At 72.2% G+C, this 56,139-nt stretch carries 59 protein-coding genes (1 of these 59 only partly in view); 41 read left to right on the forward strand and 18 right to left on the reverse strand.

Annotation, left to right across the window (positions count from 1 at the left end; translation table 11 throughout):
• Positions 1 to 95: 95 nt before the first annotated feature.
• Positions 96 to 512, reverse strand: coding sequence for a hypothetical protein (locus C2L58_RS04215; protein ID WP_103335992.1), 417 nt, complete (start codon positions 510 to 512; stop codon positions 96 to 98).
• Complete coding sequence (locus C2L58_RS04220; RefSeq protein ID WP_233225543.1) at positions 503 to 1,876, reverse strand: alpha/beta hydrolase; 1,374 nt, start codon at positions 1,874 to 1,876, stop codon at positions 503 to 505. Before C2L58_RS04220 ends, C2L58_RS04215 begins: the two co-directional genes overlap by 10 nt.
• 59 nt (positions 1,877 to 1,935) lie before the next feature.
• Here C2L58_RS04220 and C2L58_RS04225 point away from each other — a divergent pair, with 59 nt between their 5' ends.
• Together C2L58_RS04225 and C2L58_RS04230 are read left to right on the forward strand one after the other, a co-directional pair.
• Positions 1,936 to 2,481: a helix-turn-helix domain-containing protein gene (locus tag C2L58_RS04225; protein ID WP_103335994.1), complete on the forward strand. Its 546-nt coding sequence runs from the start codon at positions 1,936 to 1,938 to the stop codon at positions 2,479 to 2,481.
• A 26-nt stretch (positions 2,482 to 2,507) separates the two neighbouring features.
• The gene (locus C2L58_RS04230; RefSeq protein ID WP_103335995.1) at positions 2,508 to 3,443 is read left to right on the forward strand and encodes a D-2-hydroxyacid dehydrogenase family protein; all 936 of its coding nucleotides are present in this window, start codon (positions 2,508 to 2,510) and stop codon (positions 3,441 to 3,443) included.
• Here C2L58_RS04230 and C2L58_RS49730 read toward each other — a convergent pair.
• The 5 genes from C2L58_RS49730 to C2L58_RS04255 form a co-directional block, all read right to left on the reverse strand.
• On the reverse strand, positions 3,404 to 4,150 hold the full coding sequence (locus C2L58_RS49730) for a hypothetical protein (RefSeq protein ID WP_199191093.1): 747 nt from the start codon (positions 4,148 to 4,150) through the stop codon (positions 3,404 to 3,406). The two genes, C2L58_RS04230 and C2L58_RS49730, sit on opposite strands and share 40 nt — an antisense overlap.
• 90 nt (positions 4,151 to 4,240) lie before the next feature.
• Positions 4,241 to 5,056: a serine hydrolase domain-containing protein gene (locus tag C2L58_RS04240; protein WP_103335997.1), complete on the reverse strand. Its 816-nt coding sequence runs from the start codon at positions 5,054 to 5,056 to the stop codon at positions 4,241 to 4,243.
• 84 nt (positions 5,057 to 5,140) lie between these two features.
• Positions 5,141 to 5,407 carry an HPr family phosphocarrier protein gene (locus C2L58_RS04245; RefSeq protein WP_103335999.1) on the reverse strand — a complete coding sequence of 89 codons (267 nt, stop codon included), beginning with the start codon at positions 5,405 to 5,407 and terminating at the stop codon, positions 5,141 to 5,143.
• Between the two features lie 38 nt (positions 5,408 to 5,445).
• Positions 5,446 to 6,678, reverse strand: a complete 1,233-nt coding sequence (locus tag C2L58_RS04250; RefSeq protein WP_103336000.1) for a PTS transporter subunit EIIC — start codon at positions 6,676 to 6,678, stop codon at positions 5,446 to 5,448.
• Positions 6,675 to 7,463, reverse strand: a complete 789-nt coding sequence (locus tag C2L58_RS04255) for a GntR family transcriptional regulator (protein WP_103336002.1) — start codon at positions 7,461 to 7,463, stop codon at positions 6,675 to 6,677. Before C2L58_RS04255 ends, C2L58_RS04250 begins: the two co-directional genes overlap by 4 nt.
• Positions 7,464 to 7,705: 242 nt before the next feature.
• On the opposite strand from C2L58_RS04255, the gene C2L58_RS04260 reads away from it, so the two are divergent.
• Positions 7,706 to 7,945, forward strand: a complete 240-nt coding sequence (locus C2L58_RS04260) for a glucose PTS transporter subunit EIIB (RefSeq protein ID WP_199191094.1) — start codon at positions 7,706 to 7,708, stop codon at positions 7,943 to 7,945.
• The gene (locus tag C2L58_RS04265) at positions 7,942 to 8,397 is read left to right on the forward strand and encodes a PTS sugar transporter subunit IIA (RefSeq protein ID WP_103336005.1); all 456 of its coding nucleotides are present in this window, start codon (positions 7,942 to 7,944) and stop codon (positions 8,395 to 8,397) included. The genes C2L58_RS04260 and C2L58_RS04265 overlap by 4 nt, the downstream gene beginning before the upstream one ends.
• 70 nt (positions 8,398 to 8,467) lie before the next feature.
• On the opposite strand, the gene C2L58_RS04270 is transcribed toward C2L58_RS04265, so the two are convergent.
• Positions 8,468 to 8,905 carry a ubiquinol-cytochrome c reductase iron-sulfur subunit gene (locus C2L58_RS04270; protein WP_103336007.1) on the reverse strand — a complete coding sequence of 146 codons (438 nt, stop codon included), beginning with the start codon at positions 8,903 to 8,905 and terminating at the stop codon, positions 8,468 to 8,470.
• A gap of 105 nt (positions 8,906 to 9,010) precedes the next feature.
• Here C2L58_RS04270 and C2L58_RS04275 point away from each other — a divergent pair, with 105 nt between their 5' ends.
• The 9 genes from C2L58_RS04275 to C2L58_RS04315 all read left to right on the forward strand — a co-directional run bounded on the left by C2L58_RS04275 (position 9,011) and on the right by C2L58_RS04315 (position 16,784).
• Positions 9,011 to 9,379, forward strand: a complete 369-nt coding sequence (locus C2L58_RS04275) for a hypothetical protein (protein WP_103336009.1) — start codon at positions 9,011 to 9,013, stop codon at positions 9,377 to 9,379.
• Between the two features lie 4 nt (positions 9,380 to 9,383).
• A complete protein-coding gene (locus tag C2L58_RS04280; protein WP_103336010.1) occupies positions 9,384 to 9,896 on the forward strand; it encodes a sigma-70 family RNA polymerase sigma factor in 513 nt (170 codons plus the stop codon).
• Positions 9,893 to 10,549, forward strand: coding sequence for an anti-sigma factor family protein (locus tag C2L58_RS04285; protein WP_103336012.1), 657 nt, complete (start codon positions 9,893 to 9,895; stop codon positions 10,547 to 10,549). Before C2L58_RS04280 ends, C2L58_RS04285 begins: the two co-directional genes overlap by 4 nt.
• Before the next feature lie 355 nt (positions 10,550 to 10,904).
• On the forward strand, positions 10,905 to 12,092 hold the full coding sequence (gene aroC / locus C2L58_RS04290; protein ID WP_103336014.1) for a chorismate synthase: 1,188 nt from the start codon (positions 10,905 to 10,907) through the stop codon (positions 12,090 to 12,092).
• Entirely contained in the window at positions 12,089 to 12,613 is a 525-nt protein-coding gene (locus C2L58_RS04295) for a shikimate kinase (protein WP_199191095.1), read from the forward strand. The genes aroC and C2L58_RS04295 overlap by 4 nt, the downstream gene beginning before the upstream one ends.
• A gap of 23 nt (positions 12,614 to 12,636) precedes the next feature.
• Entirely contained in the window at positions 12,637 to 13,746 is a 1,110-nt protein-coding gene (gene aroB / locus C2L58_RS04300; protein WP_103336270.1) for a 3-dehydroquinate synthase, read from the forward strand.
• On the forward strand, positions 13,743 to 14,174 hold the full coding sequence (gene aroQ / locus C2L58_RS04305; protein WP_103336017.1) for a type II 3-dehydroquinate dehydratase: 432 nt from the start codon (positions 13,743 to 13,745) through the stop codon (positions 14,172 to 14,174). Before aroB ends, aroQ begins: the two co-directional genes overlap by 4 nt.
• On the forward strand, positions 14,171 to 15,079 hold the full coding sequence (locus C2L58_RS04310) for a GNAT family N-acetyltransferase (protein ID WP_103336018.1): 909 nt from the start codon (positions 14,171 to 14,173) through the stop codon (positions 15,077 to 15,079). The genes aroQ and C2L58_RS04310 overlap by 4 nt, the downstream gene beginning before the upstream one ends.
• A 223-nt stretch (positions 15,080 to 15,302) precedes the next feature.
• Complete coding sequence (locus C2L58_RS04315) at positions 15,303 to 16,784, forward strand: beta-xylosidase (protein ID WP_103336020.1); 1,482 nt, start codon at positions 15,303 to 15,305, stop codon at positions 16,782 to 16,784.
• Positions 16,785 to 16,809: 25 nt separating this feature from the next.
• Here the strand turns inward: C2L58_RS04315 and C2L58_RS04320 are convergent, their stop codons facing one another.
• On the reverse strand, positions 16,810 to 17,274 hold the full coding sequence (locus C2L58_RS04320) for a hypothetical protein (protein WP_233225556.1): 465 nt from the start codon (positions 17,272 to 17,274) through the stop codon (positions 16,810 to 16,812).
• Positions 17,275 to 17,372: 98 nt separating this feature from the next.
• On the opposite strand from C2L58_RS04320, the gene C2L58_RS04325 reads away from it, so the two are divergent.
• Genes C2L58_RS04325 through nusB form a run of 3 tightly spaced genes read left to right on the forward strand, consistent with a single transcriptional unit; the run spans position 17,373 to position 19,525 of the window.
• The gene (locus C2L58_RS04325; RefSeq protein WP_103336021.1) at positions 17,373 to 18,461 is read left to right on the forward strand and encodes a M24 family metallopeptidase; all 1,089 of its coding nucleotides are present in this window, start codon (positions 17,373 to 17,375) and stop codon (positions 18,459 to 18,461) included.
• A 45-nt stretch (positions 18,462 to 18,506) separates the two neighbouring features.
• A complete protein-coding gene (gene efp / locus C2L58_RS04330) occupies positions 18,507 to 19,070 on the forward strand; it encodes an elongation factor P (RefSeq protein ID WP_103336023.1) in 564 nt (187 codons plus the stop codon).
• A complete protein-coding gene (gene nusB / locus C2L58_RS04335) occupies positions 19,070 to 19,525 on the forward strand; it encodes a transcription antitermination factor NusB (RefSeq protein ID WP_086841739.1) in 456 nt (151 codons plus the stop codon). The genes efp and nusB overlap by 1 nt, the downstream gene beginning before the upstream one ends.
• 159 nt (positions 19,526 to 19,684) lie before the next feature.
• On the opposite strand, the gene bldD is transcribed toward nusB, so the two are convergent.
• On the reverse strand, positions 19,685 to 20,173 hold the full coding sequence (gene bldD, locus C2L58_RS04340; RefSeq protein ID WP_003096372.1) for a transcriptional regulator BldD: 489 nt from the start codon (positions 20,171 to 20,173) through the stop codon (positions 19,685 to 19,687).
• 248 nt (positions 20,174 to 20,421) lie between these two features.
• Between bldD and pyrR the strand changes: the two genes are divergently transcribed.
• From pyrR to C2L58_RS04420, 16 genes are all read left to right on the forward strand, one after another.
• Positions 20,422 to 21,030: a bifunctional pyr operon transcriptional regulator/uracil phosphoribosyltransferase PyrR gene (gene pyrR / locus C2L58_RS04345; protein WP_103336025.1), complete on the forward strand. Its 609-nt coding sequence runs from the start codon at positions 20,422 to 20,424 to the stop codon at positions 21,028 to 21,030.
• Positions 21,027 to 21,959 (forward strand): aspartate carbamoyltransferase catalytic subunit, encoded by a 933-nt coding sequence (locus C2L58_RS04350; RefSeq protein WP_103336027.1) that lies wholly within the window; start codon positions 21,027 to 21,029, stop codon positions 21,957 to 21,959. The genes pyrR and C2L58_RS04350 overlap by 4 nt, the downstream gene beginning before the upstream one ends.
• A complete protein-coding gene (locus C2L58_RS04355) occupies positions 21,956 to 23,242 on the forward strand; it encodes a dihydroorotase (protein WP_103336029.1) in 1,287 nt (428 codons plus the stop codon). The genes C2L58_RS04350 and C2L58_RS04355 overlap by 4 nt, the downstream gene beginning before the upstream one ends.
• Entirely contained in the window at positions 23,242 to 23,736 is a 495-nt protein-coding gene (locus C2L58_RS04360) for a PH-like domain-containing protein (protein ID WP_103336031.1), read from the forward strand. Before C2L58_RS04355 ends, C2L58_RS04360 begins: the two co-directional genes overlap by 1 nt.
• A complete protein-coding gene (carA, locus tag C2L58_RS04365) occupies positions 23,733 to 24,854 on the forward strand; it encodes a glutamine-hydrolyzing carbamoyl-phosphate synthase small subunit (RefSeq protein WP_103336033.1) in 1,122 nt (373 codons plus the stop codon). Before C2L58_RS04360 ends, carA begins: the two co-directional genes overlap by 4 nt.
• Positions 24,851 to 26,008, forward strand: a complete 1,158-nt coding sequence (locus tag C2L58_RS04370) for an AAA family ATPase (RefSeq protein ID WP_103336035.1) — start codon at positions 24,851 to 24,853, stop codon at positions 26,006 to 26,008. The genes carA and C2L58_RS04370 overlap by 4 nt, the downstream gene beginning before the upstream one ends.
• Positions 26,005 to 26,616: a DUF4276 family protein gene (locus tag C2L58_RS04375; protein WP_233225544.1), complete on the forward strand. Its 612-nt coding sequence runs from the start codon at positions 26,005 to 26,007 to the stop codon at positions 26,614 to 26,616. Before C2L58_RS04370 ends, C2L58_RS04375 begins: the two co-directional genes overlap by 4 nt.
• Positions 26,616 to 29,945, forward strand: coding sequence for a carbamoyl-phosphate synthase large subunit (gene carB / locus C2L58_RS04380; protein WP_103336037.1), 3,330 nt, complete (start codon positions 26,616 to 26,618; stop codon positions 29,943 to 29,945). The genes C2L58_RS04375 and carB overlap by 1 nt, the downstream gene beginning before the upstream one ends.
• Complete coding sequence (gene pyrF / locus C2L58_RS04385; protein WP_103336039.1) at positions 29,942 to 30,808, forward strand: orotidine-5'-phosphate decarboxylase; 867 nt, start codon at positions 29,942 to 29,944, stop codon at positions 30,806 to 30,808. Before carB ends, pyrF begins: the two co-directional genes overlap by 4 nt.
• A 107-nt stretch (positions 30,809 to 30,915) precedes the next feature.
• The gene (mihF, locus tag C2L58_RS04390) at positions 30,916 to 31,233 is read left to right on the forward strand and encodes an integration host factor, actinobacterial type (protein WP_013224622.1); all 318 of its coding nucleotides are present in this window, start codon (positions 30,916 to 30,918) and stop codon (positions 31,231 to 31,233) included.
• Positions 31,230 to 31,886: a guanylate kinase gene (gene gmk, locus C2L58_RS04395; RefSeq protein ID WP_103336041.1), complete on the forward strand. Its 657-nt coding sequence runs from the start codon at positions 31,230 to 31,232 to the stop codon at positions 31,884 to 31,886. Before mihF ends, gmk begins: the two co-directional genes overlap by 4 nt.
• Positions 31,883 to 32,152 (forward strand): DNA-directed RNA polymerase subunit omega, encoded by a 270-nt coding sequence (gene rpoZ, locus C2L58_RS04400; protein ID WP_013224624.1) that lies wholly within the window; start codon positions 31,883 to 31,885, stop codon positions 32,150 to 32,152. The genes gmk and rpoZ overlap by 4 nt, the downstream gene beginning before the upstream one ends.
• On the forward strand, positions 32,145 to 33,365 hold the full coding sequence (coaBC, locus tag C2L58_RS04405) for a bifunctional phosphopantothenoylcysteine decarboxylase/phosphopantothenate--cysteine ligase CoaBC (protein WP_199191097.1): 1,221 nt from the start codon (positions 32,145 to 32,147) through the stop codon (positions 33,363 to 33,365). The genes rpoZ and coaBC overlap by 8 nt, the downstream gene beginning before the upstream one ends.
• A gap of 93 nt (positions 33,366 to 33,458) precedes the next feature.
• A complete protein-coding gene (gene metK, locus C2L58_RS04410; RefSeq protein ID WP_199191104.1) occupies positions 33,459 to 34,670 on the forward strand; it encodes a methionine adenosyltransferase in 1,212 nt (403 codons plus the stop codon).
• Between the two features lie 113 nt (positions 34,671 to 34,783).
• On the forward strand, positions 34,784 to 36,883 hold the full coding sequence (locus C2L58_RS04415) for a primosomal protein N' (protein WP_103336043.1): 2,100 nt from the start codon (positions 34,784 to 34,786) through the stop codon (positions 36,881 to 36,883).
• Between the two features lie 41 nt (positions 36,884 to 36,924).
• Positions 36,925 to 37,800: a hypothetical protein gene (locus tag C2L58_RS04420; protein WP_103336045.1), complete on the forward strand. Its 876-nt coding sequence runs from the start codon at positions 36,925 to 36,927 to the stop codon at positions 37,798 to 37,800.
• Between the two features lie 3 nt (positions 37,801 to 37,803).
• Here C2L58_RS04420 and C2L58_RS04425 read toward each other — a convergent pair whose 3' ends face one another.
• Both C2L58_RS04425 and C2L58_RS04430 read right to left on the reverse strand, forming a co-directional pair.
• Positions 37,804 to 39,462: a CotH kinase family protein gene (locus tag C2L58_RS04425; RefSeq protein ID WP_103336046.1), complete on the reverse strand. Its 1,659-nt coding sequence runs from the start codon at positions 39,460 to 39,462 to the stop codon at positions 37,804 to 37,806.
• Positions 39,463 to 39,573: 111 nt separating this feature from the next.
• A complete protein-coding gene (locus C2L58_RS04430; protein WP_103336048.1) occupies positions 39,574 to 40,968 on the reverse strand; it encodes a hypothetical protein in 1,395 nt (464 codons plus the stop codon).
• Positions 40,969 to 41,093: 125 nt separating this feature from the next.
• On the opposite strand from C2L58_RS04430, the gene ggt reads away from it, so the two are divergent.
• The 4 genes from ggt to C2L58_RS04450 all read left to right on the forward strand — a co-directional run bounded on the left by ggt (position 41,094) and on the right by C2L58_RS04450 (position 46,072).
• The gene (gene ggt / locus C2L58_RS04435; protein WP_103336049.1) at positions 41,094 to 42,890 is read left to right on the forward strand and encodes a gamma-glutamyltransferase; all 1,797 of its coding nucleotides are present in this window, start codon (positions 41,094 to 41,096) and stop codon (positions 42,888 to 42,890) included.
• A gap of 331 nt (positions 42,891 to 43,221) precedes the next feature.
• A complete protein-coding gene (gene fmt / locus C2L58_RS04440; protein WP_103336051.1) occupies positions 43,222 to 44,148 on the forward strand; it encodes a methionyl-tRNA formyltransferase in 927 nt (308 codons plus the stop codon).
• The gene (locus C2L58_RS04445) at positions 44,145 to 45,569 is read left to right on the forward strand and encodes an RsmB/NOP family class I SAM-dependent RNA methyltransferase (RefSeq protein ID WP_103336052.1); all 1,425 of its coding nucleotides are present in this window, start codon (positions 44,145 to 44,147) and stop codon (positions 45,567 to 45,569) included. The genes fmt and C2L58_RS04445 overlap by 4 nt, the downstream gene beginning before the upstream one ends.
• A complete protein-coding gene (locus C2L58_RS04450; RefSeq protein ID WP_103336054.1) occupies positions 45,566 to 46,072 on the forward strand; it encodes a flavoprotein in 507 nt (168 codons plus the stop codon). Before C2L58_RS04445 ends, C2L58_RS04450 begins: the two co-directional genes overlap by 4 nt.
• A 227-nt stretch (positions 46,073 to 46,299) precedes the next feature.
• On the opposite strand, the gene C2L58_RS04455 is transcribed toward C2L58_RS04450, so the two are convergent.
• The 4 genes from C2L58_RS04455 to C2L58_RS04470 form a co-directional block, all read right to left on the reverse strand.
• Positions 46,300 to 47,394, reverse strand: a complete 1,095-nt coding sequence (locus C2L58_RS04455) for a serine hydrolase domain-containing protein (RefSeq protein WP_233225545.1) — start codon at positions 47,392 to 47,394, stop codon at positions 46,300 to 46,302.
• A gap of 102 nt (positions 47,395 to 47,496) precedes the next feature.
• Entirely contained in the window at positions 47,497 to 48,891 is a 1,395-nt protein-coding gene (gene phoA, locus C2L58_RS04460; RefSeq protein ID WP_103336057.1) for an alkaline phosphatase, read from the reverse strand.
• 165 nt (positions 48,892 to 49,056) lie between these two features.
• Positions 49,057 to 49,716: a response regulator transcription factor gene (locus tag C2L58_RS04465; protein ID WP_103336059.1), complete on the reverse strand. Its 660-nt coding sequence runs from the start codon at positions 49,714 to 49,716 to the stop codon at positions 49,057 to 49,059.
• Complete coding sequence (locus tag C2L58_RS04470) at positions 49,713 to 50,912, reverse strand: sensor histidine kinase (RefSeq protein ID WP_103336060.1); 1,200 nt, start codon at positions 50,910 to 50,912, stop codon at positions 49,713 to 49,715. The genes C2L58_RS04465 and C2L58_RS04470 overlap by 4 nt, the downstream gene beginning before the upstream one ends.
• 122 nt (positions 50,913 to 51,034) lie before the next feature.
• Here C2L58_RS04470 and rpe point away from each other — a divergent pair, with 122 nt between their 5' ends.
• From rpe to C2L58_RS04495, 5 genes are all read left to right on the forward strand, one after another.
• Positions 51,035 to 51,706, forward strand: coding sequence for a ribulose-phosphate 3-epimerase (gene rpe, locus C2L58_RS04475; protein ID WP_103336062.1), 672 nt, complete (start codon positions 51,035 to 51,037; stop codon positions 51,704 to 51,706).
• 92 nt (positions 51,707 to 51,798) lie between these two features.
• Positions 51,799 to 52,428: a riboflavin synthase gene (locus tag C2L58_RS04480; protein WP_103336063.1), complete on the forward strand. Its 630-nt coding sequence runs from the start codon at positions 51,799 to 51,801 to the stop codon at positions 52,426 to 52,428.
• Positions 52,425 to 53,753, forward strand: coding sequence for a bifunctional 3,4-dihydroxy-2-butanone-4-phosphate synthase/GTP cyclohydrolase II (locus C2L58_RS04485; protein ID WP_103336065.1), 1,329 nt, complete (start codon positions 52,425 to 52,427; stop codon positions 53,751 to 53,753). Before C2L58_RS04480 ends, C2L58_RS04485 begins: the two co-directional genes overlap by 4 nt.
• Positions 53,750 to 54,256 carry a 6,7-dimethyl-8-ribityllumazine synthase gene (gene ribH, locus C2L58_RS04490; protein WP_103336067.1) on the forward strand — a complete coding sequence of 169 codons (507 nt, stop codon included), beginning with the start codon at positions 53,750 to 53,752 and terminating at the stop codon, positions 54,254 to 54,256. The genes C2L58_RS04485 and ribH overlap by 4 nt, the downstream gene beginning before the upstream one ends.
• A complete protein-coding gene (locus C2L58_RS04495) occupies positions 54,253 to 54,696 on the forward strand; it encodes a PH domain-containing protein (RefSeq protein ID WP_103336068.1) in 444 nt (147 codons plus the stop codon). The genes ribH and C2L58_RS04495 overlap by 4 nt, the downstream gene beginning before the upstream one ends.
• A 70-nt stretch (positions 54,697 to 54,766) precedes the next feature.
• On the opposite strand, the gene C2L58_RS04500 is transcribed toward C2L58_RS04495, so the two are convergent.
• A complete protein-coding gene (locus C2L58_RS04500) occupies positions 54,767 to 55,543 on the reverse strand; it encodes an exodeoxyribonuclease III (RefSeq protein WP_103336070.1) in 777 nt (258 codons plus the stop codon).
• Positions 55,544 to 55,606: 63 nt separating this feature from the next.
• Positions 55,607 to 56,139, reverse strand: partial view of a S1 family peptidase gene (locus tag C2L58_RS04505; protein WP_103336071.1) — the 3' portion only. The gene runs 190 nt beyond the window's last position; 533 of the gene's 723 nt are visible here — the last part of the coding sequence; its start codon lies beyond the right edge, outside the window; it ends in the stop codon at positions 55,607 to 55,609.

Genomic DNA, 56,139 nt, shown 5'->3' on the forward strand with positions numbered 1-56,139 from the left:
ACGCTACGAGCCAGATCACCAGCGGCCAGGAATCCAACCACCGCAGCAGCGGCAACATCACCCTGACACTGAGCTGCACGTTAGCGCCGCGGGCGTCAGGGAGCCGGGAAGGGCGGGGCCTGCGGCATGCCGTGGTAGGGCAGCGGTGCCGGCGCGGGCGGGGGCGGGGCCAGGTGGCGGCGCCGGATGCCGTTGAAGACCAGGACGTTGAGCAGGTGCATGACGCCGAGCACGAGCGCCACCGTGCCGATCTTGACCGACAGCAGCTCGAACACCCCGCGCGCGGTCAGGTCCCGGGTGCTGCTGGTCAGGAACAGTGTCACGAAGCCCAGGCTGACCAGGTAGAAGCCGACGACCAGCAGCTGGTTGACGGCGTTGGCCAGGCCGGGGCTGTCCGCGAAGACCTCGGTGAGGAAGGTGCGGCCGTGCTTGCTCAGCGTCCGGGCGACGAGCACGGTCAGCGGAATGCTGAGCAGCAGGTAGAGCGCGTACGCGACGATGATCAGGTCCATGGTTCCTCCTCGTTTTGAACGTGTTCAAGAAGTACGGTAGCCCGGTTTGTGAACACGTTCAAGAGGGCTGCGTCACGCCGGTCGTTACCGGGGTGTGGTGCACGCTCAGTGCGTCGAACCCAGTCCGCGATGTCGGCGACCACGGCCGGGTCGACGTGCTGCGGCGTCTCGTACGCCGCAGGCGTGGACGGTCCTTCACCGCGGAAGAACAGGTGGTCGTCGGCGTCGTGGACGCGGATCGTGACGTCGGGCCGGTGGGCCAGGCCCTCCTGCCAGCGCGCGAGGTCGCCGGTCACGGTCACCTGGTAGTCGCGGCCGCCCTGCAGGACGAGGATCGGCTTGGCCAGCCCGGCCGCGGTCGCGACCGGGTCGTAGCCGCGCAGGTCCAGCCAGTACGAAGCCGGCCAGCCGAACAGCAGGTCCGCCGCCGGGGCCGCGGGGGACAGGCCGGGGTCCTCGACGAGCGCCGCCTGCCGCGCGACCGCCTCGACGGCCGCCGTGGTGGCCGGGCCGGGGTTCAGCTCGGCCAGGTAGCGGGCGACCCGGACGGCCGCCCGGCTCAGCGGCAGCGTGTCACCGGCCAGGCTGACCACGCCGGCCACCGACGGCTCGGCGGCCGCCACCCGGGGAGCCGCCTTGCCGCCGCCACTGAGCCCCAGGACGAACACCCGCGCCGGGTCCACCTTCCGCCGCCGCTGGAGCAGGCGGACGGCGGCGACCGCGTGCGGCACGTACTCCTCGACCATCGTGAAGCCGGCCGCGGAGCCGGCCTCGGGGTGGACGTGGGTCACCTTGTCGAACCGGGCCACCGCGACGCCGCGGGAAGCCAGCCCCCACGCCAGGTCCTTGAACGGCTTGTTGGGCCCGGTCGTCAGGTCGCGGTCGGCGGGCCCCGACGTGAGCAGCACCAGGCCTGGCCACGGCCCGCGCCCCCGGGGCCGGGTGATCGTGCCGGGCACCGCGAGCGGCCCGGTGCCGACGGTGACCTCGTGCTCGGTGAACCGGTCCGGCTCGGCGTAGGCCGGCGGCTCCCAGGTCGTGCCGGACGGCGGTGCGAGCCGGAGGCCGTGCAGCAGGCCGGCGTCGTCGACCGACATGACCACCGTGAGGCCCCCGTGCGCTCCGGTCACCGGGACGCGCACCCGGACCAGCCCCGCCTTGGCCGGCTCGCTCACCGGGGCACCGACCGCCCGGACCGCCCCGATCTTGGCGATCTCCGTCTCCCAGCCGACGCGGAGCGTCTCGGCGGACGCCGCCGCCCGCAGCCGCGGCGCGAACAGCGCCTCGACCTCCGCGTAGCGTCCCGCGGCTGTCATGCCGACGACCGCCGTGGCGACCGCTGCCGGATCCGTGCCTGTCTTCATCTCTACCCCCACCGTTCTCGGATTTTGCGAACGGTATCACCATATGAGACCGTTGGGCAGTGGACACCTTGGAACTGCTGGGCCACCCGGTGCGGCTGCGGATCGTGCACGCCATGCGGGGCGGCCGGACGCTGACCACCGCGGAGCTCGGCGCGCTCCTGCCGGACGTCTCGAAAGCCATGGTCTACCGGCACGTCGACCTGCTCGCCGCCGGCGGCGTCCTGGAGGTGGCCGACGAACGCCGGGTCCGCGGCGCGGTCGAACGCCACTACCGGTTGCGCCGGGAGCGGGCCTCCATCGATTCCGGCACGGCCGCGTCGATGTCGCCCGACGACCACCGGCGCGGGTTCGCCGTGGCGCTGGCCGCCCTGGTCGCCGAGTTCAACGCCTACCTCGACCGCGACGACGCCGACCCGCTCGCCGACCCCGTCGGCTACCAGCAGCACGCGGTCTGGCTCGACCGGGACGAGCTCGCCGCGCTGGTCGGCGAACTGCGCGCCGCGATCCTCCCCCGGCTGGCCAACCCGGCCGCGCCCGGGCGCACCCGGTACCTGCTCAGCCCGATCCTGTTCCCCAGTGAGCCGCCCGCCACCGGGAGCGGCTGAACCGCCCCACCTACTACGGTGAGGCCATGCGGATCGCCATTCTCGACGACTACCAGAACGTCGCCCTCACCTTCGGTGACTGGGACTCGCTCAAGGCCGACATCACGGTCTTCACCGAGCCCCTGACCGACGTCGTCAAGCAGTTGCAGGGCTTCGAAGCGGTGGTCGCGATGCGGGAGCGCACCCGGTTCCCGGCCGCGGTGCTCGACGCCCTCCCGGACCTGAAGCTCCTGGTCAGCACGGGCAAGCGGAACGCGGCCATCGACGTGGCGGCGGCGCAGCGCAACGGTGTCGTCGTGTCCGCCACCGGGTACATCGGGGAGCCGACCGCCGAGCACACCTGGGCGCTCATCCTGGCCGCGTCGCGGAACCTGCCGCAGGAGTTCCGGTCGATGCGCGAGGGCGGCTGGCAGACCTCCGTCGGCACCATGCTGCACGGCAAGACGCTCGGCCTGCTCGGCCTCGGCCGGCTCGGCGCGGGCGCGGCGAAGATCGGGCAGGCCTTCGGGATGGAAACCATCGCCTGGAGCCAGAACCTGACGCAGGAGAAGGCGGACCCGCACGGCGTCACCGCGGTGACCAAGGACGAGCTGTTCGCCCGCTCGGACGTGCTGTCCGTCCACCTGGTCCTCGGCGACCGCACCCGCGGCCTGGTCGGGGCGGCGGAGCTCGCCGCGATGAAGCCGACGGCGCTGCTGGTGAACACCTCGCGCGGCCCGATCGTCGACGAAGCGGCGTTGGTGGACGCGTTGCGGCGCAAGGAGATCCGCGCGGCCGCGCTGGACGTCTACGACACCGAGCCGTTCCCCGCCGACCATCCACTGAGGACACTCGACAACGCGGTCCTGACGCCGCACATCGGCTTCGTCGCCCGCGAGGTCTACGAGATCTTCTACGGCGACGCGGTCGAGGACATCGCGGCCTACCAGGCGGGGGAGCCCATCCGCGTCATGGCGGAGTGACGAAGGTGTGCGGCCCGCCGGGGCCCGAGGTCCCCGCACCGGCCCTGCGGCGGGCCTGCACCTCTTGATGACACCACTCGCGCCCGGCCGGCGGCAGGGTCTTTGGACCCTGTCCCGCCGGGCCGTTGGGCATTCCGGCCGGGTCGGCGAATTTCCCTCAGGGAAAGGGAACCGCGCCGGGCGCGCAGGTCTTCCCCGCCGGCGGCGCGGCCAGGTCCGTCAGGTACCGCACCACGGCCGCCGTACGGCCGGCGCACGCTTTCCCCGGCGGCGAGCGCGGCGTAGTCCGCGGGCGACTGCGGGTTGTCGCTGTCGACGCACTGGACGGCCAGGAAGCCGGGGGAGTGCGCCGGCACGTACGGGTCGAGCACCGGCACCGCGGGGCCCGGATCCGCCGGCATCGCGGCCAGCGTCTGCGCGAGCCGCTTCCACCGGCCGGACTGGTACAGCGCGCTGGTGACCGTCTTCAGCAGGGAAGCCACGCCCGGCCCGCGTGACGCGTGCGCGAGGATCCCGGCGAACTTCCGCTTCGGATCGCCCGCGGAGAAGGCGCACTTCGGCCCGGCCGCGGCGCACACCGCGAAGAACCGGTCCAGTTCTTCTTCCTGCGCGCCGGCGACCTCGGCCCGCACGTCCACCGGCTGCTTTTCCTGGCCCGGCTTCCCGGTGGCGTTCGCGACCAGGTCGAGCGTGCCGTCGAGGGTCATCGCGCGCACCCGGTCCGGGAACAGGTGCGGGCGCGGCCGCGGGGGCACTGCACGCGGCGAGCAGCAGGAGGGTGGCGAGGAGGACTCGCTTCACGCGCCCAGTTCCGCCAGGACGGCGTCGGTGTAGTGCGGCCAGACTTGGGTGGCCCAGGGGCCGAAGGCGCGGTCGGTCAGTGCGACGCAGGCCGCGCCGGCGTCCGGGTCGACCCAGAGGAACGTGCCGGACTGGCCGAAGTGGCCGAAGGTCCGCGGTGAGCTGTGCGCGCCGGTCCAGTGCGGGCTCTTGTGGTCGCGGATCTCGAAGCCGAGGCCCCAGTCGTTGGGCTTCTGGTGGCCGAAGCCGGGCAGCACGCCGGAAAGCCCGGGGAACACGACGTTCGTCGCCTCGGTGACGGTGGCCGGGTCCAGCAGCTTCGGGGCCTGCAGCTCGGCGGCGAAGGCGGCCAGGTCGTCCACAGTGGACACCGCGCCGGAGGCGGGTGAGCCCTCCAGCACGGTCGAAGTCATGCCGAGCGGGGCGAACAGCGCCTCGGCCTGGTACTGCGCGAAGGGAATGCCGGAGTGCTCGGCGAGCGCATCGGCCAGCTGCTCGAACCCGGCGTTGGAGTAGAGCCGCCGCGTGCCCGGCGGGGCCATCGCCTTGTGCGCGTCGAAGGCCAGCCCGGAGGTGTGGGCGAGCAGGTGCCGCACGGTCGAGCCCTCGGGCCCGGCCGGGGTGTCGAGCTCGACGACGCCTTCCTCGACCGCGATGAGCGCGGCGTAGGCGGTCAGCGGCTTGGAGACCGAGGCCAGCCGGAACTTGCGCGCCGTGTCGCCGTGGCTGCCCACGACGCTCCCCTCCGCCGCCACCACGGCCGTCGCGGCGTTGTCCACCGGCCACTCGTCGATCAGGCGCACGCTCTCCATGGGGCCAGCCTACGAAACGCCGCGAAGGCCCCCGCACCGGCTGTCGGGGAGCCGGTACGGAGGCCTTCGCGGGGGGATCGGTACTCAGGCGTCCAGGTCGGTGGCGACCAGCTGGGCGACCGCTTCCACGGCCTCCTCGGCGCCCTCGCCCTCGGCGCTGATGACGACCTCGTCGCCGTAACCGGCGGCCAGCGTCATCAGGTTGAGCACGCTGCCGGCGGCCACCGGGTTTCCGCCGGCCTTGGCGATCTGCACCGCGACGGGCTGCGCCGCGGCCGCCTTCGCCACCAGCGCGGCCGGCCGGGCGTGCAGCCCCACCTTGCTGGCCACGGCGACGCGTTTCTCCGGCATGTTCGTCCTCTCCCTACTGGTATACGTCGGTACGGATCTTACTTCGCGGCGGTCCGCTCGAGGTCCGACTCGATCGAGTCGTCCTCGCGGCCCGGGGTGCGCAGGTTCCACTTCGTGATGACGATCCGGAACACGAAGTAGTAGATCACCCCGAAGACGAGCCCGATCGGGATGAGCAGCCACGCCTTGTGCGCGGTGTCCAGGCTCGAGTTGAGCAGGAAGTCGATCCCGCCGGCGGAGAAGGAGAAGCCGAGGTGGATGTCCAGGGCGTTCACCAGCGCCAGCGACACGCCGGTCATGATCGCGTGGAAGATGTACAGCGGCCACGCGACGAACATGAACGAGAACTCGATCGGCTCGGTGACACCGGTGATGAACGAGGTCAGCGCGGCCGCGATCATCACACCGCCGACGATCTTCTTCTGCGCCGGGCGCGCGGTCTGCCAGATCGCGAGCGCCGCGGCCGGCAGCGCGAACATGAAGATCGGGAAGAACCCGGTCATGAACGCGCCCGAACCCTGCACGTGGCTGAAGAAGTTCGTCAGGTCGCCGCCGTTGAAGATGAACCACATCGGGACGTTCAGCAGCTGGTGCAGACCGACCGGGATGAGCAGGCGGTTGAAGAAGCCGTAGATGCCGCCACCGATGACCGGCTGGCCGACGATCGCCTCGCCGAGGTTGTGGATGCCCGCGTCGACGTACTTGAAGACGATCCCGAAGAGCACGCCCAGGATGATCATGGTGAAGGCGGTGATGATCGGGACGAACCGCCGGCCACCGAAGAACGCCAGCCACGCGGGCAGCTTGATCCGGTGGTACCGCTGCCACAGCAGGGCGGCGACGATACCCGACACGATGCCGGTCAGGACGCTGTAGGGCCAGTGCAGCGGTGAGCTGTCCCAGGCCGGCTTGTAGCCCGCCTGGGTGCTGACCGGCGCGATGGCCTGGATCACGCGGTTGAAGACGACCCAGCCGACGGCCGCGGCGACGGCCGTGGAGCCGTCACCCTTGCGCGCGAAGCCGACCGCGATGCCGATCGCGAAGAGCAGGGGCAGGAAGTCGAAGAGCGCGTTGCCCGCCGCGCCGATGACGGCGGCGACCTTGTCCCAGCCGAGGCCGTCCTTGCCGAGCAGGTCGTCCTGCCCGAACCGGAGCAGGATGCCCGCCGCAGGGAGCGTGGCGATGGGGAGCATGAGGCTGCGGCCGAAGCGCTGCAGGCCGGCGAGACCTCCGCCGCCCTTCTTCGCCCCCTCCGCGGTGGTGGTGCTCATCTGGATCCTCCATAGTGGGGTGGTTGACCGGGTTCCGGGGTGTTCCGGTCCAACTGCATGGTCACCTGGTAGTGATCTCCCCGGTACCAGGACGTGATGTCTTCGATCGGGTCGCCGTTCGCGCTGGAGACCCGCCGGAACACGAGCAGGGGACTGCCGGCACGCATGCCGAGCAGCCGGGCCGTCTCGCGGTCCGCGCCTTCGGCCCAGACCGTCTGCCACGCCTGGTCGGGACGCACACCGTACGTCTCGGCCAGTTGCGAGTAAATGGACTGGGTCAGGTCGAGCCCGAGCAGGCCGGGAGCCCGGCCCGCGTGGTACCAGCCGCGCTCGACGGCCAGGGGCACGCCGTCGGCGTGGCGCAGCCGCACCAGGTGGTGCGCGGACGCGCCCTCGGTCAGGCCGAGGGCGTGTGCCGAGGCGGTGGGCGGCACCTCGGTGGCCGCCGAGACCACCTCGGTCGTCGGGGTCAGCCCCCGCCTCCGCATGTCGTCGGTGAACGACATCAGGTAGAGCTGCAGCTCCATCCGCCGGGCCGCGGTGAACGTGCCCTTGCCGCGGACCCGGGCGAGCAGGCCCTCCTCGACCAGCTTGCCGATCGCCGACCGGACCGTGAGCCGCGACACGCCGTAGCGCTGGGCCAGCTCGCGTTCCGACGGGATCGGCGCACCCGGCGGGAGCTCGCGCTCCACCGTGCGGCGGAGGATTTCCCGCAGCTGGGCGTGCTTGGGCGTGGGCCCGTTGACGACCCGGTCGGGTGGCGGGACGTGCGCGGCCGCGCTCATCGGCGTCACCCTCCTCGTTCTCGTGCCACCGGGGACCGATACTCGCATCCGGCCCCGAACATTGGTACGTTCCGGTCTAGACCAATGATCTGATGGGGCAGGATGCTCCGCCGCGCGGACGGGTGTCAACCACCGTTATCCGTTCGTGGCCCGCGGCGGGGTGCATGCGGGCGAACGGCGTAGTACAGGTGGACACGCGGTTCGCGTCAGGTTGGGAACAAACAGTGATCAAGGAGACCGCGATGGCGGATGACAGGCCCGAAAAGATCCTCGCCGCGCTCGGCGGCAAGGAGAATCTCACCGAGATCGAGGGCTGCATCACGCGGCTGCGCTGCGAGGTCGAGGACATGAGCCTCGTCGACGAGGGCGCGCTCAAGAAGGCCGGCGCCATGGGCGTGGTCAAGATGGGGTCGGCGGCCCTGCAGGTGATCGTCGGGCCGGAGGCGGACACCATCGCCAGCGACATCGAGGACCTGCTGTGACGTTCGACGTCCTCAGCCCGGTCGCCGGCCGGGTGGTGCCCATCACCGAGGTCCCGGACCCGGTGTTCGCGCAGGCCATGGTGGGTCCGGGCCTCGCGGTGCAGCCCGCGGGCGGCCGGTCGGACGCGGTCGCCCCGGTCGACGGCACGGTGGCGACGCTGCACCCGCACGCCTACGTCATCGCGACCGAGGGCGGCCAGGCCGTGCTGGTCCACCTGGGCATCGACACGGTCAAGGAGAAGGGCGAGGGCTTCACGCTGCACGTCGTCAAGGGCGAGCAGGTGCGGGCCGGTCAGCCGATCGTCAGCTGGGACCCGGAGGCGGTGACCGCGGCGGGCTACTCGGCGATCGTCCCGGTCGTCGCGCTGGACGCCTCGGCGGAGGTTTTGTCCGGTTTGGACACCGAGCACGAGGTCGCCGCCGGCGACCGGCTGTTCGCCTGGGACGCCTGAGTTCTCAGTGTCACGCGAACGGGCCCTGGTGGATCATCGTCCACCAGGGCCCGTTCGCGCGTCCGGCTCGTCAGCCGGTGACGACCTTCCCGTTCTCGACCTTGACCGGCACCGACGGCAGCGGCTTCTTCGCCGGGCCCTGCTTGACCTCGCCGGTGAGCGCGTTGAACACCGAACCGTGGCAGGGGCAGACCAGGTCGGCGCCCTTCGGTGTGACGGTGCAGCCCTGGTGCGTGCACACGGCGCTGAACGCGGCGCAGGCCGACTCGGACGTGCGGGCCACGATCACGTCGGACCCGTCCGGGGCCTTCGCCGCCTTCGCCTGCCCGACCGGGACTTCGGCGAGCGCGACCAGCGGCGTCCCGGCGGCGATCGGCGCCTGCGCGGTGCCCGATTTGCCGTTCGATTCCGACGAGCAGGCGGTGAGGGCGACGGCGCCGACGGCGGCACCGGCGACGGCGGCACCGGTGGACAGGACGGTGCGGCGGGAGTGCAGTTCGGCTGTCATGACCTAAAGAACGAAAGCGCCACCCGTTCGGTTCAATTCCCGGTGAACCGGATCGCCCCCTGTTCCGTGTATGTACCGGAGTGGGTGTGGAGTGGAGGAACGATCATGGTGAGTTGGGTTCTACGCATCGTCGTGGCGGCCGCGCTGCTCGGCTCGGCGGGCGTGCACTACTTCTTGTGGACGCAGGGGTACTCGGGCATCACCGGCACGCTGTTCCTGCTCGACGCGATCGCCGGGCTGGTGCTCGCGATCGCCGTCCTGGCCTGGCGGCACTGGCTGCCGGCGCTGGGTGCGGCCGGGTTCGGGGCGCTGACGCTCGGCGCGTACGTGCTGGCCGCGACCGTCGGGTTCATGGGCAACCACGACCAGTTCGACAGCCAGCCGGAGTACTGGGGCGTCATCACCGAGGCGGTCTGCATCGTGGGCGGTCTGGCGCTGCTGTTCGTGAAGGACCGGCGCCGGGTCGCGGCCTGAGTTCGTGGGCGAGGTCGCCGAAGAGGCGCTCATGCGGGCGCTGCACGAGGAGCACGCGACCGCGCTGTGGTCCTACGCGCTGCACCTGACCTCCGGTGACCGGATCCGGGCCGAGGACGTCGTCCAGGAGACGCTGCTGCGGGCCTGGCGGTCGCCGGCGGTGCTGGACCAGTCGCAGGGGTCGGCGCGGGCGTGGCTGTTCACGGTCGCCCGGCGGATCGCGATCGACGGCTGGCGGTCGGCGTCGGCCCGCTCGGAGGTGACGACCGACCGGCCGCCGGACCGCGTGGTCGCCGACGGCACCGACCGCGCGGTGCAGGGCTGGCTGGTCGCCGAGGCGCTGGCCGAGCTGTCGGAACGGCACCGCGAGGTGCTGCTGCTGTGCTACTTCCAGGGGTATTCGGTCGCCGACGCGGCGCTGAAGCTGGGGGTGGCCGAAGGGACGGTCAAGTCGCGCACGCACTACGCGTTGCGCGCACTCCGCCTGGTGCTCGAGGAGAGGGGAGTGACCCAGTGAGCGAAGACCCCTTCGCGACGTTCGACGCCGCCTACGTGCTGGGGGCGCTCGCCCCCGAGGACCGGCAGCGCTTCGAGGAGCACCTGCGTTCGTGCGACCGGTGCGCGGCTTCGGTGCGCGAGCTGGCGGGGCTGCCCGGGCTGCTGGCCAGGGTCGACTCCCCGACGACCGTCCCGGACGCCGGCCCGCCCCCGCCGGACCTGCTGCCGGCGGTGCTCCGCCGCGTCCGGCGCGGCCGCCGGATCCGGTTCGCGGTGACGACGGCTTCGGCGGCGGTCGCGGTGGCGGCCTGCGTCGCCCTGGGCGTGGTGGTGGCTTTGCCGGCTTCGGCTCCGGTTCCGCCCGCGGTGCCGCCGCCGGTCGCGATGACGGCGCTGGGCCAGTTCCCGGTCCGCGCGGACGCCCGCCTGGCGGCGTTCGACTGGGGCACGCAGGTCGACATGTCGTGCAGCTACACGGGCACCCGCAGCGGCGGCGACTACCTCCTCGTGGCGGTCTCCCGCACCGGGACGGAGACGCAGCTGGCGACCTGGAAGGCGGTCCCGGACGACACGGCCCGCATCGTGATCGGCACGGCCGTGCGGCGACCCGACCTGGCGGCCCTGGAGATCCGCTTGGCGAGCGGCCTCCCCCTGCTCCGGCTGACGTTGTGAGACCGGTGGCTCATCCGGGCCGCAGGGGGTCCCGGATGAGCCACCACCCGTGATCGAAGAGCCAACACGCGTGATCCAGAAGCCGACACGCGTGATCCGGGAGTCGACACACGCACGGTCGCCGTGTCGACTCCTCAATCACGCGAGTCGACCTCCCCATCACGCGAGTCGACCCTTCAATCACGCGATCCGACCCTCTGGGTACGCCAACCGACCTTCCAGGGACGCCGGCCGACCCTCCGGGTACGCCAACCGGCCGTCCGGAAACGCGACGCCGGCCGCCCCGGCTCTCCGCCGTGCCGGGTGACCGGAGGCACGTCCCGGCCCGCGTCGCGCCCGTGACAGGATTGAGCCCATGTTGCGCTGGATCACCGCAGGTGAATCGCACGGACCCGCGCTGGCGGCCGTGCTCGAAGGCATGCCCGCCGGGGTTGCCGTCACCACCGCCGACGTCACCGAGCAGCTGGCCCGGCGCCGTCTCGGCTTCGGCCGCAGCCCGCGGATGGGCTTCGAGACCGACCACATCGAGTTCCTCGGCGGCGTCCGCCACGGCCTCACCCAGGGCGGCCCGGTCGCGGTGCAGATCGAGAACGCCGAGTGGCCCAAGTGGGAGCAGGTCATGGCGGCCGACCCGGTCGACCCGCAGATCCTCGAAGGCCTCGCGCGCAACGAACCGCTCACCCGGCCCCGCCCCGGCCACGCGGACCTGCCCGGCATGCAGAAGTACGGCTTCGAGGAGGCCCGTCCCGTCCTGGAGCGCGCCAGCGCCCGGGAGACGGCGTCGCGGACCGCGCTCGGCACCGTCGCCCGCAACTTCCTGAAGCAGCTGCTCGACGTCGAGATCCTCAGCCACGTCGTCTCGATCGGCGGCGCGGCCGCGCCCGAGGGCCCGTTGCCCGTCGCCGCCGACCTGGCCGCCATCGACGAGAGCCCGGTGCGCGCCTTCAGCCAGGAAGGCACCGACGCGATGGTCGCCGAGGTGGACGCCGTGCGGAAGGCCGGCGACACCGTCGGCGGCGTGATCGAGGTGCTCGCCTACGGCCTCCCGCCGGGCCTCGGCTCGCACGTCCACTGGGATCGCCGGCTCGACGCGCGGCTGGCCGGCGCCCTGATGGGCGTCCAGGCGATGAAGGGCGTCGAGGTCGGTGACGGCTTCACGACCGCCCGTCGCTGGGGCAGCCAGGCGCACGACGAGATCGACCGCGGCACCGGCCCGGTCGGCGTCACCCGCCGGTCCAACCGCGCGGGCGGCCTGGAAGGCGGCATCACCAACGGCGAGCCGCTGCGCGTCCGGGTGGCCATGAAGCCGATTTCGACCGTCCCCAAAGCACTGTCCACAGTGGACGTCAAGACCGGCGAGCCCGCGGTGGCGATCCACCAGCGGTCCGACGTCTGCGCGGTGCCCCGCGCCGGGGTCGTGCTGGAGTCGGTGGTGGCGCTCGTCCTCGCCGACGCCGCGCTCGAGAAGTTCGGCGGCGACTCGCTCGCCGAGAGCAAGCGCAACGCCGAGGCGTACCTCAAGGCCCTCGAGGAGCGGTGGTGAGTCCCCGCGCGGTGATCGTCGGGCCGCCCGGTTCGGGCAAGAGCACGGTCGGGCCGCTGCTGGCGGCCGCGCTCGGCGTCGCGTTCCGGGACAGTGACGACGACATCGTCGCGCGCGCCGGGCGCAGCGTCTCCGACATCTTCGCCGATGACGGGGAACCGGCTTTCCGCGCGCTGGAAGAGGAAGCGGTCGCCACCGCGCTGGCGGAGCACGACGGCGTGCTCTCCCTCGGCGGCGGCGCGCCGCTCACCCCCGGCACCCGGGCCCGGCTGGCCCGGCACACCGTCGTGTTCCTCAGCGTCGGCCTCGCCGCCGGCGTGCAGCGCACCGGTCTTTCGAGCGCGCGGCCGCTGCTGGCCGGGGTGAACCCCCGCGCCACCTTCAAGAAACTGCTCGACGAGCGGGTGCCCGTCTACCGCGAGGTCGCCACCGTCGAGATCGTCACCGACGACCGGACGCCGTCCGAGATCGTCGCGCACCTCGTGGCGGAGCTCGCCGCGCCCGCCGAAGCCAAGGAGTGAGGAACCCCGTGTCCGATCCGGCGCTGTCCGATCCGGTGCGCATCCCGGTCGCCACCGCCCAGCCCTACGACGTCGTGGTCGGGCGCGGCCTGCTCGGCGACCTCACCGAGCACCTGGCCGGTGCCTCGAAGATCGCGCTGATCCACCCGCCGACGCTGACCGCCACGGCCGAGGCCATCCGCGACGAGCTGAACGCGGCGGGCCTCGACGCCCACCGCGTCGAGATCCCGGACGCCGAGGACGGCAAGGCCCTGACCGTCGCGGGCTTCTGCTGGGAGGTGCTCGGCCGGATGGGGCTGGACCGCCGCGGCGCCGTGGTGGGCCTCGGCGGTGGCGCGGTCACCGACCTCGCCGGGTTCGTCGCGGGCACGTGGATGCGCGGGGTCCGGCTGGTCAACGTGCCGACGACGCTGCTCGGCATGGTCGACGCCTCGGTCGGCGGCAAGACCGGCATCAACACCGAGGCCGGCAAGAACCTCGTCGGGGTGTTCCACGAGCCGAGCGCGGTGTTCGTCGACCTCGCGACGCTGGAGACGCTCCCGCCGAACGAGCTCGTCGCCGGGATGGCCGAGGTCGTCAAGGTGGGCTTCATCGCCGACCCGCGGATCCTCGAGCTGATCGAGGCCGACCCGGCCGCGGCGCTCGACCCGGCCGGCGACGTCCTGGCCGAGCTGGTCCGCCGGTCGATCCGGGTCAAGGCCGACGTCGTGGCCGCGGACCTGCGCGAGTCCGATCTGCGCGAGATCCTCAACTACGGCCACACCCTCGGCCACGCCATCGAGCGCCGCGAGCGGTACCGGTGGCGCCACGGCGCCGCGGTCAGCGTCGGGCTGGTGTTCGCCGCCGAGCTGGCACGGCTGGCCGGGCGGCTCGACGACGCCACGGCCGAGCGCCACGCGGCCGTGCTGAAGCTGCTCGGTCTGCCGACGACCTACGACGCCGACGCGCTGCCGCAGCTGCTGCAGACCATGAAGGGCGACAAGAAGTCGCGCTCCGGCGCGCTGCGGTTCGTCGTCCTCGACGCCCTCGGCAAGCCCGGCCGGCTCGAAGGCCCGGATCCGTCGCTGCTCGCGGCCGCCTACTCGGCGATCGCGGCGGAGCCGGCCGGCAGCGGGGGGAGCGTGCTGCTGTGAAGGCGTTCGTGTTCAACGGCCCCAACCTCGGCCGGCTCGGCAAGCGCGAGCCGTCGGTCTACGGCTCGACGACGCACGACGACCTCGCCGCGCTGTGCGTCAAGACCGGGGACGAGCTGGGGATCGAGGTCGAGGTCCGGCAGACCGACCACGAGGGCGAACTGGTCGGCTGGCTGCACGAAGCCGCCGACGGCGGGAATCCGGTGGTGCTCAACGCCGGCGCGTGGACGCACTACTCGATCGCCGTCCGCGACGCCGCGGCGCAGCTGAGCGCGCCGCTGATCGAGCTGCACATCTCCAACGTGCACAAGCGGGAGGCGTTCCGGCACCACAGCGTGCTTTCGGACATCGCGACGGCCGTGATCGCGGGCCTCGGGGTCGACGGCTACCCGCTCGCCCTGCGCTGGCTCGCCACCCACGCGGGATGACCCTGCTGGCGACGCCGCGGCTGACGCTGCGGCCGCTGACCGAGGCCGACCGCGAAGCCGTGGTGAAGGTGTTCGCCGACCCGGAGATGAGCCGGTTCTTCGCGGTGGACTTCGCCGACCCGGCCTCGGCGAACGCGATGGTGGATCGCCGCCTGGCCTACCGCGGCCCGGCCGGCCAGGGCCACTGGGTGATCGAGCGCGACGGCGCGGTCATCGGCGTCGCGCACCTGCGCCCGTCTTGGGAGCTGCCGGGCGAGGTGCCCGAGCTGGGCTACTACGTCGCGAGCGCGCACGCGGGGCAGGGCCTGGCCACCGAGGCCGCCCGCGCCCTGCTCGACCACGGGCTCGGCACGCTCGGGCTCCCGGCGGTGTGGGCGCTGGTCCACGAGCGGAACGCGGCGAGCCGGAAAGTGGCCGGGCGCCTGGGTTTCCTCGACGTCGGCAGCGGCGTCCACTACGGCGACCTGCACCGGGTGCTGGTGGCGCTGCCGGCGGTGCAGGGGCGGCCGCACCACATCGAGCTGTGGGTACCCGATCTCGCCGGAGCCGAGCGCAGCTGGGGCTGGCTGCTCGGCGAGCTGGGCTGGCGCGAGTTCCGGCGCTGGCCGGCCGGGGTCAGCTGGCGGCTCGGCGGAACGTACCTGGTGGCCGAGGCATCGCCGGCGCTGAGCGCGGCGGGGCATGAGCGCACGCGGCCGGGCTTGAACCACCTGGCCCTGCACGTGGCCACCCGGGCGGAGGTCGACGACCTCGCGGCCCGCGCGACGGCCCACGGCTGGCGGCCGCTGTTCGCGGACCGGTACCCGCACGCGGGCGGGCCTGCTCACTATGCCGCGTACCTGGAGAACGATGCCGGGTTCGAGGTTGAGCTGGTTGCGGCCGATGGGCCGCCCGCGGGGGTGTGATCGCGCTCGAGGGAGTGGCGGGTGAAGGGCCGCCCGCCGGGCGTGACCGCGCTCGAGGGTGACGGGCCGCCCGGCAGCCGGCCTCGGAACACAACCCGACCAGCGCGCTCCCACGATCGAAGGACCGCCGGACAGGTGCACTGCCGCTCGGACGGGTGGTGTCTCGCTACACTCCGATGTCGTGCACCCGTTTCGTCGTGGGGGTCGGCGACCCGCTCGGGCCTTGTTCGCCAGTGTCCTGGCGGGGCTGCTGCTCGCGGGCTGCACCAAGGGGTACGCCCAGCCGCAGGCGGCCGGGGAACAGCCGGCGATCGCGGGCGGGAAAGCCGCCTCGCCGCCGCGGCCCACCGATGTCGACCTCCCTTCGGGTGACCCCCGGCAGAGTGGTGGGGTCATCGCCGCCGGTGGGGCCGATGCCGTCTACAACTACGGGCCGTCCGTGATGCTCGACCGGGGGCAGACCCGGATGTGGTGGTGCAGCCAGTACGGCGGTGCCGGGCCGGCCGGGGACGACATCCTCTACGCCCGGGCGCCGTCCTTCGACGGGCCGTTCACCGGACCGGACGGCGGGATCCCGGCGGCCGTGTTCTCCGGGGCGCCCGGGCAGTTCGACGGCATGCACACCTGCGACCCGTCCGTGCTGCGCGTCGGCTCGACGTACTACCTGTACTACACCGGCGCCGCCGGGGACCACGCGCTCGGCAACTCCATCGGGCTCGCGACCAGCCCCGACGGCATCCACTGGACCCGCGAGGCCGGCGGGCGGCCGATCCTCGGGCCGTCGCATGACGTGCACCGCGCGAACGTCTACGGCGCGGGCCAGCCGTCGGCGGTCTACCTCGACGGCTGGTTCTACCTGATGTTCACCGACACCACCGGCCGCGCCACGGGCGGCAACGGCGCGGGGCAGTTCCTGCTCCGCTCCCGCGACCCGGCGTTCGGGTCGGGCGTGCAGGCCCTGGACGTCGGCGGGTTCGTGCCGGTGGCCTCGACGTCGGCGCCGCGGGCCCGGTCGATCGTCGACGGGTTCAGCGCGGACCTGATGTGGGTGGGCGCGCTCGCCGCGTTCGTCGTCGCGCACGAGACCGACGGCGGGACGGCGCTGACGTTCTGGACCGCGGACTTCGCCGAGCACCCGTACCGGCCCGTGCTGGTGCCCGGGCCGTGGCAGGAAGGGCCGGGCCTGGTGCGCCGCGCGGACGGGCACGCGCCGCTGTCGTCGGCCGACCCGTGCGACCGGGTGCCGTTCGACCTGGTGCGCGCGACCTCGCTGGGCGGGGCCGCCGCCCCGACCGACCTGCGGCACTTCGGGATCGACCTGCTGGGCAGCCGGGCCTGCGAGAACCCCGGCCGGGTGGCCGCGACGTTCGACGGCGTGACGGCGCCTTCGCCGGAGCGGACGATGGACCTGGTCCGGGCGGGGCAACGGGTCCGCATCGACCGGCGGGTGGTCGCCTCGGCTCTGGCCGGCGAACTGCTGGAGAAGGCGCCGCCGGCGATGGCGGCCCTGCCGGTGGCGGCCCGGCTGCGCGCGGGGGCCGAAGCGGTCCAAGCACCCGGCCGCGGATCCGCGCTGGTCCTCGACGACCACCGGCTGTGGCGGATCTCGGATCCGGTGGTCGCGGCGGCCAACGACTCGACACCGCGCCCGGTGACCGACGCGCAGTGGGACGGCTATCGGGCGGGTCCGGCACTGACCGGTTGACGCGGATCCCGGTGGCCGCAGCCGGCTATCCGCGCGGCTCCCGGCTGGGCGGCCGAACCCGCCGTGGCCGCGGAGAAGGCACCTCTCGCGCCTCTTCACCAGACTCCGGCTCCGGTTCACCAGACTCCGGCGACCGCCCGATCCGCCCGCCCACGAACAGCCCCAGCCCGGCCGGGATCAGCACCAGCAGCGCCGAGAACGCCGCCCCGCCCGTCAGGGCGCCGCCCAGCTCGGACACGCCCGTCTGGTCCACGAACACCGCGCGGCCGAGCACGTACAGGATCCCCGCGACCGGTCCCGCGATCAGCGCGGAGACGAACCACACGCGCCCGCGGTCCGGCAAGCCGCGCCACGCGTCCAGCGCGCTCCACAACGCCGCCGCCCCGACCAGGACCGCCAGCGCCAAGGACACCGGCAGCGCCTGGTCCGTCGGGTGGTACACGGCGTACTTGGCCAGCACCGTCAGGGCGACGCCGTGCAGCACCGCCATCACCGGTCCGCGAATCACCCAGGCGCTCATCCTGCGGAGTGTAGGCGGCCTACTGGCGAGTCGCTTCCCCCGGGAAGCGCGCGCACTAGGGTGGACGGGTGCCTGAAACCCATGGACGTCGCCGGGCGGCGCTGCGCGGGCTCCTGACCGGAGCCGGTGTCGATGCGCTGCTGGTCACCGATCTGCTGAACATCCGTTACCTGACCGGGTTCACCGGCTCGAACGCCGCCGTTCTGCTGCACGCCGGCGGCGACGACGAGACCCTCTTCTGCACCGATGGCCGCTACACCACCCAGTCGGCCGCCGAGGTGCCCGATCTCGAGACCGTCGTCGACCGGGCCAGTGCCGCGGCCCTCGTGGCCCGGGCCGCCGGGGACACCAAGACCTACGGGCGGCTCGGGTTCGAGAGCCAGCACGTCAGCGTCGAGACCTACGAAGCGCTCCGGGAGCGGCTGCCCCTGAAGCGGACGCCCGGCCTCGTCGAGCAGTTGCGCGAAGTCAAGGACGAAGCCGAGATCGAAGCGCTGCGCCAGGCGTGCGCCGCCGCCGACCGGGCGCTGGACGACCTGGTCGCCGCCGGGGGGCTGCGGCCCGGGCGGACCGAGCTGGAAATCGCCCGCGACCTGGAGAACCGGATGCTGGAGCACGGCTCTTCGGCCCCCAGCTTCGCCTCCATCGTCGCCGCCGGGGCGCACTCCGCCATCCCGCACCACCAGCCGACGCACGCCGAGCTCGAGCGCGGCGACTTCGTCAAGCTGGACTTCGGCGCCACCGTCGACGGCTACCACTCCGACATGACCCGCACCTTCGTCCTCGGCGAACCCGCGGACTGGCAACGGGAGGTCTACGACCTCGTGCACGCCGCCCAGGCGGCCGGGGTCGCCGCCGTCGCGCCGGGCGCCGATGTGTCCCATGTGGACGCTGCGGCGCGGGACGTGATCTCCGGCGCCGGGCACGGGGAGCACTTCGCGCACGGCCTCGGGCACGGCGTCGGCCTGCAGATCCACGAGGCGCCCAGCTTCGCCGCGACGGGCGTCGGTACACTGGCCGCCGGTATGGCGGTCACCGTCGAGCCCGGCGTGTACCTCGCGGGTCGCGGTGGCGTGCGCATCGAGGACACGCTCGTCGTGCGGGCCGGGGAACCCGAACTCCTCACCCTGAGCACCAAGAACCTCGTGGTCGTCTGACAGCGGCCCCGAACCCGAAGATTCGACACAGGAGACTGCAAGCTCGTGGCCACGACCAACGACCTGAAGAACGGGCTCGTCCTGAACCTGGACGGCCAGCTGTGGACCGTCACCGCGTTCCAGCACGTCAAGCCGGGCAAGGGCGGTGCGTTCGTGCGCACGACGCTCAAGCACGTGCTGACCGGCAAGGTGGTCGACAAGACGTTCAACGCGGGCACGAAGGTCGAGACGGCCACGGTGGACCGCCGGAACATGACCTACCTGTACAAGGACGGCCAGGACTTCGTGTTCATGGACGGCGACACCTACGACCAGATCACGGTGCAGGCCGCGGTCGTCGGCGACAACGCCAACTACATGCTCGAGAACACCGAGGTCCAGGTCGCGGTCCACGAGAACGAGGCGCTCTACATCGAGCTCCCGACCTCGGTCGAGATCGTCATCCAGCACACCGACCCGGGCCTGCAGGGCGACCGCTCCACCGGTGGCACCAAGCCGGCGACGCTGGAGACCGGCGCGGAGATCCAGGTCCCGCTGTTCCTGTCCACCGGCGAGAAGATCAAGGTCGACACCCGCGACGGCCGTTACCTGGGCCGCGTCTCCAGCTGATGCCGACGTCGAAACCCCACCCGAACCGCGGCGGCGCGATCAGCCGCCGGCAGGCCCGCCGCCGCGCGGTGGAAATGCTGTACGAGGCCGTGCAGCGCGACACCGACGCGGTGACGCTGCTGGCCGACCGGGTCGGCGCGACCGAGGTCGACCCGATCGCGGACTACACGATCAGCCTGGTCGAGGGCGTCACCGGCCGGAAGACCCAGATCGACGAGCTGCTGGCCGAGCACGCGCAGGGGTGGACCCTGGAGCGGATGCCGAAGGTCGACCTCGCGGTGCTGCGGGTTGGGGTCTACGAGCTGCTCTGGGCCGAGGACGTGCCGGACCCGGTCGCGATCGACGAGGCCGTCGGCCTGGCGAAGGAACTGTCCACGGACGACTCGCCGCGGTTCGTCAACGGCGTCCTGGGCCGGATCGGCACGATCGCCGACCGCCTGCGCGCCGTGCTTTAGAGGCCGCCTGGCCGCCTGGCCCCCCGGTCAGGCGACCCCGGCCGGGGGTCCGCGGGCTTGCCCCCGGGCGGGTTGTGGGGGCTGCGCCCCCACAAGACACGCGGAGTGAGGCTCGGCTCGCGCTTTCCGCGAGCAGGGCTCGCCCCCGAACGAGCCGGATCAGTCCTCCTTGGAAGGACGCGCCTCCGGCGGCAGGACGCCCCAGTCGATGAGCTGCTCGGTCAGCTCGCCCGGGGTCATGTCGTAGATGATCGCCAGGGACCGCAGGTCCTCGGTGCGGATCGAGAGCACCTTGCCGTTGTAGTCGCCGCGCTGGCTCTGGATCGTCGCCGCGTAGCGGGCCAGCGGGCCCACCTTCTCGGCCGGCAGCTGCTGCAGGCGCTCGAGGTTGATCACGATCTTCGTGGCGGGCTCGGCACCGGAGGGGACCCGGCCCTCGGGCAGCAGCTCGACCACCGGCACGCCGTAGAAGTCGGCCAGCTCGGCCAGCTTCTGGACGGTGACGGCGCGGTCGCCACGCTCGTACGAGCCGACGACGACGGCCTTCCAGCGCCCACCGGACTTCTGCTCGACCCCGTGCAGGGACAGGCCCTGCTGCTGGCGGATCCCGCGGAGCTTGGCCCCGAGCGCCTTGGCGTAATCGCCCATCTGGTCGTTCTCCGTTCTTCACCCCCTCCCGGTCGGGGTGACCGGGCCGGGGGACTCGCTGAGTCGAATACTCAGAGTAATGGTTACGCATTGTTGTCACCAGGTCAAGCAGAAGCTTGCCGCGAATCACGCCACACCACCCGGAAGACTGAGCAAAGTGCCTGCTACTGTCGGTGGGAAAGCCCCGACCAGCAGGGGAACAGACGTCCTTTAAGGACCCGTCCGGTGAGGCGGGGAAGGAGTCCGGTTTGTCGTCACGCCCGCGTGACGCGGCTGGTTCGGCCGGGGAGCGGGAGCTCCTGACGGCCGGCGATGTCGCGCGCACTATCGCCCGAATGGCCCATCAGGTCATCGAAAAGACCGCGAACGGTGCGGAGAGCACTACCCCACCCGTGTTGCTCGGCATCCCGTCCCGGGGCACGCCGCTCGCGGTCCGCCTGGCCGACAAGATCGGCGAGTTCTCCGGGGTCCGCCCGCCCGCCGGCGCCCTCGACGTCACCCTCTACCGGGACGACCTCCGCCGCCGCCCGCCGCGCGCGCTCGAACAGACGCAGCTGCCCGCCGACGGCATCGACGAGCGCGTGGTGATCCTGGTCGACGACGTCCTGTTCTCCGGCCGGACGATCCGGGCCGCGCTCGATGCCCTGCGTGATCATGGCCGCCCGCGCGCGGTCCAGCTGGCCGTGCTGGTCGACCGCGGTCACCGCGAGCTGCCGATCCGCGCCGACTACGTGGGCAAGAACGTCCCGACCGCCCGCACCGAGGGCGTGTCCGTCCTGCTGGCCGAGATCGACGGCCGGGACGCGGTCCTGCTGCGTCCGGCCGAGTCCGACACTGCTGCTGGAGAGGACTCGTGAAGCACCTGCTCGCCACCGACGGCCTGGACCCGGCGCTGGCCACGGCCGTGCTCGACACCGCCGACGAGCTGAAGCACACGCTGCTCGGCCGCGAGGTCAAGAAGCTGCCGACGCTGCGCGGCCGCACGGTGATCACCCTGTTCTACGAGAACTCGACCCGCACCCGGGTGTCGTTCGAGATCGCCGGCAAGTGGATGAGCGCGGACGTGATCAACGTCTCCGCGTCCAGCTCCTCGGTCAACAAGGGGGAGTCCCTTCGCGACACGGCGCTGACGCTGGCCGCCGCGGGCGCCGACTGCGTGATCGTCCGGCACCCGGCCAGCGGCGCCGCCCAGCGCCTCTCGGAGTGGCTGGCCGAGCCCGGCACGTCGGTGGTCAACGCCGGCGACGGCACCCACGAGCACCCGACGCAGGCGCTGCTCGACGCGGCGACCCTGCGCGAGCGCCTGGGCTCGCTCAAGGACCGCCGGATCGCGATCGTCGGCGACGTCCTGCACAGCCGGGTCGCCCGCTCGAACATCCACCTGCTCTCGGCCCTGGGCGCCGAAGTCGTGCTCGTCGCGCCGCCGACGTTGCTGCCTTACGGGGTCGAAAGCCTTCCGGTGACCGTTTCGCACGACCTGGACGCCGAGCTGCCCGCGGTCGACGCCGTCATGATGCTGCGCGTCCAGGCCGAGCGGATGCACGGGGGTTTCTTCCCCTCCGCGCGTGAGTACTCCCTCGCGTACGGCCTGTCGGAACGGCGGCAGAAGCTGCTGCCGGACCACGCGGTCGTCCTGCACCCCGGCCCGATGCTGCGCGGGATGGAAATCGCCGGCGCGGTCGCCGATTCCCCGGCCTCGGCCATCACCGAACAGGTCCGCAACGGCGTCCACGTGCGCATGGCGGTCCTCTACCACCTCCTGGCCAGTGAAGGAGCCGCTGCGTGAGCACCCTGATCCAGGGCGCCCGCCCCTACGGCGAAGGCGACCCGGTCGACGTCCTCATCGAGGACGGCGTGATCACCGCGATCGGCGCGGTCGACGTCCCGGAAGACGCCGACGTCATCGACGCTGCCGGGCAGGTGCTCCTCCCCGGCTTCGTCGACCTGCACACCCACCTGCGCGAACCCGGCCGCGAGGACACCGAGACGATCGAAACCGGCTCGGCCGCGGCGGCGCTCGGCGGGTACACCGCGGTGTTCGCCATGGCCAACACCGACCCGGTCGCCGACAACGCGGTGATCGTCGACCACGTCTGGCGGCGTGGCCGGGAGGTCGGCCTGGTCGACGTCCACCCGGTCGGCGCGGTCACCGTGGGGCTCAAGGGCGAGAAGCTCGCCGAGCTGGGCACGATGGCCACCTCGCAGGCCCGGGTGAAGGTGTTCTCCGACGACGGCCTCTGCGTCGCCGACCCGCTGCTGATGCGCCGCGCGCTGGAGTACTCGACCGCGCTCGACGTCGTCATCGCGCAGCACGCCGAGGAACCGCGGCTGACCGTCGGCGCCCAGGCCCACGAGGGCGAGCGCGCGGCGAGGCTCGGCTACACCGGCTGGCCCGCCGCGGCGGAAGAGTCCATCGTGGCCCGCGACTGCCTGCTGGCCCTGCACGCCAACGCCCGGCTGCACGTCTGCCACGTCTCGACGTCGGGCACGGCGGACGTGCTGCGCTGGGCCAAGGACCGCGGCACGAAGGTGTCGGCCGAGGTCACGCCGCACCACCTGCTGCTCACCGACGAGCGCCTGGCCACCTACGACCCGGTGAACAAGGTGAACCCGCCGCTGCGCACCGAGTCCGACGCGGAGCAGCTGCGGACCGCGCTGGCCGAGGGCGTCATCGACTGCGTCGCCACCGACCACGCGCCGCACGCGGTGCAGGACAAGGACACCGAGTGGACCGCGGCCCGGCCGGGCATGCTCGGGCTGCAGACGGCGCTGTCCATCGTGGCCGAGACGATGGTGCGCACCGGCCTGCTCGACTGGCGCGGCGTGGCCCGCGTGATGAGCGAGCGGCCCGCCGAGATCGGCAACCTGGCCGACCAGGGCCGCCCGATCGCCACCGGCGAGCCGGCGAACCTGGCCCTGGTCGACCCGGACGCCGAGTGGACGGTCCGGGGTGCCGAGCTGGCCAGCCTCGCGGCCAACACCCCGTACGAGGGAATGCGGCTGCCCGGCGTGGTGACCGCGACGCTGCTGCGCGGGCGGATCACCGCGCGGGACGGGAAGATCTGCTGATGGAGCGCTTCTGGCTCGTGCTGGCGATCTTCGCCTTCGTCCTGCTCTGCCTGTGGGGCATGTACCTGGGCTGGCGCCGCAAGTCCCGCTCGCAAAGCGTCCAGGTGCCGCCGTTCCCCGCCATCCCCTCCGGCTCCGGCGAGGTGCTGCTGGAATCGACCGGCGTCTACCTGGCCACCACGACCGCCGGGAACTGGCAGGACCGGATCGTCACCCGCGGCGCGGGACTGCGCACCGGCGCGGTCTGGCGGCTGCACGACGGCGGTGTCGCCGTCGAGCGCGGGGGAGCGCCCGACTTCTGGATCCCGCGGGACGCCGTCACCGGCATCCGGCGCGACACGAAGATCGCCGGGAAGGTGATGGGCACCGACGCGCTGCTCGTCATCACCTGGCGGCTCGGCGGCGCCGACCTCGACACCGGCTTCCGCGGCGACGACCTCGACGACTATCCACAGTGGATCGAACAGCTCAAGATCAAGGGAGGTGCCCAGTGAACGCGCGCGCTCAGGCCGCACTGGTGCTCGAAGACGGCCGGGTGTTCCGCGGCGCTGCCTACGGCGCGCAGGGGCGAACCCTCGGCGAGGCGGTGTTCTGCACCGGCATGACCGGCTACCAGGAAACGCTGACCGACCCGTCCTACCACGGGCAGATCGTGGTGCAGACCGCGCCGCAGATCGGCAACACCGGCTGGAACGACGAGGACGACGAGTCCTCGAAGATCTGGGTGAACGGGTACGTGGTGCGCGACCCCGCCCGGACGCCGTCCAACTGGCGCTCCCGCCGGACGCTGGACGAGGAACTGGTGCGCCAGGGGATCGTCGGCATCGCCGAGGTCGACACCCGCTCGCTGACCCGCCACCTGCGCGAGCTCGGCGCGATGCGCGCCGGCGTCTTCTCGGGTGACGCGCTCGGCACCGTCGACGACATGGTCGCCGAGGTGCTGGCGAGCCCGAAGATGGAGGGCGCCGACCTGGCCGGCCAGGTTTCGACGCCCAAGCCGTACGTCGTCTCGCCCGACGGTGAGCCGCGCTTCCGGGTGGTCGCGCTGGACCTGGGCATCAAGTCCAACACCCCGCGGCAGATGGTCAAGCGCGGTATCGAGGTGCACGTGCTGCCCTCTTCCGCTTCTTTGGAAGACGTGCTGGCGATCGAGCCGGACGGCGTGTTCCTGTCCAACGGCCCCGGCGACCCGGCCACGACGACGCACGCGACGGAGCTGACCAAGCAGGTGCTGGGCCGCGAGATCCCGCTGTTCGGCATCTGCTTCGGCAACCAGGTCCTCGGCCGCGCGCTGGGCCTGGGGACGTACAAGATGCGCTACGGCCACCGCGGCATCAACATCCCGGTGATCGACGTGGCGACCCGGTCGGTGGCGATCACGGCGCAGAACCACGGCTTCGCCCTCGAAGGCGAGCCGGGCGAGCGCTTCGAGTCCCCGTTCGGGGCGGCGCAGATCAGCCACTACTGCCCCAACGACGACACGGTCGAGGGCGTGCGGGCGCTGGACGTCCCGGCGTTCTCGGTGCAGTACCACCCCGAAGCCGCGGCCGGCCCGCACGACGCGGCCCCCCTGTTCGACGATTTCGTTTCGCTCATGGAGAAGCGGTCGTGACGCTCACGACCGGCATCGAGCGGCTCCGGATCCGGAACTTCCGGGTGCTCCGGGACGTCGAGCTGGACGGCCTCACGCCGGTGACGGCGCTGCTGGGGCCGAACGGGAGCGGGAAGTCCACGGTGTTCGACGCCCTGGACTTCCTCTCCGAGTCGTTCCGGGTCGGGTTGCGCGCGGCGTGGGACCAGCGCGGCGGCGCTGCCGACATCGTCACGCATGGCGAGGCCGGTCCGGTCGAGATCGAGCTGACCTGCCGCGTCGAAGGTGCGGTGGGTGAGTACCGGCTCGTCATCGAGCACGGCGATGACGAGCCGGTGGTGGCCGAGGAGAAGCTGACGTGGCAGCCGCGGGATGCCGAGGCGCCCTCCGAGGCTTTGGATCTTCGGAGTGGGGTCGGAACGGTCGCCGGGATCGGTGCCATCGGAGGGCAGCTTTCGCTGGCGACCCGGGACCTGCTCGGGGTCGTTGTGGTCAGCCAGCTCGCCAACACGGCCGAAGTCGGTAAGTTCCACCGGTTCATAGCCGAGATCGGCCTGTCGGACCTGAATCTCGACGCAATGCGCAACGGTGCGAAGGACGAGACGGTCAGCCTCAAGGCCGATGGGCGGAACGTAGGCGGTGTCGTGCGGCGCCTCCGTAAGGAGTATCCCCACGAGTGGGGGGAGATCCGGGCCTCGCTGCGCAGGTTTGTTCCGGGATTCGACGACGTCGAGCCGTTCCAACAGGGCAATGGCGCCTGGATCGTCCGGTTGCGAGAGCACGGCAAGGACGATCTGATCGCCCCGGAGAACATCTCCGACGGCACGCTGCTGCTGCTCGGCTACCTCGTGGCATTGCGAACGAACACCTCAGTCCTGCTTCTCGAGGAACCGGAGAACCAGGTCCACCCCCGGCTTCACTATTCGCTCGCCGAGGATGCCCGGGGTGCGCGGGCCGACCAGGTCATCATCGCGACTCACGCGCCTCGCTTCGTCGACGCGCTGCAGCCGGACGAGGTCTGGACATTCGCGCGGGGGAACGACGGTTACGCTCACACCAAGCGAGCTTCCGACGAAGAACCGGTCGTCCGCATGGTCCAGTCCGGAGGAGCGCTCGGCGACCTGTGGACCGAGGGGTACTTCCGGTTCGGCGACCCGCTCGGGGAGCGCCCGTGACTGTGCTGGCTCCCTGCTGCCTCGAAGTGCTCGTTGAGGAACCGTCCGCGGAAGAGGCTCTGAAGACGCTCCTCCCGAAAATCGTCCCAGGCGTCGGCTTCCGGATCGTCTCCTTCAACGGAAAGACCGATCTGCTGCGCAAGCTCCCCCTCCGGCTCCGGGACTACACGTACTACTGGGCTGAAACGGGCTTGCGGATCGTCGTCCTGCTCGACCGGGACGACGATGACTGCGCCGAGCTCAAGAGTCATCTGATCGAGATCGCACGGGAAGCGGGACTGCCCGCTGAAGCGACGCTGTTCCGCATCGTGATCGAAGAGCTCGAAGCCTGGTTCCTGGGCGATGTGCCAGCACTGCACGCGGCCTGTCCCAAGGTGCCGCCGAGCTTGGGAGGCCAGACCAAGTTCCGCGACCCGGAGAACGTCCCCGGCGGTACCTGGGAGGGCTTGGAGCACGTGCTGCAGAAGCACGGCTACCACCGGAAGGGCCTGCAGAAGGTCCGGGCGGCGAGCGACATCGCGCCCCACATGGACATCGAGAACAACCGATCCAAAAGCTTTCAGGTCTTCCGCGACGGCTTGCGGCGCCTGGTGAAAGAAGGAAACTGATGCCGAAGAGGACGGACATCCAGCACGTGCTGGTGATCGGCTCCGGGCCGATCGTGATCGGGCAGGCCGCGGAGTTCGACTACTCCGGTACCCAGGCCTGCCGGGTGCTGCGCAGCGAAGGCCTGCGCGTGTCCCTGGTGAACTCGAACCCGGCCACCATCATGACCGACCCCGAGTTCGCCGACGCCACCTACATCGAGCCGGTGACGCCGGACTTCGTCGAGAAGGTCATCGCGTGTGAAAGTCAACGGGGTACGCCCGTCGATGCTCTTCTGGCCACCCTGGGCGGGCAGACCGCGCTCAACTGCGCGGTCGCCCTGCACGAGCGCGGGGTGCTCGACAAGTACGGCGTCGAGCTGATCGGGGCCGACATCGACGCCATCCAGCGCGGTGAGGACCGGCAGAAGTTCAAGGACATCGTGCGCACCATCGGTGCCGACGTCCCGCGCTCCCGCGTCTGCCACGACATGGACGAGGTCCGGGACACCGTCAAGGAGCTGGGCCTCCCGGTCGTCATCCGGCCGTCGTTCACCATGGGCGGGCTCGGCTCCGGCATGGCGCACACGCCCGAGGACCTCGAGCGGCTCGCCTCCACCGGGCTCACCGAGTCCCCGGTCACCGAGGTGCTGATCGAGGAGAGCGTGCTCGGCTGGAAGGAGTACGAGCTCGAGCTGATGCGCGACAAGCACGACAACGTCGTGGTCGTCTGCTCGATCGAGAACATCGACGCGATGGGCGTGCACACCGGCGACTCGGTCACCGTCGCGCCGACGATGACCCTCACCGACCGCGAGTACCAGGTGATGCGGGACGTCGGCATCGCCGTGCTGCGCGAGGTCGGCGTCGACACCGGCGGCTGCAACATCCAGTTCGCGATCAACCCGCGCGACGGCCGGATGGTCGTCATCGAGATGAACCCGCGCGTGTCGCGGTCCTCCGCGCTGGCGTCGAAGGCCACCGGCTTCCCGATCGCCAAGATCGCCGCGAAGCTCGCCATCGGCTACACGCTCGACGAGATCCAGAACGACATCACCGGCGAGACGCCGGCCGCGTTCGAGCCCACTTTGGACTACGTCGTCGTCAAGATGCCGCGGTTCGCCTTCGAAAAGTTCCCGGGCGCGGACCCGACGCTGACCACGACGATGAAGAGCGTCGGCGAAGCGATGTCGTTCGGCCGCAGCTTCCCCGAGGCGCTCGGCAAGGTGATGCGGTCGATCGAGACCAAGGCGACCGGTTTCTGGACGTTGCCCGACCCCGCCGGCGCCACGCTGGAGTCCACTTTGGACTCACTGCGCACGCCGAAGGAAGGCCGGCTGTACGAAGTGGAGCGGGCGCTGCGGCTCGGGGCCACCGTCGACCAGGTCCACGAAGCGAGTGGCATCGACCCGTGGTTCATCGACCAGATCGCCTACATCGGCGAGGTCGGCGCCGAGGTCCGCGACGCGCCGGTGCTCGACGGCGAGCTGCTGCGCCGCGCCAAGCGCACGGGACTTTCGGACCGCCAGATCGCCGCGCTGCGGCCGGAACTGGCCGGCGAGGACGGCGTCCGCACCCTCCGCCACCGCCTCGGCGTGCGGCCGGTGTTCAAGACCGTCGACACCTGCGCGGCCGAGTTCGCCGCCAAGACGCCGTACCACTACTCGGCTTACGAGTCCGACCCCGAGGCTCAGTCCGAAGTGGCCGTCCAGTCGGACAAGCCGAAGGTGCTCATCCTCGGCAGCGGCCCGAACCGGATCGGGCAGGGCATCGAGTTCGACTACTCCTGCGTGCACGCGGCGATCGCGTTGCGGGAGGCCGGGTTCGAGGCCGTGATGGTCAACTGCAACCCGGAAACCGTGTCCACCGACTACGACACGTCCGACCGGCTGTACTTCGAGCCGCTGTCCTTCGAGGACGTGCTCGAGGTCGTGCACGCCGAGCAGGCGTCCGGCACGGTCGCCGGCGTCATCGTCCAGCTCGGCGGCCAGACCCCGCTGGGCCTGGCCAAGCGGCTCGCCGACGCCGGGGTCCCGGTGGTCGGGACCCCGCCGGAGGCCATCAACCTGGCCGAGGACCGCGGCGCGTTCGGCGAGGTGCTCACCGAGGCCGGGCTGCCCGCGCCGCGCTACGGCACGGCGACGTCGTTCGAGGGCGCCAAGCGGATCGCCGACGAGATCGGCTACCCGGTGCTCGTGCGGCCTTCGTACGTGCTCGGCGGGCGCGGCATGGAGATCGTCTACGACGAGGAGACCCTCGCCGGCTACATCAGCCGCGCCACCGAGATCAACCCCGAGCACCCGGTGCTCGTGGACCGGTTCCTCGACGACGCCATCGAAATCGACGTCGACGCGCTGTTCGACGGCGAGGAGCTCTACCTCGGCGGCGTCATGGAGCACATCGAGGAAGCCGGCATCCACTCCGGTGACTCCTCGTGCGCGCTGCCGCCGATCACGCTCGGGCACACCGACCTGGAGGCCGTCCGGCGCTCCACCGAGGCCATCGCCCGCGGCGTGGGCGTGCGCGGGCTCCTGAACGTCCAGTACGCGCTCAAGGACGACGTCCTGTACGTCCTGGAGGCCAACCCGCGCGCGTCGCGGACGGTGCCGTTCGTGTCCAAGGCGACGGCCGTGCCGCTGGCCAAGGCCGCCGCGCTGATCATGACCGGCTCGACGATCAAGGACCTGCGCGAGAGCGGGGTCCTGCCGGCCGAGGGCGACGGCGGCCGGATGCCGGCCGACTCGCCGGTCGCGGTGAAGGAAGCCGTGCTGCCCTTCCACCGCTTCCGCACCCCCGAAGGCCACGGCGTCGACTCGCTGCTGGGCCCGGAGATGAAGTCCACCGGCGAGGTGATGGGCGTCGACGTCTCCTTCGGCAAGGCGTTCGCGAAGTCGCAGAGCGGCGCGTACGGCTCGCTGCCGACGTCCGGCCGGGTGTTCGTCTCGGTCGCCAACCGCGACAAGCGCTCGCTGGTGTTCCCGGTGAAGCGGCTGGCGGACCTCGGGTTCGAGATCCTCGCCACCTCCGGCACCGCGGAAGTGCTGCGGCGCAACGGGATCCCGTGCACGGTGGTGCGCAAGCACTACGAGGGTTCGACCGAGGCCGAGCCGAACATCGTGGACGTCATCCTGAACGGCGATGTCGACATGGTGATCAACACCCCCTACGGGAACAGTGGCCCGCGCGTCGACGGCTACGAAATCCGCACCGCCGCGGTGTCGCGCGACATCCCGTGCGTGACGACCGTGCAGGGCGCCGCGGCGGCCGTGCACGGCATCGAAGCGCTGATCCGGGGCGACATCGGGGTCAAGTCCCTGCAGGAGCTGCAGGCGGCGCTGAAGGCGAAGTCGTGACGGCGGCTTCGGCGGCTTCGGCGGGGGAGCGGTTCGGGGCGCGGCTGGCCAAGGCCGTCGCGGCCCGCGGCCCGCTGTGCGCCGGGATCGACCCCCACCCGGGCCTGATCGAGGCCTGGGGGCTCCCGGTGGACGTCTCGGGCCTGGAACGGTTCGCGCTGTCCGCCACGGAGGTCCTGGCGGCGCACGCGGCGATCGTGAAGCCGCAGTCGGCGTTCTTCGAAAGTTTCGGGGCGGCCGGTGTCCGGGTGCTGGAACGGGTGGTCGGGACCGCCCGCGAAGCCGGCGCGCTGGTGCTGCTGGACGTCAAGCGCGGTGACATCGGCTCCACGATGGGCGCCTACACCGCCGCGTACGTCGCCGAGGGTGCGGCGATCGCCGCCGACGCGATCACCGTTTCGCCGTACCTCGGCTTCGGCTCTTTGGCCCAATGCGCCGAAACGGCCGTCTCGGCGGGGCGCGGCCTCTTCGTGCTCGCGCGGACTTCGAACCCCGAAGCGGGCGAAGTGCAGAACGCGAAGCTGCCCGACGGGCGCACGGTCGCGCAGGCGATCGTCGACTCGGCCGCGGCACTCAACGCAGGCGCGGAACCGCTCGGCGATGTGGGTGTCGTCGTCGGGGCCACCGTTCCGCCGGGAGAGCTCGATCTCTCGCGGTTGACCGGTCCGGTGCTGGCGCCCGGTTTCGGGGCCCAGGGAGCCACTGTGGCCGATTTGCGGGCCCTGTTCGGTGCGTCCCTGCCGGGCGTGCTGCCCGCCTCGTCCCGGGACATCCTGAAGCACGGTCCGGAGCAAGCGGCTTTGCGCCAAGCGGTCGAACGGGTCGCCGAAGTGCTGGCCGACCCGCAGGAAAACGGCCAATAGCAGGGGCCGGAACGGGCCCCCACCAGGCACCCCCGCATTGTGGCCGGTGCTCACGGGTGGGTACCGTCGCGTCACCCACCCAGTTTTGAGAACTACCGGAGGAAAACGTGGCACTTCCCCAGCTGACAGAGGAACAGCGCGCTGCGGCGCTGGAGAAGGCCGCCGCCGCTCGCAAGATCCGTGCTGAGCTGAAGGAGCGGCTGAAGCGGGGCGGTACCACTCTGGTCGACGTGCTGAAGCAGGCCGAGGAGAACGAAGTCCTCGGCAAGATGAAGGTTTCGGCTCTGCTCGAGGCCCTCCCGGGCGTCGGCAAGGTCCGCGCGCAGCAGACCATGGAACGACTGGAGATCGCCCCCAGCCGTCGCCTTCGTGGCCTCGGCGACCGGCAGCGCAAGGCGCTGCTGGCCGAGTTCAGCGGCGAGTGAACGGCGCCGGTCGTGACTACCCGGTGAGCCGGGGCGCCGACCGCGGCAGTGAGCCGGTGACGGGGGACTTCCCCCGGCACCGGCTCACCGTCGTATCGGGGCCTTCGGGGGTCGGGAAGTCGAGCGTGGTGGGCGAGCTGCGGAAGCTGGAGCCCGACGTCTGGTTCAGCGTCTCGGTCACCACCCGCAAGGCGCGCCCCGGCGAAGTCGACGGCGCGCACTACCACTTCGTCGACCGCGCGGAGTTCGACGCGATGGTCGCCGACGGCCGGCTGCTGGAATGGGCCGAGTTCGCCGGCAACCGCTACGGCACCCCGCGCGAGCCGGTCGAGAAGGCGCTCGCCGAGGGCCGCCCGGCCGTCCTGGAGATCGAACTGCAGGGCGCCCGCCAGGTCCGCGCGGCGATGCCGGAGGCCCGGCTGGTGATGCTGATGCCGCCGTCGTGGGAGGAACTGGTCGGCAGGCTCACCGGGCGCGGCACCGAAAACGAGGCCGCCGTGCAGGCCCGGCTGGCCGAAGCGGAGCGCGAGCTGGCGGCGGCGGGGGAGTTCGACCACCGCCTCGTCAACGCCGACGTGCGGGAGGCCGCCGAGCACTTGCTAAACTTGATTACAGCTGATCAGTTTTCCGACGAAGCGGAGCACCACGAGTGACCACCCAGGTAGCCCTGACCGAAGAGCTCGAGGGCATCACCAACCCCCCGATCGACGACCTGCTCGAGAAGGTCAGCTCCAAGTACGCGCTGGTGATCTACTCGGCGAAGCGCGCCCGCCAGATCAACGACTACTACGCCCAGCTGGGCGAGGGTCTGCTCGAGTACGTCGGCCCGCTCGTCGAGCCGGGCCCCCGCGAGAAGCCGCTCTCGATCGCGCTGCGCGAGATCCACGGCGGCCTGCTCGAGCACACCGAGGGTGAGTAAGCCCCGCGTCGTCCTGGGCGTGGGCGGCGGCATCGCCGCCTACAAGGCCTGTGAGGTCCTGCGCGGGCTGACCGAATCCGGTCACGACGTCCGCGTGGTCCCCACGGAAGCCGCGCTGAACTTCGTCGGCGCGGCGACCTTCGAAGCCCTCTCCGGGCACCCGGTGCACACGGGCGTGTTCACCGAGGTCCCCGAGGTCCAGCACGTCCGCGTCGGCAAGGAAGCCGACCTGGTCCTGGTCGTCCCGGCCACGGCGAACCTGCTCGCCAAGGCCGCCCACGGCCTCGCCGACGACCTGCTGACCAACACCCTGCTCACCGCCCGGTGCCCGGTCGCCTTCTTCCCGGCGATGCACACGGAGATGTGGGAGCACCCCGCGACCCGCGACAACGTCGCCCTGCTGCGCTCGCGCGGCATGGTCGTGACCGAGCCCGACTCCGGCCGGCTGACCGGTGCCGACACCGGCAAGGGCCGCCTGGCGAACCCGGCCGAGATCGTCGACCTGGCGCGGCTGCTGCTGGCCCGCCCGGACGCCCTCCCGCGCGACCTCGAAGGCGTCCGCGTGGTGGTTTCGGCGGGCGGCACCCGCGAGCCCCTCGACCCGGTGCGCTACCTGGGCAACCGCTCGTCCGGCAAGCAGGGCTACGCGCTGGCCCGCGTCGCCGCCCAGCGCGGCGCCGACGTCACCCTGGTCACCGCGCACACCGTGGCGCTGCCGGATCCGGCGGGCGCGACCGTGGAGCACGTCTCGACGGCCGAGGAGCTGCGGCAGGCGGTGCACGCCGCGTCCCAGTCCGCGGACGTCGTCGTGATGGCCGCCGCCGTCGCCGACTTCCGGCCGGCGAACCGGGCCGACCACAAGATCAAGAAGTCCGACGACCAGCCGGATCCGGTCATCACGCTGGACCGCAATGCCGACATCCTCGCCGAATTGGTGCGAAACCGGCGTCCCGGCCAGGTCGTCGTGGGCTTCGCCGCGGAAACCGGTGACGCGCAGGGCGGCGTGCTCGACCACGCCCGCGTGAAGCTCAAGCGCAAGGGCGCGGATCTGCTGGTCGTCAACGCCGTCGGCGACGGGAAAGCGTTCGGCACCGAAGACAATTCGGGCTGGCTGCTCGGGTCCGACGGTACGGAAATTCCTATACCTCTCGGCGCGAAGGCCGAACTGGCGTCCACGTTGTGGGACGCTGTTGTGAGCTTCATGAAGCGTTGACCGTCCCCCGAGCGATAGTCAGTACGCTTGCATAGCTAAGGGGTGCCTAACTTTCGGGGCATCCGACGACTAGGTGAGGAAGTGACGGCCACCGTGACCGCGTCCAGCAGCAGATTGTTCACCTCGGAGTCGGTGACCGAAGGGCACCCCGACAAGATCTGCGACGCCATCAGCGACTCGATCCTCGACGGCTTGCTGTCGAAGGACCCGCGCAGCCGCGTCGCCGTCGAAACCCTGATCACCACCGGCCAGGTGCACGTGGCCGGCGAGGTGACCACCGAGGCCTACGCCGATATCCCGACGATCGTCCGCGACGTCATCCTCAAGATCGGCTACGACTCCTCCGCCAAGGGCTTCGACGGCAACTCCTGCGGCGTCAACGTCGCGATCGGCTCGCAGTCGCCCGACATCGCCCAGGGCGTCGACACCGCGTACGAGGCACGCGTCGGGACTGGGTCCTCGGTCGAAGACGAGATCAACCGCCAGGGCGCCGGCGACCAGGGCCTGATGTTCGGCTACGCCTGCTCGGACACCCCCGAGCTGATGCCGCTGCCGATCGCGCTGGCCCACCGCCTCTCGAAGCGCCTGACCGCGGTCCGCAAGGACGGCGTGCTGCCGTACCTGCGCCCGGACGGCAAGACCCAGGTCACCATCGAGTACGCCGGCGACCAGCCGGTGCGCCTCGACACCGTCGTCGTGTCCTCGCAGCACGCCGACGGCATCGACCTGGAGAAGATGCTCAGCGTCGACGTCAAGGAGCACGTCGTCGGCCCCGAGCTCGAGAACCTGGGCATCGACACCTCGAACGCGCGCCTGCTGGTCAACCCGACCGGCCGGTTCGTCATCGGCGGCCCGATGGGCGACGCCGGCCTGACCGGCCGCAAGATCATCGTCGACACCTACGGCGGCATGGCCCGCCACGGCGGCGGCGCGTTCTCCGGCAAGGACCCGTCCAAGGTCGACCGTTCCGCCGCGTACGCGATGCGCTGGGTGGCCAAGAACGTCGTCGCCGCGGGCCTGGCCTCCCGCACCGAGGTCCAGGTCGCCTACGCGATCGGCAAGGCGGCCCCGGTCGGCCTGTTCGTCGAGACGTTCGGCACCGAGACGGTCGACCCGTCGAAGATCCAGCAGGCCATCACCGAGGTCTTCGACCTCCGGCCGGCGGCGATCATCCGCGACCTCGACCTGCTGCGCCCGATCTACGCCCCGACGGCGGCGTACGGCCACTTCGGCCGGCCCGAGCTGGACCTCCCCTGGGAGAGCACGGCCCGCGCTGAGGCCCTCAAGGCCGCGGCCGGCGCCTGACCCGGCAGGTCGTGAGTGGTAAGGCGGGTTAGAACCCGCCTTACCACTCACGACCGGCGCTCACCGCGGGCTGGGCGCCGGGGCTGTCGGTGGGGTCTGGTAGAGATCACGGCGTGAGCAGTTCCGAGCCCGAAGCTCTCTGGGACCTCCCGGAGAAGCCGCCCGCTGCCAAGGCGGCGCCCTCGCGTGCCCGGAAGAAGGCGCCGAAGCCGGGGGAGAAGGCGAAGGGCGCCCAGTCGCCCGCCCCCGAGCTGCCGGTCGCGCGGATCGTCGTCGACATCCCGCTGGCCCACCTGGACCGCACCTTCGACTACCTCGTGTCCGAGAAGCTGCACGAGACCGCCGTGCCGGGCTGCCGCGTCCGCGTCCGGTTCGCCGGGCAGCTCGTCGACGGCTACCTGATCGAACGCGGCGAGACCAGCGACTACGGCAGCAAGCTGGCGTTCCTCGACCGCGTGACGTCGGCCGAGCCGGTGCTGCCGCCGTCGCTGCACGCGGTGTGCCGGGCGGTCGCCGACCGCTACGGCGGCACGCTGTCCGACGTCCTGCGGCTCGCCATCCCGCCGCGGCACGCCAAGGCCGAAGGCGAACCGGTGGTCCCGCCGGCGGGACCACCGGAGGCGCCGGACACGACGGCCTGGGCGCGTTACCAGCGTGGCCCGGCGTTCGTGGAGGCCCTCGCCGAGGGCAAGCCCGCGAACGCCGTCTGGCAGGCCCTGCCGGGCGAGGACTGGCCGCGCCGGCTCGCCGAGGCCGCCGGCACGGTGGCCGCCGCGGGGCGGGGCGCGGTGCTGGTGGTGCCGGACCACCGCGACCTGACCCGGGTGCACGCGGCCTGCGCGGCGGTCGTGGGCGAGGACGCCGTCGTGGCGCTGATCGCCGGGCTCGGGCCCGCCGAGCGGTACCGGCGCTGGCTGGCCGTGCTGCGCGGCGCGGTGCGGGTGGTCGTCGGGACGCGGGCGGCGATGTTCGCGCCGGTCCACGACCCGGGCCTGTTCGCCGTCTGGGACGACGGCGACGACCTGCACCTCGACCAGCACGCGCCGTACCCGCACGTCCGCGACGTCCTGATGGACCGCGCCCACGCGGCGAAGGCGTCGCTGCTGGTCGGCGGCTTCGCCCGGACGGCCGAGGCCCAGCTGCTCGTCGAGTCCGGCTGGGCCGCACCGGTCCTGGCCGACCGCGTGACGCTGCGCGCGGCGGCCCCGCGCGTCACCCCGGTCGGCGAGGACTTCGACGTCGCCCGGGACGAGGCCGCCCGGGTGGCGCGCCTGCCGGCGGTCGCCTTCGAGGCGGCGCGCCAGGCGTTCGCGGCGGACCTCCCGGCCCTGATCCAGGTGCCGCGGCGCGGGTACGTGCCCGGCCTGGCCTGCGGAAACTGCAGGACACCCGCGCACTGCCGCCGGTGCGCGGGGCCGCTGGCCCTGCCCGGTGGTTCGCTCGACGGGCAGCCGAAACCCCCGGCCTGCCGCTGGTGCGGCGTCCCCGAGACGGCGTTCCGCTGCACGGCGTGCGGCTCGGTCCGGCTGCGCGCGGTGATCGTCGGCGCGAAGCGGACGGCGGAGGAGCTCGGCCGCGCGTTCCCGGGCATCCCGGTCCGTACGTCCGGGGCCGCGGAGGTGCTGGACTCGGTGCCGGGCAAACCGGCGCTGGTGGTGTGCACGCCGGGCGCGGAGCCGGTCGCGGAGGGCGGTTACGGCGCGGCCCTCCTGCTGGACGGCTGGGCGCTGCTGGGCCGCCAGGACCTGCGGGCGGGCGAGGAGACCCTGCGCCGCTGGATGGCGGCGGCGGCCCTGGTCCGCCCGGCCACGGCGGGCGGCCGCGTGATCGTCGGCGCGGAGGCGGGGCTGGCGGTGGTCCAGGCCCTGGTCCGCTGGGACCCGGCCTGGCACGCGGCCCAGGAGCTGGGGGAGCGGCGCGAGCTGGGCTTCCCGCCGGCGATGCGGATGGCGAGCGTGGAGGGCAGCCCGGACGCGGTGGCGGCCCTGCTGGAGGACCTGCCGCTGCCGTCGTCCGGGGAGGTCCTGGGCCCGGTCCCGATCGGCGAGCTGGACGAGGAGGGCAACGCGGACCGGGAGCGCGCGCTGGTGCGCGTGTCCCGCGCGGAGGGCAAGGCCCTGGCGGCCTCGATCCACGCGGCGGCGGCCCGCCGGGACGCCCGGAAGGCCACCGAACCGATCCGCATCCAGGTGGATCCGCTCGACCTGATCTGATTTTCCGGATTTCCGCCGCGCGATGGCGGTATTTTGGGTCCATGACGAAGGTCCGGCCGGTACCTTTCCCGGAGCGGAACGGCACCGAGCCGTTCAACGCTTCCGGGGTGGCGCAGGTGGATTTCCGGCGGTTCGTCTTCATCGACAACAAAGACCCCACCGCCTTGTTCGAAATGACGTTCGATCCCGGCATCTTCGCGGTCGAACGCATTCACCGCCGCCCGTTGGCCGGCGTCGGCAAGGGAATGCTGCGCGATCCCGAAGGCCTCACCCGGGTCGACGTGCACGGCGAAATCTTCCTCGTCGTCTCATCGTCTCTGTGCGTCGCGGACGGAAACCGGCGCTGCGACGGCCTCGTGCGCGTCCGCTACTCGCCACACGGGGAGCTGCCCGCGGAACCGATGGCCGGGTTCCGGGACTGGCTGCTCGCCCGCGAACCCGCGCTCGCCGCGGCCGGGCGGCGGGAACCGGACGCGGGCGGGCTCAACGTGGAAGGCCTGACCTGGGACCGGAAGGCGAGCGCGCTGCTGTTCGGCCTGCGGGGACCGGCGAGCCCGGGCCGCGTCACGCTGGTCCGCGTGCCCGCCGACGTCGGCGGCGCCCGGTGGACGACCGCGTCACTGGGCCAGCCCGAACTGATCCACCTGCGGCTGCCCCGGCCGGAGGGGACGCAAGGGATCCGGGACATTTCCGGGGACGCGGCCACCGGCGAATTCCTGCTGCTGCTCGGGCGTTCGACCAGCCACGGCGACGCGCCCTTCCGGCTCGCCGCGTGGCACCGCGCCGACGACCACGCCGGGCTGCTCGACGTCACCTTCCACCGGACCGCGAAGCCGGAGGGCGTCACGACGTTTCCCATCGACGGCGGCCGGCGGATCCTGATCGTCGACGACGCCGGTGGCTACGCGGTTCTCTGATTTTCAGGAAAAGTACAGCGTCGACGGCGTGGGATCCTGGTGGACCCGCGGTTTCCCGGCCGCCGTGAGATCCGTGCCGAAAGCCGCGCCCAGCCCGGTCCGGACGCTCGTCATCGTGAAATAGCCGCTGAACGCGAATTCGTCGCCGACCGGGTCGATCGCGGTCACCGAGAACTCGTCGGCGTGGCCGGAGTCGTCGGCCGCGCGCGTGCAGAGCAGTTCGTGGCCCTGGCTCGAGGTCGTCGTGGTCGCGTGGAGCACCCGGCCGGACGCCTTGCTGCCCACCGATTGCCCGGTGCCGAGCGGCGCGAAGCACCACAGATCGGTGTCGTCGATGTTCGCCGGCCGCAGCCGGTGCACGACCTCGCCCCCGCCGGGCTCGGCCGCCGTGGCCGGGATGGCTTCGCTGCCGCTGGCGTGCAGGCACTCGTTGGTGACGTCGTCGCGGACGTAGGCGCCCTCGGCGCCGGGCAGGCCGCCGCAGAGGTAGCCGGCGGACGCGGCGAGCCGCAGCTGCTTCCGCACGGCGGTGAGCTGCGTGGCCGGGTCCGGCACGCCGAGCCCGGCCAGCAGGGTCCCCATCCCGTCGAGCAACGGCTTCAGCACGTCCTGCTGGGTCCGGAAGCCGAACACGGTTTCGCGGTAGCTGCGGACCTGGTCGACCACCTGGGCCCGCCGTGCCGGGTCGTCGCGCACGAGCTTGGCGAGCAGCCCGACGGTGTCGAGCCGGAAGTGCCGGCCGGGCTGGAGGGTCTGGTCGAGGCCCCACGGGATCAGCTTGAAGTCGATGTCGTCGACGCCCGGCTGGGCGACGGCGTCGACGTCGTTGTAGACGTAGGTGTTGTTGGTGTTGCGGGAGTAGCCGTCCCAGTGCTTGAGGAAGAACTCCATCGCGTAGATCTTGATGAACTGGTCGAGGTCGAAGACTTCGCTCGCGCCGGCCACTCCGTGCGCGGCGATGTGGTCGATGGCGAACCGCAGATCGGCCTTGTCGTCGAACTTCGACAGCGGCTCCACCCCGATGAGCGGCAGCCGCGCGGCGACGAAGTCGTCCTGGTGTTCCAGTTCGTAGAGATTGCCGTCCGGGTGACCGAAGTTGCGCTCGATGTACCGCGGCATGATCGGCTCGACGTTGACGAAGACCCCGGGGCTGTCGACGCCGGCCACGCCCTGCCCGATCGGCACGCCGTTCACGCGCACCTGAGCGTGATTGCCGCGGGAATGGGGGAGACCGGCGAGCTCGAACAGTTTGTACCCGAGCAGCTGCCGGACGTAGGAGAGGTCCTGGACGGAGTTGTTGAGCGTCAGGTACCGCGACCCGATCAGCTCGCGGACCGGATCCTTGTTCGCGTCGAGGAACTTCCCGAAGTCGATGTGCAGGCAGGGCTTGTCGCTGTTGATCGAGCCGCAGAACGACTTCTTCTTGATCCCGACGTCCGGGAACGCCGTCCGCGCGGGGAACTTCGTGCCGGACAGCTCGACCGACGTCGCCTTCCGCCAGGTGTAACGGCTACCGCCGGTCCAGTCGAAGTTGCACACCCCGCCGGCGGGCTGCTCGGTGCGCACGGCGTCCCAGTCCGCCGGCGGCAGCGTGATATCGATCGTCAGCACATTGTCGATCGCGTAGAGGGAATCGAGTGCCTGCTGCTCCTGGCTGCCCATCCGCTCAGTGTACGACCGGAAACCGGGGTCGGAATGCGAAAGTAATTCCGTGATGAATCCGGTTTCGGGTGGGTGTATCACCCATTGTGCGGGCAGCCGGTGAGGGAGCGCCTACGTCCCCGACGGCGAACCGTGCGCTGCCCATCCCGGCAGCACCGTGCCCGGCAACGATTCCACCGCGGCTCGCGGCGATTCCGCGACTCCGGGCGGAGCGGCGGTGCCGGGACCGCTCGCGGCCGCCGTCGTCAACGTGCGCACCTGGGCCGCGATCGCCTGCCGGCGGGCTTCGAAATCCGCGTCCGTCAGCGCGTCCGGGGCCGTCGGCTGGCCCAGGACCGGGGTGTGCAGGTGCCCGCCGGCCACCGACGTCAACCCCAGGCCGGTGCGGACCCGGTTGCTGCGGAACATCGATTCGTTGGACAGGTAGTTCCCGCCCCCGCCGGAGGCGGCGATCTCGCCCGCGGCCGGGGCGTCCGAGCGGCACACCGGGGTTCCGGTGCCCGGGTGGGCCGCGTCCGGCCACACGCAGAACGCCTGGTTGAAGTTCACCGGGTAGGCGCCGGCCGGTGCGGCCAGCATCCGGTCGGACGGCAGCGTCGTCTCGATGAACTGGACGTCCGGCTGCGGCCAGCCCGCGGCCGGTGGCACGCCGCCGGTGATCGACACGTTGTTGTTGTCGGGGAAGCCGCCGCGCCAGGCGCCGGCCCAGCGTTCGATGTCGAACCGGCCCGGGCGGCCCTGGCTGATGGTCATGATCACGTCCGGTCGTCGCGCGCGGTCGCGCAACGCCGTGCCGTAGGCCGCTTCGACGATGCCCGCGTCGAAGTAGCCCCACACGACCGGGAAGTTCACCGCCTGCACCACGGCCGGCCCCGACGGCGTGGCGAGGATCCGCCCGTCCAGCTGCAGGGCCGCCGCGCCGGCCGGGTTCGAGATCCGGACACCGGCGCCGTCGAGCTGGAACGGGTCGAAGCCGCTCACCATGACCCGCCGCGTCTTCCCGAGCGGGAACCGGACGTCGTCGAGGCCGCGCGATCCGCGGTCGAACGCCGCGAGCAGCGACACCCGCTGCGACGCCGGAAGCGCGAAGGACGGCCGCCATTGCCGCACCGCGCTGCTGAGCTGCAGCCGCGCCCAGTACAGCGGCCGGTCGTCGAAGCGGTCGAGCGTGCCGAGGCCGGGCGTGCGGCCCTGGGCGCGGTCGACCGCGGTCCGCCACAGCCGGGCACCGGCCTGCGTGACCACCCGTTCGGCCCGGCGCGGGGTGCGGGCGGCGCAGAGGTCGTGCTCGACCTCGGCGACGAAGGGAGCCAGCCCGGCCAGCCGGACCAGCTCGGGGCCGACGGCCGGCCCACCGGATGGCATCGTCGCGGTCAGCCGCTGCTCCTCCACGGTCAGCGGGACGGCGGCGTCGAAGCAGCTCCGCGCCGGCGTGGCCGCGGCGACGCCGGGGAGCACGAACATCGGTACGGCGGAAAGCAAGGGGAGCAGGGCGGAAAGGCGCACGGGTTTCCTCCACGTCGCTGAGCGATCTCCGCCACCCAGTCTTCCGGTCGGGAAGCGATCCGAGAACCGTGCATAAGTCGGTCGATGTCTTGAAGCCGCCTTGACCAAGGGGCAGACTCGCTCGCATGCCCGCGCACTGGAGCCGCACCACGCTCGTCCTGGCCGTCGCCGCCGTGCTCACCGCCGGCGCCGCCGTGCCCGCCACCGCCGCCACACCCACGCCGAAGTCGCCGGTCGCCGTCGGCTTCGGAGGCGCTGTCGCCAGCATCGACGCCGACGCCACCGCGATCGGCACGCAGGTCCTCCGCGACGGCGGGAACGCCGTCGACGCGGCCGTCGCGGTCGCCGCCGCGCTCGGCGTCACCGACCCGTTCTCCGCCGGGGTCGGCGGCGGCGGGTTCTTCGTCTACTACGACGCCAAGACCCACCGCGTGCACACCCTGGACGGCCGCGAGACCGCGCCGAAGACCGCCGACGAGAACCTCTTCGTCGAAAACGGCAAGCCGCTCGCGTTCGCCGACGCCGTCACCAGCGGCCTGAGCGTCGGCGTGCCCGGCACGCCCGCGACCTGGGCCGAAGCCCTGCGCAAGTGGGGGACGCGATCGCTGGCGAAGTCGCTGAGGCCCGCCGAGAACCTCGCTCGCACCGGCTTCGTCGTCGACCAGACGTTCCAGACGCAGATCGCGAACAACGCCGCGCGGTTCTCCGCGTTCCCGGCTACGCGGTCGCTGTACCTGCCGGGTGGCGCGCCCCCGGCGCCGGGGACGGTCTTCAAGAACCCCGACCTGGCGGCCACGTACGCGCAGCTCGAGCGGTCCGGCGTCGACGCGCTGTACCGCGGCCCGATCGGCGCGGACATCGCCAGGACCGTGCAGAAGCCGCCGGTCGACCCGGCTTCGACGCTGAACGCCCGCCCCGGGAACCTCACCACGGGTGACCTCGCCGCCTACCGAGCCATCGAGCGCGACCCGACCCACGCGCGCTACGAGGGCCTCGACGTCTACGGCATGCCGGCGCCGTCGTCGGGCGGGCTGACGGTCGGCGAGGCGCTCAACATCCTGGAGAACTTCGACCTGAAGCACGCGAGCAAGGCCGACTACCTGCAGTACTTCCTGGAGTCGACCCGCTTCGCCTTCGCCGACCGCAACCGCTGGATCGGCGACCCGGCGTTCGTCGACGTCCCGGCGCGCGAACTGCTCGGCCAGCGGTTCGCCGACTCCCGGGCGTGCCTGATCTCGAAGGACAAGGCGGCGACCAGCCCGGTCGCCCCGGCCGACCCCCGGCACCCGGCCGCGTGCGCCGCGGGCTCGGTGGCGGCTCCCACTCCGTACGAGGGGGAGAACACGACGCACCTGACGGTGGCGGACAAGTGGGGCAACGTCGTCGCCTACACGTTGACGATCGAGCAGGAGGGTGGCAGCGGCATCGTCGTGCCGGGCCGCGGGTTCCTGCTGAACAACGAGCTGACGGACTTCTCGTTCACGCCGGTGACGCCGGGCGTGCCGGACCCGAACCTCCCGGGCCCGGGCAAGCGCCCCCGCTCGTCGATGGCCCCGACGATCGTCCTCGACCACGGCCGCCCGTTCTTCGCGACGGGTTCCCCGGGCGGAGCGTCGATTATCACGACGGTGCTGCAGGTGATCCTCGGCCGCCTCGACCGCGGTTTGTCACTGGAGAACGCGATCGCGGCCCCGCGGGCGTCGCAGCGCAACTCGGCGGCGGCCCAGGTGGAGCAGGCCTTCCTGGACCAGCCGGAGACGGCGGAGCTGCAGGCCCGGGGCCAGGGCTTCTCGACGGCCCCGGCAGAGATCGGCGCGGCGACGGGCGTGGAGCGGCTGCGCGACGGCCGGTGGTTGGCGGCGGCGGAGCCGGTGCGGCGCGGGCAGGGTGCGGCGCAGGTGGTGTGGCCGGCGCGCTGGTAGGGCCGAGGCCCGCCTTTCCCGGTCGGGAGAGGCGGGCACGCCGCTCGTAGGGGCTTTCCGCTCGGGAGAGGCAGGCCGCTCGCATGCGCAGCGGCCCGGCACCGACGGGAAAGAAGCCCCCGCCCTCCCTGGGGGGCGTGCCCTTGTCCAGCCTATCGGCACCCCCCGACGAAAAACCGTGAAAGCACGTTGCCGGAGCCTGGTTGTCCCCATCGCGGTGACCCTGTGGACAACCAGGCCCGAGCTGGCCGCACCCAGCTGAACGGGGCCTTCTAGACTCGGCCCCGATGTTCCAGCCACCTGAAACCCTGCTTCCGCCGGGGGTGGGCCGATGAAGCTCGTCTTCGCCGGCACTCCCGACCCGGCGGTCCCCGCCCTGCGTGCCCTGCTCGACTCCGGGCGGCACGAGGTCGTCGCCGTCGTCACGCGGCCCGATGCGCAGGCCGGGCGCGGCCGGCGGGTCGTGCGGTCGCCCGTCGGTGCCCTCGCCGACGAACACGGCATCGAGGTCCTCACGCCCTCGCGCGCCGGGGACCCCGCCTTTCTCGCGCGGCTCACCGAGCTCGCGCCGGACGCCTGCCCCGTCGTCGCCTACGGGGCGCTGCTGCCGCAGGCCGCCCTCGACATTCCGCGGCTGGGCTGGGTGAATTTGCACTTCTCGCTGCTGCCCGCGTGGCGCGGGGCCGCGCCCGTGCAGGCCGCGATCCGCGCCGGGGACGAGATCACCGGCGCCTCGACCTTCCGGATCGTCAAGGAACTGGACGCCGGCCCGGTCTACGGCGTCGTCACCGAGGCGATCGGGGCCACCGACACCGCCGGCGCCCTGCTCGGGCGGCTCGCGGAGTCCGGGGCCAAGCTGCTGCTGTTCACCATGGACGGTCTGGCCGACGGCAGCCTCGTCGCGCGGGAGCAGCCCGCCGAGGGCGTCAGCTACGCGCCGAAGGTGACGGTCGAGGACGCGCGGGTGTCCTTCGCCGACCCGGCGCCGGCGGTCGACCGGCAGATCCGGTCGGTCACCCCGGAGCCGGGTGCCTGGGCGGAGTTCCGCGGCGAGCGGTTCAAGCTCGGCCCGGTCACGGTGCTCGACGAACCCGGCCCGCCGCCGGGCGAGATCGTGGTCGAACGCAAACGGGTGCTGGTCGGGACGGCGACGAAGCCGCTGCGGCTCGGCGAAGTCCAGGCGCCCGGCAAGAAACGGATGGCGGCCACCGACTGGGCGCGCGGAACAAGGATCGACCAGGGAGAGCGCCTCCGGTGAACGACCACAGGGAACGACGCCCGTCACGGCCCCAGCGGGGCCGGCCGGCACCGCGCAAGGAAGGGCCGCGCCGCCCGCCGGAGGTCGACCCGGCCCGGCAGGCCGCGTTCGACGTCCTCGCGGCCGTCCGGACGAAGGACGCCTACGCCAACCTCGTCCTGCCGGATCTGCTGCGGGAGCGGCGGATCACCGGCCGGGACGCGGCGCTGGCCACCGAGCTGACGTACGGCACGTCGCGCGCGCAGGGCCTGCTCGACGCGATCATCGAGTCCTGCGCCGAGCGCCCCCTCAAGCAGACCGACCCGGCGGTGCTCGACGCGCTGCGCCTCGGCGTCTACCAGCTGCTGCGCACGCGCATCCCCGAGCACGCCGCCGTGACGTCCACTGTGGACCTCGTGCGCGCGGAAGCCGGTTCGTGGGCCACGGGTTTCGCGAACGCCATCCTGCGCAAGGTGTCCGAAAAGGACGAAACGACGTGGCTCGACGAGCTGGCGCCGGACGAGGCGGCCGACCCGATCGGGGCCTACGCGCTGCGCACCGCGCACCCGCGCTGGATCGCGCGGTCGTTCGCCGAAGCACTGGGTGACAAGGGCGCCGGCCTCAAGGCCGCGCTGGAAGCCGACGACGCCCGCCCCGAGGTGCACCTCGTCGCGCGTCCCGGCGAGATCAGCGCCGACGAGCTCGCCGCGATCACCGGCGGCGACCCGGCGCCGTACTCGCCCTACGGCGTGCGCCTGCCCGCCGGCGCCGGCGACCCCGCCGACGTCGAGCCGGTCCGCGAGCGGCTGGCCGCGGTGCAGGACGAGGGCAGCCAGCTCTGCGCGATCGCCGCGACGAAGGTGCCGATCGAGGGCACCGACGAGCGCTGGCTCGACCTCTGCGCCGGTCCCGGCGGCAAGGCGGCGCTGCTCGGCGCGCTGGCCGCGTTGAGCGGGGCGGCCGTCGACGCCGTGGAGAAGGCGCCGCACCGCGCGAAGCTCGTCGAGAAGGCCACGAGCGGGTTGCCGGTGAAGGTGCACGTGGCCGACGGCCGGGAGAGCGGCCTGGAGCCGGGGTACGACCGGATCCTCGTCGACGCGCCGTGCAGCGGGCTCGGCGCGCTGCGGCGGCGGCCCGAGGCGCGCTGGCGCCGTCAGCCGTCCGACGTCGCGGACCTGACGAAGCTGCAGGGCGAGCTGATCACCGCGGCTTACGACCTGCTGCGGCCGGGCGGCGCGCTGACCTACGTCGTCTGCTCGCCGCACCTGGCCGAGACCGAAGGCGTCTTCGCGGAGACGGCGCGGCGGCTCAAGGCCGAGGTGGTGGACGCGCGCGAGTTCTTCCCGGGCGTCCCGGAGCTCGGTGACGGGCCGTACGTCCAGCTGTGGCCGCACCGCCACGGCACCGACGCGATGTTCTGCGCCGTGCTGCGCAAACCGTGAGAGATCTCGGGCTGGTCGCCAGCTCGTGCGGCGGGCTGGACGTCCGGTTCGCCGCCGAGCTGGCCCGCCCGGCGGCCGAGCGCGGCTGGCGCCCGGCGATCACGCTGACCCCGACGGCTCACCGCTGGCTGGAGTCGGCCGGGGGCCTCGACGAGCTGGCGGCGTGCACCGACCTGCCGATCCGCAGCGTGTCGCGGCTGCCGGGCGAGCCGCGGCCGCATCCGGACCCGTCGGTGTTCCTGTTCGCGCCGGCTTCGGCGAACTCGGTCGCGAAGCTGGCGCTGGGTATCGCGGACAACCAGGCACTGACGGTCCTCGGCGACGTGCTGGGCGCGCCGGGGATCACGGTGGTGGTGGCGTACCAGATCCAGGACACCCGGAAGCACCACCCGGCGTGGCAGCGCCACCTCGACACCCTCGCGGGCGCCGGGGTGACGCTGCACCGCCTTGATGTCCGGCGGTCGTGGACCGAAGTGCTGGATCTGCTGCCCCCGGCCGGATGAGCTGCTGTGCTCGGCGCACGGGTGGCTGAGCAACACCTAGCGGACCGCGCGGGGGGCCCGTGCCGCGATGGCGGTGAGTCGAACATCCGCCCGCCGCGACACATCGGCCCGCGATTGCGCTGAATGAACATCAGGTCGCCGCCAGCGCGCAGAATGAACACCAGCCCGCGGGGGCGCCCCCCGTCTTCCACACTACCGCCGACCACCGACAGTTTCGAGCCGCCGACCTAAGAACACACCGCCGTGTCCACAACCGCGAGCAGGTGGCCGCTCGTCTCCGCCGGGGTCGGGTTCTCGTTCAGCACCACCGCCGCCCGGCGGCCGTCCGGGCCCACCCCCGCGAAGTTCGTGAAGCCGGGGATTCCCCCTTCGTGCCCCCACACCACTCCGCACGACACCGGGACGCTGCCCAGCCCGAGGCCGTAGCCGGCGCCCGGGATGCCGAGGTCGGCCGGGACCGTCCGGCGCATCTCCGCCAGCTCCGCCGGGCGCAGCAGCCGGCCGCTCAGGAGGGCGCCGTAGAAGCGGTCGAGGTCGGCCGGGGTCGAGACCAAGCCGCCCGCCGCGCCCGCGATCGTTGCGTCGAAGTCGCTGAAGTCCACCAGCTTGCCGTCGAACGGAACGTAACCGACCGCGTGCGGTGCCGGCAGCCGCTCGTCGCCGCGGCGGGGCAGATATGTGTCGCGCAGGCCGAGCGGGCCGGTGATCCGGCGGGCGATCTCGGTACCGAGATCGTGCCCGGTGACCCGCTCCACCAGCATCCCCGCCACGATGTAGTTCGTGTTCGAGTACGACCAGCTCGTGCCGGGCGGGAACAGCGCCGGGTGCTTCAGCGCCATCGCCACCAGCTCGGCCGGCTCGGCGCCGCGGTGCCGCAACGCCTCCGGGTCCGTCAGTGCGAGGTCGTCCGTGTAGTTGTAGAGCCCGCTCGTGTGCTGCAGCACCTGCCGGACGGTGATCCGCCGGTCGGGCAGGAGCCCCGGCAGGTACCGCGCAACCGGCGCGTCCAGCCGCACCCGGCCCTCCGCGACCAGCTGCAGCACCACCGTGGCCACGAACGTCTTGGTGACGCTGCCCGCGCGGAACGAACCGTTGCGCGGGAACGGCTTTCCGGTGGCGACGTCGCCCGTGCCGCTGCGGGTGACCTGCGTCCGCCGGCCGTCCTGGACGACCGCCACCGCCCCCGGTACGCCGTCCTGGGCGGTCAGCACGTCCAGGCTCGCCTGGACTGGGCTCGCCGCCGCCAGTGCCGGTGCCGCCGTGGTGGCGGCGAGCAGCACGACGAGCGTGCCGGCGGTGACGGCCCGCAATGACTTCCGCATGAGAAAACCCCCTGGTGTCTCGGTTTTCCCCAGGCTAGGGGGACCGGGCACCAGGGGGTATCGGGGAGACCACCGGAAAGACCCGGGGGCCTGCCCCACCACTCAGCGCAGCTTCAGGGCGCGCTTCAGGGTGCCGAACAGGTCGGTCTGGTTGGTCAGGCCGACGATGTTGGCCGCCTGCGGGCCGAGGCCCGCGATGCGCACCTGCGTGCCCGTGTGCGACTGCGAGCCGCCCGCTTCCGCGGTGCCGTAGGCCAGCGTCATGTTCGCGCCCTCGTTGGTGATCAGGGTCGCGGTCAGGCCCGGGGTGGCGGTGGGCTCGACGATCTGGCTGCTGTGGCCGTGGTCGGCGGTCACCAGCACCAGGGTGTCGGGGTGGCTGCGGGCGAACGCCGTGCCCGCCGCGATCGCCGCGTCGAAGTCGATCGTCTCGCCGATCTGGCCGCACGGGTCGGCCGCGTGGTCCTGCTTGTCGATGCTCGCGCCTTCGACCTGCAGGAAGAAGCCCTTGTCGCTGCGGCGGTCGTCCAGCAGCTCCAGCGCCTTGCGGGTCTGGTCGGCCAGCTTCGGCTGGGTGGCGGGCACCTTCGCGTTCGGCGTGCAGCGGGACGGCGCGGTGCCGCCGTGCACGGCCGCCGGGCCGGTCCAGTTCACCGGCATGTTGCCGTCGGCGAACAGGCCGAGGACCGGCTTGCCCTTCTTCGCCGCGGCCAGGTCCGCCGCGGTGTTGACGACGTTGTAGCCGGCCGCCTTGGCCTGGTCCAGCACGGTCTTGCCCTGGAACTTGCCCGCCGTCACCTGCTGGTTGAAGTACTTCGCGCCGCCGCCCAGCAGGACGTCGGGGCGGGTCTGCACCAGCTGCTCGGCGATCGAGCCGAGGCCGCCGTTCTCCTTGGCGTTCTTCGCGCACTTGGCGGTCGTCTCGACCGGGCCCTTGCAGTCGCGGTTGACGACGTGCGCGCCGAGCACGGCCGGGGTCGCGTCCTGGACCTCGGCGGTGGTGACGTCGCCGGTGCGCAGGCCGTTGCGCTTGGCGATCTCGAGGATCGTCGGGACGTCGTTGCCGTAGGCGTCGACGGAGATGGCGCCGTTGTAGGTCTTGGTGCCGGTGGCCCAGCCGGTGCCGGACGCGGCCGAGTCGGTCACGTAGTTCGGCTTGCCGGGGTTGTTCTGCTCGACCGCGTAGGTCGTGTAGTCACCGGTCAGCGGCAGCTCGTCCATGGCGAGCCGGCCCGCGGCGCCGCGCTCGTAGTTGCGGGCGGAGGTGATCTCCGACTGGCCCATGCCGTCGCCGAGGAACAGGATGACGTTGCGGGCGTGGCCGCCCTGGATCGCGGCACGGACGTCGGCGGTGCGGTCACCGGTGCCGGCCGACGAGCGCGCGTCGGCGTTGTCGGAGCCGTTGGTGGCCAGGGCGACCGGGGCGGCGGCGATCAGCGCGGCGCCGAGCGCGCCCGCGACCAGCCACCGGCGGCGGCCGGCGAACAGCGAAGCCATGTTTCTCCTCGTTCGGGAACTTCGGGGAATTCGGGAGGTACGGCCCGGATATCGGACACGGGCTATTAGTCCTCCCGCATGTGTGCCGCGAAGGGACTGAAGGTGACCGGAGAGTGGCCGCTGGCCGAACTCATGACTTCGCGTGGGTGACCGGGAGCACGTCGGTTATTGTCCGGCGAGGTGCCCCGGCTTGACGACCCCGGCTTCGTACGCGATCACCACGGCCTGGCTGCGGTTGCCGGCGCCGAGCTTGGCGAAGATGTTGCCCACGTGGGTCTTGACCGTCTCCAGGCTGATCACCAGCGCCGCCGCGATGTCCTGATTGGACAATCCGGTGGCGATGAGCCGGAGCACCTCGGCTTCGCGGCGGGTGAGCGTCTTCGCCGCCCGCGCGTGCTTCCCGCCCACGGGCCGGTCGCGCACCAGCCGCCGGATCGCCTTCGGGAACAGCAGCGACTCGCCGGCGGCGACCGTCCGCACGGCGTGCGCGATCTCCTCCTTGCGCGCCCGCTTCAGCAGGAACCCGCTGGCCCCGGCCAGCAGCGCCTCGTGCACGTAGTCGTCGTTGTCGAACGTCGTGACGACCAGGATCTTCGGGGGTTCGGCGAGCGCCGCGAGCACCTGCCGGGTGGCCTCGATGCCGTCCACTCCGGGCATCCGGACGTCCATCAGCACGACGTCCGGCCGGGTCCGCCGCACCGCGGCCAGGACCTCGCCGCCGTCGGCCGCCTCGCCGACCACCGGCAGGCCCTGCTGCTCCAGCAGGGCCCGCAGCCCGGTGCGGACCAGCGGCTCGTCGTCGGCGAGCAGCACCGACGGCGTCACGCGCCCGCCCGCAGCGGGATGGACGCGTTCAGCCGCCACCGCGGCCCGTCCGGACCGGCGTCGAGCTCGCCGCGCAGGGCCTCGACGCGCTCGGCGAGCCCGGCCAGCCCGCGGCGCCCGGTCCGCGGCCCCTCGCCGGGCAGCGCGTTGACGACCGCGATGCCGAGGCGGTCCGGGCCGACCTCGACCCGGACGTCGACCGCGCCGGGGCCGGCGTGGCGCAGCGCGTTGGTCAGCCCCTCCTGGACGATCCGGTAGCCCTCGCGGGACACCGTGGCCGGCAGCGTCGCGACCGGCCCGGTGACGGCCAGCCGGACATCGAGCCCGGCTTCGCGGGCACGCACGGTGAGAACGTCCACCTCGGTCAGCGTGCGCGTCGGCTCCTTCGCCGCCGGCTCCTCGCGAAGCAGGCCCAGGACGTGGTCGAGGTCTTCGAGCGCGCTGCGGGAAGCTTCTTCGATCGTGCCGAGTGCCCGCCGGACCTGGGCCGGGTCCGCCTCGACCAGATCGGCCACGGCCGCCGCCTGGATGGTCGACGTCGTCAGCGTGTGCCCGATCGAGTCGTGCAGCTCGCGGGCCAGCCGGTTGCGCTGGGCGAGCACGGCCGCGCGCTGCTCGGCGGCCGCCGAGAGCTCGGCCGCGGACGGGCCCAGCAGGGTCGTGGCGCCGACGCGGAAGCCGACGGTGGCGGCCGCCGCGAGCACCACCGCCGCGAAGACCATCGCGAGACCGAACGGGATCGTCCACCAGTCGAGCGGGACGTCGTTCCAGAAGAAGCTGATCCGGTCCTGGCCGCCGGTCAGCCACGCCAGCGGTACGAACATCGTGATCCCGAGGAAGGCCAGTGCGGTGAACAGGGCGCCGCTCGCCGCCGTGTGCAGGGCGAGCCACAGGCCCGACCGCAGCCGCGAGCCGGCGTCCGGGCGCCGGGCCGGCGCGGGCAGGCGGGTACCGAGCAGGCCGTTCGCGAGCACGACGCCCAGCCGTCGCACCGGCCCCAGCAAGCCCAGCAGTCCCATCAGCACCGCGAGCGCGACCACCGCGATGACCGCGCGGACCCGGGAGTCGGCTTCGAACGACACCGCGACGGCGAAGGCGAAGGGGGAGATCGGCGCGGCCAGCACGAGGCTCACGATCGCGTACGGAAGGCTGCGGTAGCTGCCGATCCGCGCCAGGGACACCAGGAATCGGGACATGACGTCGAGGTTAGGGGGCACCGCGGGCCCGTGACCTCCCTCTCCGGAGCCAGATCCTGGTCACAACCGGTTAGCAGGCGTTAGCGCCGTCCTCCTACACTCGGGACGTGGCAGACCGACCTTTGATCGCACCCAGCATCCTCGCGGCGGACTTCGCCCGGCTCGGCGAAGAGATCGCCGCCGTGGCCGGCACCGGGGAGAACCGCGCCGACTGGGTCCACGTCGACGTCATGGACGCGCACTTCGTGCCCAACCTGACCCTCGGCCTGCCCGTGGCCAAGGCCCTGATCGACAGCACCGACCTGCCGATCGACTGCCACCTGATGATCGACGACCCGGACCGCTGGGCGATCGGGTACGCCGAGGCCGGCGCCTACAACGTCACCGTGCACGCCGAGGCCGCGAAGGACCCGGTCGCGCTGGCGAAGAACCTGCGCGCCGCGGGCGCGAAGGCCGGCCTGTCGATCAAGCCGGGCACCGCGCTCGAGCCGTGGCTCGACGCGCTCGAGCACTACGACACGCTGCTGGTCATGTCGGTCGAGCCGGGCTTCGGCGGGCAGTCGTTCATCGCCGACGTCCTGGCGAAGGTCCGCACCGCGCGGCGGCTGGTCGACACCGGGCACCTGAAGCTGCTCGTCGAGATCGACGGCGGGATCAACGCCGACACCATCGAGCAGGCCGCCGAGGCGGGTGTCGACTGCTTCGTCGCCGGCTCCGCCGTGTACGGCGCCACCGACCCGGGCAAGGCGGTCGCCGCGTTGCGCGAACAGGCGGCCCGCGGCCGGGCCGGCTGAACTCCGCACCGGCACCGGAGAAGCCACCGGGCCGCGTCGGGTGTTGGATGGAAGGACCGGCTCACAGACCGGCTCACGAGGAGGCAGCGCACGTGTTCACCGGCATAGTCGAGGAGATCGGCGAAGTCACCGCGGTCGAGCAGCTGACCAACGCGGCCCGGCTGCGCGTCCGCGGCCCGCTGGTCACCAGCGACGCCGGGCACGGCGACTCGATCGCGGTCAGCGGGGTCTGCCTGACCGTCGTCGAGGTGGCGGGCGGCGAGTTCACCGTCGACGTCGTCAACGAGACGCTGCAGCGGTCGAGCCTGGCCAAGGTCGCGGTCGGCGACCGGGTCAACCTCGAACGCGCCACCCCGGCCGGCGGCCGGCTCGGCGGGCACATCATGCAGGGCCACGTCGACGGGACCGGGGTGTTCCTCGGCCGCGACGAGAACGGCGTGACGACGTTCGCGCTGCCGGCGCACCTGTCCCGGTACGTGGTCGAGAAGGGCTCGATCGCGGTCGACGGCGTCTCGCTGACGGTCGCGGCGATCACCGCCGACCAGTTCGCGGTCGCCCTGATCCCGACCACCCTCGAAGTGACCACCCTCGGCCGCCGGGAGGCCGGCGACCTGGTCAACCTCGAGGTCGACGTGGTCGCGAAGTACGTGGAAAAGCTGGCCGAGGCCCACATCCGCGACCAGGCGCACAATCGGGACGGCGGCACGGAGGAGCGGTCATGAGTGAGACGAGTGCACCCACGCCCGAAGCGGGCTGGACCCCGTGCGGCAGCGGAGCGGTGTTCGACGCCGACGCCATCGAGCGGGCGATCGCGGGCATCGCGGCGGGCCGCCCGGTCGTCGTGGTCGACGACGAAGACCGCGAGAACGAGGGCGACCTCATCTTCGCCGCCGAGAAGGCGACGCCGGAGCTGCTGGCCTTCATGGTCCGCTACACCTCGGGGTACGTCTGCGTGGCGCTGACCGAGGCCGAAGCGGACCGGCTGGACCTGCCCCCGATGTACCACACGAACCAGGACGCGCGCGGGACCGCGTACAGCGTCACGGTCGACGCGGCCGAGGGCATCAGCACCGGCATCTCCGCCGCCGACCGCGCGCACACGATCCGGCTGCTGGCCGACCCGGCGTCCACGGCGAAGGACTTCCGCCGTCCCGGCCACGTCGTGCCGCTGCGGGCCAAGGAAGGCGGCGTGCTGCGCCGGCCCGGGCACACCGAGGCGTCGGTCGACCTGGCCCGGATGGCCGGGCTCGCGCCCGCCGGCGTGCTCTGCGAGATCGTGTCCCAGAAGGACGAAGGCGACATGGCGCGCCGCGACGAGCTCGAGGTGTTCGCCGCCGACCACGACCTGCCGATCATCACCATCGCCGACCTGATCGCCTACCGCCGTCGCACCGAGAAGCAGGTCGAACGGGTCGCCGAAGCCCGGATCCCGCTGGCCGCGGGCACGTTCCGGGCGGTCGGCTACGACAGCCTCTTGGACGGCATCGAGCACGTCGCGTTCGTCTACGGCGAGATCGGCGACGGCCAGGACATCCTGGTCCGCGTCCACTCCGAGTGCCTGACCGGCGACGTCTTCGGCTCGCTGCGCTGCGACTGCGGCCCGCAGCTGGAGGCGGCCCTGGAAGCGGTGGCCGCCGAAGGCCGCGGCGTCGTGCTCTACATCCGCGGCCACGAGGGCCGCGGCATCGGCCTGCTGCACAAGCTGCAGGCCTACCAGCTGCAGGACGACGGCGCGGACACCGTCGACGCGAACCTCGCGCTCGGCGTCCCGGCCGACGCCCGCGACTACGGCACCGGCGCGCAGATCCTGTGCGACCTCGGCGTCCGCACCATGCGGCTGCTGTCGAACAACCCGGCCAAGCGGATCGGTCTCGAGGGCTACGGCCTGCGCGTCACCGGGCGGGTGCCGCTGCCGATCTCGCCGAACCCGGAGAACCTGCGCTACCTGCGGACCAAGCGCGACCGGATGGGCCACGACCTGGCCCAGCTGGAGCACTACGACCAGGTCGGTGCGGGCCCCGAGCACGCCGATGGAGGAACACTGTGAGCGGCGAAGGCCGTCCCGAAGCCAAGCTGGACCTCTCCGACTGCAAGTCGCTGAAGCTCGGCATCGTCGCCACCCGCTGGAACGCGGACATCACCGACGTCCTGCTGGAGCGCGCGCTCGCCGCCGCTCGCGAAGCCGAGTTGGAGGAGGAGCCGACGGTCGTCCACGTCGCCGGCGCCGTCGAGCTCCCGGTGGTGGCCCAGGCGCTGGCCCGCAACCACGACGCGGTGGTCGCGCTCGGCGTGGTCATCCGCGGCGGCACCCCGCACTTCGAGTACGTGTGCGACGCGGTGACGGCGGGCCTGACCCGGGTGGCGCTCGACGAGAGCACCCCGGTGGGCAACGGCGTCCTGACGTGCGACACGCACGAGCAGGCCGTCGACCGGTCGGGCCGTCCGGGCGCCAAGGAGGACAAGGGCTACGAGGCGACGGTGGCGGCCCTGGATTCCGCGCACGTGCTGCGGAGCCTGCGCCAGCCGTGGACCGAGCGGGGTTTCGTGTGACCGTGAAGACTCTCCTGGTGATCCGCCCGCGGCGCGCGATGATCATGTGCAGCGTGCTGGCGGTGGCGCTGCTGGCGGTGTTCGTCGTGGTGGCGGTCCTGCTGCGCAACGGCGACACGGGGGTCCGCTTCCAGCGCTCCGACCAGGCGGCGATGGTGGGCATCGGGATCCTGCTGGCGTGCGGCGTGATGCTGTTCGCGATCGCGCGCGTGCGGGCCGACGCCGAGGGCATCGAGGTCCGGAACGTGCTGGTCACCCGCCGCTTCGCGTGGAGCGACGTGCTGTCGGTGAGCTTCCCGGACGGCGCGTCGTGGGCCCGGCTGGAGCTGCCGGACGACGAGTACCACGCGGTGATGGCGGTCCAGGCCGTGGACCGGGACCGCGCGGTGGAAGCGGTGCGCGCCCTGCGCAAACTGCACCGCGCAGCCACCGGCGGCTGACCGCTCCACCCCGTCGTGAGTGGTAAGGCGGGTTAGAACCCGCCTTACCACTCACGACGGGGTGGGCGGGTCAGAGGTCCAGGTCGACCACGATCGGCGCGTGGTCCGAGGGTCCCTTTCCCTTGCGCGCGTTGCGGTCCACATAGGAATCCGTGACCGCGTCGGTGAACGCGGCGTTCCCGTACACCAGGTCGATCCGCATGCCCTTGTTGTTCGGGAAGTTCCCGGCCCGGTAGTCCCAGTACGTGAACGGGTGGTCGTACTTCAGCGGCCGCGGGAAGACGTCCGACAGGCCGAGGTCCCGCAGCCGGGCCAGGGCGTCGCGCTCCGGCTTCGTCACGTGGGTCGACTCCGCGAACAGCGCGATGTCCCAGACGTCCTCGTCCGTCGGGGCCACGTTGAAGTCGCCCAGCACCGCGAACGGCCCGTCGGAAACCTCCGAAGCCACCAGCGAATGCAGCGACGAAAGCCACTCCAGCTTGTACGCGTAGTGCGGGTTGTCCGGCTCGCGCCCGTTCGGCACGTACACCGACCACACCCGCACGCCGCCACACGAGGCCCCGATCGCGCGGGCCTCCGACGCGCCGTCGAACTGCGGCTCGCCCGGCAGGCCGCGCACGACGTCGGACAAGCCCACCCGCGACACGATGCCGACGCCGTTCCAGCGCCCGAGCCCGTACGCGGCCACCTCGTAGCCCAGCGCCTCGATCTCCGCCGCCGGGAACGCCTCCGTCGTGTTCTTCAGCTCCTGCAGGCACAGCACGTCCGGCGCCGTCTCCTCCAGGAAACCCAGCACGCGCGGCAGGCGGGGGACGATGGAGTTCACGTTCCAGGTGGCGATCCGCATGCCGCGAGCATCCCACACCCCTCCGACAAAACCGGGGCGGCGCCGAAGCGCCGCCCCGGGGGCTCACACGCCCGCGGTCGTCCGGATCCAGGACCGGCTCGCCGCCACGCTGGCGTAGTTGTTCGTGCCGCGCGTGTTCGACCCGCTCTGGTTCTGCACCGTCGACGCGACGCCGACCTGGACGCCGTTCGCGACCTCGGGGCCGCCCGAGTCGCCCTTCCACGCCGAGCCGTTGACGCCGACGCTCTGGATCGCGCGGCCGCCGTAGGCGTCCGTGGACCGGCCGGTCACCTGGACGTTCGCCGTCTTCAGCGCCGTCGCCGGCGGGCCGGTCGGGGTGGTGCGGCCCCAGCCGTAGATCTGGTTGGTGCTGCCGGTGGCCGGGTCCGAGCTGCCCAGCGAGATCGGCGCGGTGCTCGTCGCCGACGCCAGGTGCAGCAGCGCGATGTCGCCGTTCGGGGACTGGTACTCGTTGTCGACGGCGATCTTCGTGCCCGACAGCAGCGTGTTGCTGCCGACCCGGACGTACATGCCCGAGCCGTCCTGGTCGAGGCAGTGCACCGCGGTCAGCACCCAGCGGCTGGCGATGACCGTGC

The sequence above is a fragment of the Amycolatopsis sp. CA-126428 genome, assembly GCF_002904335.1.
Lineage (GTDB): Bacteria > Actinomycetota > Actinomycetes > Mycobacteriales > Pseudonocardiaceae > Amycolatopsis.

Bases quoted from the DNA above. Each gene is read 5' to 3' on its own strand.
- C2L58_RS49730 (WP_199191093.1), bottom strand. From the start codon at position 4,150: ATGACCCTCGACGGCACGCTCGACCTGGTCGCGAACGCCACCGGGAAG.
- C2L58_RS04250 (WP_103336000.1), bottom strand. From the start codon at position 6,678: ATGAGCACCACCACCGCGGAGGGGGCGAAGAAGGGCGGCGGAGGTCTC.
- C2L58_RS04240 (WP_103335997.1), bottom strand. From the start codon at position 5,056: ATGGAGAGCGTGCGCCTGATCGACGAGTGGCCGGTGGACAACGCCGCG.
- carB (WP_103336037.1), top strand. From the start codon at position 26,616: ATGCCGAAGAGGACGGACATCCAGCACGTGCTGGTGATCGGCTCCGGG.
- C2L58_RS04485 (WP_103336065.1), top strand. From the start codon at position 52,425: ATGAGTGAGACGAGTGCACCCACGCCCGAAGCGGGCTGGACCCCGTGC.
- phoA (WP_103336057.1), bottom strand. From the start codon at position 48,891: ATGGCTTCGCTGTTCGCCGGCCGCCGCCGGTGGCTGGTCGCGGGCGCG.
- C2L58_RS04215 (WP_103335992.1), bottom strand. From the start codon at position 512: ATGGACCTGATCATCGTCGCGTACGCGCTCTACCTGCTGCTCAGCATT.
- C2L58_RS04230 (WP_103335995.1), top strand. From the start codon at position 2,508: ATGCGGATCGCCATTCTCGACGACTACCAGAACGTCGCCCTCACCTTC.
- fmt (WP_103336051.1), top strand. From the start codon at position 43,222: ATGAAGCTCGTCTTCGCCGGCACTCCCGACCCGGCGGTCCCCGCCCTG.
- C2L58_RS04245 (WP_103335999.1), bottom strand. From the start codon at position 5,407: ATGCCGGAGAAACGCGTCGCCGTGGCCAGCAAGGTGGGGCTGCACGCC.
- C2L58_RS04320 (WP_233225556.1), bottom strand. From the start codon at position 17,274: ATGGCGGTGCTGCACGGCGTCGCCCTGACGGTGCTGGCCAAGTACGCC.
- C2L58_RS04310 (WP_103336018.1), top strand. From the start codon at position 14,171: ATGACCCTGCTGGCGACGCCGCGGCTGACGCTGCGGCCGCTGACCGAG.
- C2L58_RS04360 (WP_103336031.1), top strand. From the start codon at position 23,242: ATGGAGCGCTTCTGGCTCGTGCTGGCGATCTTCGCCTTCGTCCTGCTC.
- C2L58_RS04220 (WP_233225543.1), bottom strand. From the start codon at position 1,876: ATGAAGACAGGCACGGATCCGGCAGCGGTCGCCACGGCGGTCGTCGGC.
- C2L58_RS04260 (WP_199191094.1), top strand. From the start codon at position 7,706: ATGGCGGATGACAGGCCCGAAAAGATCCTCGCCGCGCTCGGCGGCAAG.
- C2L58_RS04255 (WP_103336002.1), bottom strand. From the start codon at position 7,463: ATGAGCGCGGCCGCGCACGTCCCGCCACCCGACCGGGTCGTCAACGGG.
- C2L58_RS04420 (WP_103336045.1), top strand. From the start codon at position 36,925: ATGACGAAGGTCCGGCCGGTACCTTTCCCGGAGCGGAACGGCACCGAG.
- nusB (WP_086841739.1), top strand. From the start codon at position 19,070: ATGCCGACGTCGAAACCCCACCCGAACCGCGGCGGCGCGATCAGCCGC.
- C2L58_RS04425 (WP_103336046.1), bottom strand. From the start codon at position 39,462: ATGGGCAGCCAGGAGCAGCAGGCACTCGATTCCCTCTACGCGATCGAC.
- bldD (WP_003096372.1), bottom strand. From the start codon at position 20,173: ATGGGCGATTACGCCAAGGCGCTCGGGGCCAAGCTCCGCGGGATCCGC.
- aroC (WP_103336014.1), top strand. From the start codon at position 10,905: ATGTTGCGCTGGATCACCGCAGGTGAATCGCACGGACCCGCGCTGGCG.
- C2L58_RS04470 (WP_103336060.1), bottom strand. From the start codon at position 50,912: ATGTCCCGATTCCTGGTGTCCCTGGCGCGGATCGGCAGCTACCGCAGC.
- ggt (WP_103336049.1), top strand. From the start codon at position 41,094: ATGCCCGCGCACTGGAGCCGCACCACGCTCGTCCTGGCCGTCGCCGCC.
- C2L58_RS04455 (WP_233225545.1), bottom strand. From the start codon at position 47,394: ATGCGGAAGTCATTGCGGGCCGTCACCGCCGGCACGCTCGTCGTGCTG.
- C2L58_RS04270 (WP_103336007.1), bottom strand. From the start codon at position 8,905: ATGACAGCCGAACTGCACTCCCGCCGCACCGTCCTGTCCACCGGTGCC.
- C2L58_RS04500 (WP_103336070.1), bottom strand. From the start codon at position 55,543: ATGCGGATCGCCACCTGGAACGTGAACTCCATCGTCCCCCGCCTGCCG.
- C2L58_RS04275 (WP_103336009.1), top strand. From the start codon at position 9,011: ATGGTGAGTTGGGTTCTACGCATCGTCGTGGCGGCCGCGCTGCTCGGC.